Consider the following 57,671-nt stretch of genomic DNA (forward strand, 5'->3'; position numbering starts at 1 on the left):
CTCAAGAGCAGACTGTTATCCCACTATTTGATTGGGCAACTCAAATCACCCACTCTTGCTATGAAATTGGGCTAAGCTGACCACCACATTTAGTACATCTGCGTAAGTCCTGAGAAATTCTCTTTAAGCAGATCGGAGAATTTCGACATTTCTGGGAGGAATTGGGAAGACAGGGCGATCGCCCTCACCCTATGCTCAGACCAGTTCAAAGAGCAGGAGACAAAAATTGTTTGGATTTATCGGCTCAATGAGCTTAGCAATTGTGGGCGTGGTGCTTTACCATCTAGCGGTCAAGTTGCAACCACACTCCGTTAGCCCATTCCTAATTCTGGCAATGGCTTACTGCGTAGCCGCTCTACTAAGCACTGTAATTTATTTGGTGACACCCTTTGGCACGACTGCGGTCAAAGATTCCCTGCTATCAGCATCCTGCTTTGGGGTCGTAATTGTTGTTGTTGAACTGGGTTTTCTACTGGTCTACCGAGCCGGGTGGGATACCAGCATCGCAGGGGTATTTGCAACGGTCGCTGCAACCATTTTCCTGGTTCCCATTGGGATATTTTTCCTTAAAGAGAATGTTTCTAGGGTTAACCTAGTCGGCATTCTGCTTTGTCTGGTAGGGCTATTTCTAGCTTCAAGAAAATAGATGCCTTGCACGAACCATTTTTTGAAGTGTGATATGGAGGCGTGGCTTCGCTGCGCCCCATTCAGGCAGAAGGTCTAAGGAATCATCTAGTTTTCAAACAGATCAAGCGGTAGGTGCCCGTACATCTCATTAACGCCTGACTCATAGGCAGATTGGCAGGAGACCAAAACACCACGATGCTCACCTGTGTAAGCCTCGGCGTAGCACAAGCCAGATTTAGGGTTGAATTTGATGTAGACCGCGTCTGCGATCGCCCCTCCTTTCAACTCAGGCGCGTATCCTAAAGCGGCTGAGTAAGTTTTGAGAGCTTGCTGCCCTTCAGTCAAATTGTCTGCACAGATACCCAGAATTTGATAATCCGAAAGCTGCACGACCGTCAGCAGGGCCTCACGAATGCGAGGTTTGTCAGCAAGAGAGAGAGCATCATCTCGCTTGAGACAGTCAAACGGTTTCAAAATCTGATGGGCTTCGGCGGCGGTAAGTTGAGTCATCGGTTCTAAACAATGAGCAGTCGGGCTAAACCAATCGACGGATGCAGTCACCTGTTTTCCCTGATACTTAAAGAGAAGGTGTTGTAAGCGAGAAAACGACAGTGCTGCTAACCAAAGGGTTTGAAGTGGAAATGTACACAGGTACGCCAGACGGAAAAATCGTCGGGCTGTCTGACCGGATTGTAGCGGCACTGGATGGATTTGTGCGCGAACCGGATAGCCGCAATGTGGAGTATACAACGGCTCCGCTTTGCCGCTATGAACGACTGCTGTGTGACTTGGTGCGTCCCCGCCGACAGCTCAGAGCTTACCTGAAGCAGTTGGGCAACTATACACTGATTCCTGGCAGCACATTAGCGTTGGGAGAGAGCGATCGCTTCTACCGCTCTGACCCTGCCAATCCCTATCACGCTTACATCGAGAGTACCTACGGTACCAAAGTTGTCACCGCCAGCATTCACATTAACATTGGCATCAGCGACCCCGAAGTGCTGATGCGGGCTTGCCGTTTGGTTCGGCTAGAAGCGCCTCTATATTTGGCCTTAAGTGCGTCTTCTCCATTTTTGGATGGTGAAGTGACGGGCTATCATTCTACCCGTTGGGGCGTTTTTCCAAAAACTCCGGCTCATGTACCGCTATTTGAAAGCCACGCTCACTTCGTCCGCTGGACAGAGGAGCAGCTCGTCGCAGGCACAATGCAAAACGTTAGACATCTTTGGTCATCAGTGCGACCAAATGGCGATCGCCGCCCCTACAACCTGAATCGATTGGAATTACGAATTTGCGACCTGGTAATTGACCCGATTGCCTTACTCGCCATCACGGCCCTGTTAGAAGCCCGACTGCAACAGCTTATTTTTGACCCATCGCTTGATCCATTGGAAAGTAGTACACTTCCAGCAGCAAATCGGGCAGAAGACCTGGTTGCACTTACGGACGCAAACGAAGCGGCAGCGGCAGCAAACAGCCTGGACGCAGAGCTAAGGCACTGGCAAGATGGCAGGGTTCTGCTAGCGCGAGATTGGATTGCGGAACTGTACCAGGAAGTATGGGCGATCGCCAAAAAACAGGGCTTTAGCTGTTTTCTGCTGCCGCTCAAGAAAATTTTGCGGGAAGGCAACGAAGCGCAGCGCTGGCTAGAGCTATATCAGCAAACTCAAAACAGCCGCAGCGTGATTCAGCAGGCGATTCAGACAGCTGCTCAACAAGAGCAAGCGCTCGAACAAGAACTGTGTCAGCCCTTAGTTGCCTAATCAGTTGCTTAATTTAGGCTATCAGTAGCGCTCAAAAGCTTTACAATTTCTAATTGGTCATTTGTTGTTGCTGCTTATTAAAAAAATCTATATTCTTCGTCTCTCTGTGGGTAGATGTGCCACTTTCATCTAGGTTCTACCCGGATCAGGATATAGATACCTTGCAAGAATAGGATGAGGTTGCCAAAAGCTTTAACCTCTAAGCCTTTTGCTGGTAAGCAGCTTATTCAGGGTCAGGAAAAGGCTCCATGCCTCAAGTTGTTCTTGTAAATCCTCAAATTCCTCCAAATACGGGCAACATTGCTCGAACCTGTGCCGCTACCGGGACGGAATTGCATCTTGTTGGTCCGTTGGGATTTGAAATTAGCGATCGCTATCTAAAGCGCGCCGGATTGGACTACTGGCAATGGGTTGACTTGCACTACCACGCTTCTTTTGAAGCCTTTCAGATCTACCACCAGCAGCGCGGTGGGCGATGGATTGGCTTCAGCACTTCAGGGGTGTGTAGTTATATTAAGTTTAGGTTTGAGCCTGATGACTGGCTGTTGTTTGGGTGCGAGACAGCAGGATTGCCTCGAGAAGTTTTGTCTGCCTGTCAGCAAACGGTCTATATTCCCATGGCACAATCCCAGGTTCGCAGCTTAAATCTTTCGGTGAGCGCTGCAATCGGTTTGTTTGAGGCGCGTCGGCAGCTTGGTTATCTTGAATAAGCTCCAACCCCTGATCTCAAGCTATTTTCAAGGCTCAGCAAAGCTGTTCATTGGTTTTCCTGACCAATGTGAAACTGCATCTATATGGATACATCTACATTCATCTACCTGTTTCTTTAAGTACGCTTAGCTTCCTGACAAACCAGAGCAGGGAGTCGGCGTGAGCAACAATCTGATTACTGCTCACAACAACGTGCATAAGGTTCATTTGGGTGTTTCAACCTTGCTGGTCAGGCTGAAAGATGAATGATTCTCTTAAAAGCTATCTAGCGATTAAGAGATTAGGCACAGCTATCTATCCGGAAAAAACTTCTAGTTGTTCAGTCTTCTACACTACTAAACCCAATTCTGTTCGATAAGAAATTCATATAGAAAAATTGGGTTTTGAGTTTAGTAGAGACAAGAAAATCAGCGAAGTATTCTTATCAGTCCTGATGACAAGCTTTTAGACAGCAGTTAAGGGTGTTATTGTCCTTCAGAGTGTTGAATTGAGTCTCCAATTCAAGTCTTACCCTCAAGCATCACGAAGCCCAATAGAGCAGATCTTTTGTACTTCACCAAGTCGTAATCAAGAAAGCTCTTCAATCCGTAGAATCCTCTCAGGAGAAGTATTTTGGCGATCGCAAGATCAAGGTCGGAAGACATAAATTGGCTTATAGCCAACTTTTCTTTCGACAAAAAAATAATCTGGTTGCTGTTACCTGATGGCTTTCAAGCAAGAGTGGTGTACACTAACCCCTTGACTGTCATCAATCTCACTCGCTACGCCAATGTAGCCTCAGATGAGCAAAAACTTTGCGACAGATTAGTTCTACTTAGAGGCTCGGTATTGAATTTTTTGTCGGCTGGTGTAAGCTTGTCTAAACCAAAAAAGCAAGGTAATCTTGCCTATGCATACGGACGTTGTCGGTGATCTTGCTCTCTTCCCGTTGTGATTTACGTCATTGACTGGTGAAAAAGGTTGAGTGACTTGAGGACAGTTATAACGCTGGTCATTAGGAGGTCGTTCTTTGAAACGAGCATTTCCGCAGAAGGTTAGGTCTGCTTCCTGCCACCCATTCGTAATAGAGGCCGTGGTGGGTCAAGCTAGACGGACTCTTCCAGGAGTCAATCGCAGAGCCCGTACCTCTGCTGCAATGATTGGACTCGCCCTTTCGATGGGCGCATCCAGCTTGCTACTGCCCCGTCAAGATGATGGAGCGGCAGCAGCAGAGCCCAGAACAACAGAATCTGCTGTAGTTGCTACTTCAGTGGAGCATGTAGTACAGCAAGGGCAAACTCTCTGGCAAATTGCTCAGAGATATGGGGTTAGCGCTGAAGCGATCGCCGCTTCCAACGGTATTACTACCGATTCTACCCTGCGAGTAGGTCAAACGCTTTGGGTTCCTGGTTCCGGTATCAGAAACAATAGTGGTGATGTTTCTGAAGCGATTGTGCCTGAGCCCGTTGCGCCAGAAGCAATTACTGCGCTTCGGTCCGCTTCTTCGCCCGATTTTAGTCAGCTGCGTCAGGTAGAAGCTCCCGATGCAGCGCTCGACGATTCACTCAAGGCTGAGCAGGATATTGCACTTGAGCGATTACATCAGCAGCGAGAAAGATTGCGTAACAGTCTGGCGGAGTTGAGGTCTGAGGAGTTACAGAATTCAGTTGCTTCAGAGGTAGAGGTTGAGTCTTCCATTCAACCATCGGCGGCAGAAACTGCGGTTTCAAATCCCTCTTCGGTTGCTGTCGAACCTGCTGAGTTGCCTTTGATGGACCCCACCGAGTTGACACAGGCTGAGCCTCTTCTTCCGACTGGGTTGTCAACCTATCAGGTTAAGCCTGGGGATACGCTTGACAGGATTGCCAACGCTCATGGCATTACTCGGCAAGAGCTAGCAGAAGTTAATCAACTAGTTGACCCTAACTGGCTGCGAGTCAATCAGTCCCTGGCGATTCCTCAATCCGAGCCGATCGCGTTAGCAAGTCCGGTTCCGAGTTCTATCCCAACGGTGAACTCAGGTGCATCTGACTTGTCCGCAACATTAGCTCAACCCGAATCGACAACAGTTCAACCCGAGGTACAGATCAAGCCGGAAGCTCCGCTAGAAACTGCGCTGACGGTTCACCAGGTAGGTTCAGGTGAAACTTTAAGTGAGATTGCCCGCACCTATGGCATCTCCAGATCAGAGCTAGTTAGTGCTAACCATTTGAGCGATCCAAACCTGATTTTTGTGGGTCAAGAACTTGATATCCCCACAAACTCAGGGGTGGAAGCTAACGCCGAGGAGATTGCTGTACCTGGTGCAACAGTTTCAGTACCTACGGTAACCGCTCCTACGAATGTACTACCTGAGCAATTTGCTCCAGAGTCAACCTCTGCATCTATTGTTTCTGTTCCAACAGTACCAACCCCCGTTTTGATTGCCTCTTCTGAACCTACTGCATTGCCTGCGGTCGGAGGAAGCCTACCTTCGGATGATTCAGCCGATAAGCAGCTTGAACAATCTGAACAAGTTGCAGCTGTACCTACTGATGCTGCACCCGCTGAAGCATCAGTCGGAACCGAAGTAGCTAGCGCTCCGTCGGGAGCAAGTCCCTACGTGCAAAACCTGATGACCGAAATCAGAGACTTGCGCGATCGCTACCAAACTGAAACGGCTGAAGTTGAAGTTGAACAATCTACACTGGTTGCTACCGCCCCAACCGGCGCTCCAGATTCACTGACCGAACTGCCTAACCCTTCTAGTGATATCAATCCAGAATTTAGCCCAGATCGATATACAGAAGCGTTCCAAGCAGAAATTCGCAGGTTACAGGAAGAAAGACGCAATCAAGTTGCTCAGGTTCCGGTAAGCAATTCAGTCAGTACTCAGCCTACTGAAGTAGCGACTCTACCCTCCTCTGAAACAGAGCCGCAAACAGAAGAGGAACTCGTTGCTGTTGCACCCTTGGGTTCTCAGAACTACCAGCCGCTTACCCAACCTATTACGGGACGGATGGTTTCTCCTGACCTGCCACCCCTGCCGGGAGCAGAAGCTTACTTACCTGATGGAGCGGCTTCATTCAACGGCTATCTCTGGCCTGCAAGAGGCACGTTGACCTCTGGCTATGGCTGGCGCTGGGGTAGAATGCACCGGGGAATTGACATCGGTGCGCCAACAGGTACGCCTGTTGTGGCAGCAGCACCTGGTGTGGTTGAGTCCTCTGGCTGGAACTCTGGTGGCTACGGCAACATGGTTGAAATTCGCCATGCTGATGGCAGCTTGACCCGCTACGCCCACCACAGCCGCAACCTAGTTCGCGCTGGACAGGAAGTCGAACAGGGACAGCAAATCGCTGAGGTTGGCAGCACGGGCTACAGCACGGGACCACACCTCCACTTTGAGGTTCACCTACCTAACCAGGGAACGGTCAACCCGATGGCCTATTTGCCTCGTTAAGGAAACAATTCCTTTTCTGTAAAAACTTTGGATGTACTAAACGTTGTTTGGTGCATCCAAAGTTTTTTTATGGCAAACTTCGGGCTAACCTGAACATAAGCTCTTTGCATGAATCATCTTTGAAGCGTGAATGGGGGCGCGGCTTCGCCGCAACCAACTCAGGCAGGAGATCTATTATTAAGGCTGAATAATTTACGATGTGATGAAAGATTTGAAGCAGACTCTTCAAAATGAGTGTTATGGCAGAGATTTAGAACAACGCAAGCACTGGTATTCGCCTGCTGCTGAGGCATATCAACAGGTCAGACCCCGCTATCCTCAAGCGCTGATCGATCGCGTTGTAGATATTGCCCAACTCTCCGCTAACTCATCGCTGCTGGAAATTGGATGTGGGCCCGCGATCGCCACTCCTGCATTTGCGGCTCTAGGTTGTTACATGGTCTGTGTAGAACCTAATTCGGATTTCTATCACCTAGCGCAACAAACTTGTACAGCTTATCCCCAAGTAGAACTGCAAAATTACTCGTTTGAAGAATGGGAGTTAGCACCCCAGTCATTTGATGCAGTATTGGCAGCGAGTTCATTTCACTGGATTCCGCCAGAAATTGGCTATCCGAAAGCGGCGGCAGCATTGCGCCCAGAAGGACAGCTGATTTTGCTGTGGAATAAAGAGCTCCAGCCTCAATATGAGGTTTATCAGCAGCTATCTGAGATTTATCAAACCCATGAGCCGACCCTCAACCGCTCCTATGAAGACAGTGCTACCCAGATGGCAATTTTGAATGAAATGGGACAAATGGCCATCGCATCCGGCTATTTCCAAGATCTGGTAGCTGGGCACATAGAAGTAGAAGTTACTTACACCGTTGATCAGTACTTGCTGCTGTTAAATACCTATTCGCCCTACTTGAAGCTAGAAGCTCAGCAGAAGCAGTCCTTGTTTGCAGAATTACGCCAAGTGTTAGAGCAGAACGGTGATACGGTTCAACTGGCTTATGTTTCTGCCTTTCACATTTTCCGTCCTGCTTAGCTCTATCAAGCTATTTAGCGATCGCCCTCATCTAACAATCACAACCTTGATGCTCACAGCTCTCACCACTGGGATGCCCATTGGCACAAGCCTCGCTGCAATAATTCTTTCCGTCTTTTTTGATCGCGTCTTCAATTGCCACTACACAGACGCAAGCATCACAAGCACATTTCATTTGAGTCACAGTTGCCATAGCTTTTCACCAGAATTGACTTCAATTGACTTCCCCATAATGCCAGCCTATGAACAGTCATTCATACATCCCTGGGATAGGTAAGTCTCGATTCTCTAACTCAACTGCACTACTGCTCGATTTTCTAACAGCGTTTCAGCAGAAAATAAGTCTTCAACGGTGATTCTGAGGAAGCGATCGCCATCTACCCAAAACAGCACTTTGATCCGATCGCTACCTGGAAACCCGGGAGGGGTGAGTTTTGCAATCGTGCTTGCCTGATCGTTGAGCGGTTGCACCTGGGTTTTGCCGCTGCCGAGGCTGCGGGTGACGAGGCGATCGCCCTCAAAAAAGACCTCAGTGCCGCCCGATTCAGTCCCCAATTCACCAATTATGAGTTCGATGCTGGGCTGGTTTTCAGTGGATGCACCTAACACCAGTTCAACCGGATCAGGCATGGGGTAAGGCTGTCCTTCTTTAATTAGGGGATGCCAACTGTGGCGATTGTTGCGCCGATCCCAATAGCGGATGCCATAGCTGTGATAAAGAAAATCTTTCAGGTCAATTCCCTGATGAATTTGCAAAGCGCCTTGGGCGATCGCTTCAAATGGACGTTCTGAGCGGATTTTTTCTGGCTCAAAATACTGTTTCACCCAGTCCTGCACAGCAGGAATTTGGGCAGTACCCCCAACTAGCAAAACGGCATTAATATCAGCCACTTCTAGCCCCTGTCGTCTTGCCTGCCGCAGCACTTGCGTCATCGACTCGTCTAATCGTTCAAAAAACTGGTGTTCTTGAAGAATAGTGGTGAAGCGATCGCGGTCTAGCTGCAACTCGTAGCTTTCAAAAGTTTCGTCGTTAAAGTAAGCCTCGGTTGCTATAGTTTGCTCTGATAGCTGCACTTTTAGCCGTTCTGCCAGTCGCAGTGTCAGCGGTGTAACGGCTAAGCCCTGGGTGGTTGCAAAGTGATCGACCAGCCAGTTATCGATGTCCGAGCCACCCAAATTTTGTCCGGCTTTGGCTAGAACACGGGCAGTTTTGGGACGCTGACCGGATTCTGTCAGCGTTTTTTGTCCCCATTTGAGGATGAAGCCAACCGGTTTTGCTTGGGATTGGCGATCGCCTTGAAGCTGCACCAGCGACAGATCTAGAGTGCCACCACCAAAGTCAATCACCAGCAGCGTTTCCCCTGCGGTCAAGCCATAGCCCAGAGCAGCAGCAGTTGGCTCATCCAGCATTCGCACCTGTTCAACTTGCAGCGATTGACAAACGCCTGACAGCCAGTTGCGATATGCCTCAAAGCTGTCTACTGGAACCGTAAAGACCAGGGAGTCAAAGTCCGGGTCAAGACTCTGAAGCTGTTGAATCACCTGGGTTAAAAACCACTGCCCGGTTTGCTCCAGCGTCACCGTTTGCCCATCTAACTCTGGCAGAAACCCCTGAACCTCAGCCCCAATTCCCCGTTTAAAGTTGCGAAAAAAGCGAGAATCACTGCTCAGATCCAGTCCGCGATCGCGCACTGTTTGACCCGCCAACACCTTGCCGCTAGCGGCATCCTCAACGTATACCAGGCTAGGAATCAGGGGCGGGTTTTGTCCCAGTCGAATGGATAAATCTGCTAAAGCTAAAGTTTCTGGTTGCTGAGTAGCTGCATTCCAGCGAGCAATGACGGTGTTGCTGGTGCCAAAATCGATTGCGTAAACCATGTTGAACGGGGGCGATCGCTAATTTTTTATATTTCTATAACAGTTCAAAATTAGCTATGAGATGAGTCGGTTGTAGAACTTGTAGGATTAACCGAATCCACAACTAATTTAGTTGAGATTCTAGTTTGCCACTGTTGATCCTGGAAATACTTCTGTTGGAAGGATTGATCTATTGCCCTTGAGGGCTCAAGAGTTAGCAGAAAATTGCAAAATTTATTATTTTTAACAAGATTGGAATTTGGGGAAAACAGGGTAGTTTTTGAGGCGATCGCTCAGCTTTACCCTGGACAATTAGCAGCGTGAACGAAAAAACTGTAGGGTTGAAGCCAGGGAAAATCCCTCAGATAGCTACAATGCGACAGGGGTTAGTTAAGTAGGCAAAACCCTTGCCAACTAAAGGTTTAACGGCAAAATTCAACCTGACTCGGCAAAATCTGCCCTGGCTCTTGGCGATCGCTAGAAGCCCCAACAAGCCATAGATTGAGTACTACGCAACACTCTTCAATCAGTGCCATTCAGCGTAGACCCGTTGGCGATGTAAGAATTACCTAATTTATCTTGTGCTTGTATGAATCCTAAAGAAAAACAAAAATTTGTCTTTTGTTCCGATTTCTATAAAAGCAAGGTTACAAATTCTCTCGGATGGGTTTCAAAAGCTTCCAGAGTAGACTAGGGTAATTTTCATAGAGTTTATTATTCGTTGCTTAGCTTAGCTCTGTTTAGCACCCCGTTCCATTCTCAGGGGCCCTTTCTTTTGCTAAGTTGCTTCGACATAATGCAATCAACCCCAAGATAAGTTTGAGGCTGAGGCGCAAGACGTTAGCGCTAAACAAGTCACATCCCAGCCCGTTTAACAAGATCACCAGGAGATTACCAGCGTGAAATTAGCAGTTTATGGAAAAGGTGGAATCGGCAAATCCACAACAAGCTGTAATATCTCTGTCGCCCTTGCCCGTCGCGGGAAGAAAGTGCTGCAAATTGGGTGTGACCCCAAACACGACAGCACTTTCACCCTGACCGGCTTTTTGATTCCCACCATCATCGACACGCTCCAGGAAAAGGACTATCACTACGAAGATGTTTGGCCCGAAGACGTAATTTACAAGGGCTATGGCGGCGTTGATTGCGTCGAGGCAGGTGGGCCTCCAGCAGGCGCAGGCTGCGGCGGCTACGTCGTTGGAGAAACTGTCAAACTCCTCAAAGAACTCAACGCCTTTGACGAATATGACGTAATTCTGTTTGATGTGCTGGGTGACGTGGTTTGCGGTGGCTTTGCGGCTCCTTTGAACTACGCCGACTACTGCATGATCGTCACTGACAACGGCTTCGATGCCCTATTTGCCGCTAACCGGATTGCCGCTTCAGTGCGTGAGAAGGCCCGGACTCACCCGTTGCGTCTAGCTGGACTGATTGGCAACCGCACCTCTAAGCGTGACCTAATCGACAAATACATTGATTCTGTACCCATGCCCGTGTTAGAAATCTTGCCGCTAATCGAAGACATTCGCGTCTCTCGTGTCAAAGGCAAAACGCTATTTGAAATGGCAGAAACCGATCCTTCACTCAGCTATGTCTGCGACTACTATCTCAACATTGCTGACCAAATTTTGGCTCAGCCCGAAGGTGTTGTTCCCAACGATTCACCTGATCGCGAACTGTTCTCGTTGCTGTCTGATTTTTATCTCAACCCCGCAGAACCCCAAGGGAGAGCAGAGGGAGAGCTAGACCTGATGATGGTTTAAGTAGAAAGCTTTAAAGTTTTAGATTTTGAATTTTTGATGCAAACTACAAGTGTAAAATTCAGAATTTAAAACTTTACTCTTTCGCATTAAACCTGTTAGCGTTGCTGATTGCATGGGTAGATTCCACAGTATGATGCTGTACAGACTGACGGGTCTTGACTACTGGTCTTAAGGCATTCAAACTTATACCTTCAGCAAGCTTAAGAGCATCAAGAACATGGCATTTTTTGAGAACTTTACGACTTCCATTAAGCAGAAGTGGCTGGATTATTTCCAAACTAATCGGGGCTGGTTAAGCCTGCAAATGGAAAACCATTCTGTCCGTACGCCAGATGGAGGTCGTAGACCGTCTTCTTATCTGATTTTGGGTGTCGTCAACGCAATAGAGCCAAAGTTAGGCAACCTGATGGTGCCTTTCTATCGACTTAATGCCAACGAAGATGCCCTAGTTGAAGTGTTGGGCTTAAATTTTGATCCGGATATGGAACTTTCCAAGGAAAGCGGCACAACAGTTAATGTGCGGTCTAGCAATCCAGAGAATGACCTATCTCGGTTGCTGCCCGACTCTCAGGAGCAAGAGCAATATGACCCGTTGGCATAGTTCCCGTTGGTATGGGGGTGAGCTAAATTGGGACGCTCTACATTGTTTTGAGGTTGACTGTGAACGTTGAGCAATTACGTCAGTCTGTTAAGGCTAAGTGGTTGGGCTACTATCGCGAAAACCGCTCATGGCTGATTCGTTTAGGCGTTTGGGTGAACTGTGAGGGGCAGCGCCGTCCCTCATCCAGTTTCATTTTGGCAACCCTATCAATTCTGGAACCCCGTTTAACCCAAATGATGCCGCTGGTCGTAGATCTCAGCACCAACCCCGATCGCATTGTGGCAGCTTTAGGGCTGAACTTTAACCCCGATTCTGAGCTATCCGAGCTAGAAGCGTTAAATCAAGCAGAGGATGATCCAGACGATGAACCGCTACGAATGTTGCCCAGTGGCGCAACCGATGCTGTTAATCCGGCGATCGCCCCTTCTCCCAGTCGCCGCTCCGCCATGATCGATGAAGACTGCCGAGGTATCCGCCGCTCCGCCCCCACCGAACCCCTCCGCGAACAATCCCCCTAATCCCCAGCCCCTAGCCCCCGATCTTTAAGAGGAACCTATACTATGACCCTGGCAAACTCTGAGCCTCAAACCCTCAATTTTGAGTGCGAAACCGGAAATTATCATACCTTTTGTCCAATCAGCTGCGTCGCGTGGCTTTACCAAAAAATTGAGGACAGCTTTTTCCTGGTGATTGGTACCAAGACCTGCGGCTATTTCCTCCAAAACGCGATGGGTGTGATGATCTTTGCTGAGCCGCGCTACGCTATGGCTGAGCTAGAGGAAGGCGACATCTCAGCCCAGCTGAATGACTACGAGGAGCTAAAGCGGCTGTGCTTGCAGATTAAGCGCGATCGCAACCCCAGTGTGATTGTCTGGATCGGCACCTGCACCACCGAAATCATCAAGATGGACTTGGAAGGATTGGCCCCCAAGCTCGAAGCTGAGATCGGCATTCCCATCGTGACCGCTCGTGCAAATGGCTTAGACTATGCCTTTACTCAGGGCGAAGATACCGTCTTGGCAGCAATGGCGCATCGCTGTCCTGAGAAGGCTCCGAAGCTAGAGTCTGAGAAGGAAGAGCGGAATGCGATCGCCAAACTGCTCAACTTTGGGCGCAAAAAAGAAGACGTTGCCGCCGAAGAATCTGAGTATGTCGATCATCCCCCCCTCGTCCTGTTTGGCTCTCTGCCCGACCCCGTTGTTACTCAACTCACCTTAGAACTCAAGCGACAGGGCATCAAAGTCTCCGGCTGGCTCCCCTCCAAACGCTACACCGAGCTACCCGTCCTTGAAGAAGGCTATTATGTCAGCGGCGTAAACCCCTTCCTCTCGCGCACCGCCACTACCCTAATGCGCCGCCGTAAATGCAAACTGATTGGCGCACCTTTCCCCATTGGTCCCGATGGCACTCGCGCTTGGATTGAGAAAATTTGCTCCGTCTTCGGCATTGAACCAAAAGGTTTAGACGAACGCGAAGCCCAAATCTGGGAAAGCCTGGAGGACTACCTGAAGCTGATTCGCGGCAAGTCCGTCTTCTTCATGGGCGATAACCTGCTAGAAATCTCGCTGGCAAGATTCTTGGTACGCTGCGGCATGACCGTCCCCGAAATCGGCATTCCCTACATGGACAAGCGCTACCAGGCAGCAGAACTAAGCCTGCTAGAAAAGACCTGTCACGAAATGGGCGTTCCCACTCCCACAATCATTGAAAAGCCGGACAACTACAACCAGCTTCAGCGTATCCAGGCGATCCAACCCGACCTGGTGATCACTGGCATGGCTCACGCCAACCCACTGGAAGCACGCGGTATCAACACCAAATGGTCAGTTGAGTTCACCTTCGCCCAAATTCACGGCTTCACTAATGCTCGTGATGCACTAGAACTCGTCACCCGCCCCCTCCGCCGCAACACCAACCTCAAGGATCTGGGTTGGGATAAACTTGTGCGCGAGGAAGCCAAAATCTAAAAGCAAAATCTGAGAATACTCTTAGGTCGCAGTTTCTTTGAATAGGAATTGCGACCATTTTTCTGCTCCACTCAAGAAAAAGGAGAAGTGCGTGACTAGCTCACATCTCTTCTCGATTGAAGAATCTGATAATTTCAAGCGTTCTTTCAGAAGACTTGCAAAAGTTCATAAGGGTAGCTTTGTTGAACTCATTGCAAAAGCCTTAAAAGATTTAATTGATGACCAATACCCAAACAACTCTCGTCAGGAATCTCTACTAGGGAAAGTTGATTTACCAAAAGGACGGACATTCCACAAGCTGGAACTTCGGATTGCGAAAGGGGGCTTCAGAGCAAATTAGGCTGATGTACTTGGTAAACGCAACTACCTGCACAATCAAATTGGTTTGGATTTACAGTCATGAGCAGTTCACAAAACGCCCTACTGATGCAGATCTAAAGAATGCTATTAGGGAAATCTTAGATCTTTAAGTTATTAGCGCATTCTCCAGGTTTAGAACTTATGAAAATTAGTGAGAAGGATATCGATAATCTTATTGTGTGTAATATATTACGAAATAGTGCATTTAGGGATTGGGTCATTATTAAGTTTACAAAGTTACCTGTTTTCCCATACGAACTTCTTGAAGCACGAAGATCAGTTCGTGTCTCTGGATTAGGTGAAACCGACATCTTCTTCAAGATAAAAATTCTTAATCCTGATTGGTCAGAAAATATAAAGTTCCTTTGGGAGAAGAAATGCCTTTCTAGTTATAAGAATCACCCGAATTTAGAATGAAGCCACACAGTTGCCTTCCTACTTGAAAATAAAATTACGGCTAGCAGCCAAACCGATCAATGTATAAGATATGACGATCGAGGAAGGCAGGGAATTGATCTTCAAAAATGGGGCTATTTTCGTTGTGGAATGATTGCACCAAGAGCTTATTTAGATTACGCTACTTTGGTTCCTACGGACGATGCAGAAAAGTATTGGGTTAGGGGAGAGCGTGAGTATACTCACGTGATCTTCTACGAAGATCTTTTGAAGAAATTAGAAATTTCGGGAGGTTCTAAAGAAGATATTGAGATGATGCATATAGCAATTAGAAAAGCAAACTTAAACTTTCTTGGTGTTGATGAAAGTTTTTCTTAGTAATCCAATTTCTCCTGAGTGATTTTAACTACCTTTACCTAATTTGACTGCAATTTTTAAGAGACTAGTGGTATCAAATATATTTAATTTTCTAGAGCTTTAATAATATCTCTTGGCTTAATTTCAAACTACCTTTCACATACCAAATGATGAGCATATCGGTCGCTCAAATACGCAATATAGTGCAGTACCTTAGCCTGCAAAGGTTCCGGCACTGCTTTTAAAAATTTTTGAATGCCTGCCACCTGAAGCAAGTTCAGCGGAGCCAATTCTTCTGGGTGATATGAAGGCATTAGGCTTTCAGAAGCTTGAATTGATAGAACATGAAAATCCTGCTTATGATCTGGCAATGTCTAAAGTTTTGAAGGATGCATTGGCTACGGAATCTTTAAATCGAATCGACAAAGGAAAAGTGTATGACTGACTCACCTCCCTTCTCGATTGAAGAATCTGATAATTTCAAGCGTTCGTTCAAAAACTTGCAAAGGTTCATAAGGGTAATTTTGTTGAACCCATTACAAAATCCTTAGAAGATTTTAGGCTCCTATCAATCAAGCTCGTCTAATCTGTGTTTCTCAGTTTTTTCCTGTATCTCAGGCTTGCTTAACCATTGATCGATCGCCTCAACCAGGAGCGCATTAACAGAGCTATCCATTACTCCTGCTAAAGCCTTGAGGAGCTTATCTGTGTGTTCGTCTACATAGGGGCTCTGATTTGGGGCTTTCGTTTGGGCATAGAGGCTTAGTGGCATCACCAAGCCTATTTTCGACCAAGCTTTAACGCAATGCTGACATTGTGACTTGATGGCGATTGCCATCAAAAATTTTTCTTGTACGATGTCTTCAATCAAAAAATGCCTGGAACCCCTATGGATTCTATTAGCTACGTCTGCTGGTTTGGTGGTGGAGCGGGAAGGGGCGATCGCCTAGCCTAGCTAGAGCAGTTTTAAACAAGAAACGCAAAATTTTCGGCTTCCTTGAGAAGTCGCAAATCTCAACAGTCAAAACAATTTCAATGAGTGAAAATTAGAAAAGGGTGCGATCGCTCTGCACAAGCCTAGAGGCAGGATTCTCCAAAGCTCCATCTAACGAAATTCTTTAAAAGCGAATTTCTAAACTCTAGTTAAAAAACAAAGCTTGAATCTCTATTTCTAATCTTACAAATATCTGCAACTAAATCTTCTGGCGCTTGCTGATAAACAGTCTCAGATAATTACCAGAAGCAAGCTTTACACTTATTCATAAATATGAAAGCAAATACTTTTAAACGTGTCAACTATTGTAAATAAATATCTCGGAGTTTTTATCGAATTGTGTCGGATATCGGGTAGATCTGTCATTGGGCAAGGGTTTTCTGATAAAAATCTCTTGAGACACTACTTAGCGTTTAGCAACATGCTGTTGGTTCGCCGCTGTTACAGGCTGTAAACTTTACCTCTGTGTTCAGCGAATCGAGTCCCTTCAGTCGCTCGTTGCAGCCGCTAATCGCTAAGTTTTATGGCTAATCGCTGAGTACTGACCCGCTTTTGAGAAGGAGCCTACCCGCATGTTCACTCACGTCAAGCCCACCATCAGACATATCGTGCCTGAGCAGCTCCAAGGGCGATCGCTGATCAAGGTGGTCTATGTCGTGCTAGAGCCGCAGTATCAAAGTTCACTGTCGGCAGCCGTCAACGCCATCAATCGCAACAATCCCAACCTGGCAATTGAAATTAGCGGCTATTTGCTGGAAGAACTCCGCAGCCCCGAAAATTACGAGGCGTTCCAGCAAGATGTCGCCCAGGCAAATATTTTCATCGGTTCTCTCATCTTCATCGAAGACCTGGCAGATAAGGTCGTTGCTGCGGTTGAGCCGCACCGTGATCGTCTGGATGTAGCAGTCGTCTTCCCCTCGATGCCGCAGGTGATGCGCCTGAACAAGATGGGCAGCTTTTCGATGGCTCAGTTGGGTCAGTCGAAGAGTGCGATCGCCCAGTTCATGCGAAAGCGTAAGGAAAAGTCAGGGTCTGGCTTCCAGGACGGCATGTTGAAGCTGCTGCAAACCCTGCCCAAGGTGCTGAAGTACCTGCCGATGGACAAGGCACAGGATGCTCGTAACTTCATGCTCAGCTTCCAGTATTGGCTGGGTGGCTCTGCCGAAAACCTGGAAAATTTCTTGCTGATGCTGACCGACAAATACGTCAGCAGCGCTGATACTAAGGGAACAACGCTCCAGTATCGCGATCCGGTCACCTATCCCGACATGGGCATCTGGCATCCGCTAGCGCCCTGCATGTTTGAGGATGTGAAGGAATATCTCAACTGGTATAGCTCTCGCAAAGACATTTCTGCCGACCTCAAAGATCCATTGGCTCCCTGCGTTGGTCTAGTGCTTCAGCGGACTCACTTGGTGACGGGTGATGATGCTCATTACGTCGCCATGATTCAGGAGCTGGAATGCATGGGCGCACGGGTAATTCCCGTTTTTGCGGGTGGTTTGGACTTCTCAAAGCCCGTTGATGCTTACTTCTGGGAAGCTGGACAGCGCTCCGCCCAATCTCTCGCCTCCAAGCCGCTTATTGATGTTGTCATTTCCCTGACTGGCTTTGCTCTAGTTGGTGGCCCGGCGCGGCAAGATCACCCCAAGGCGATCGACGCGCTGAAGCGATTGAACCGTCCCTACATGGTGGCACTACCGCTAGTGTTCCAAACAACAGAGGAATGGCAGGACAGTGATTTGGGGCTGCACCCGATTCAGGTAGCGCTGCAAATTGCGATTCCTGAACTGGATGGGGCAATCGAGCCGATTATTTTGTCTGGACGGGATGGCACAACGGGTAAAGCGATCGCCCTTCAAGATCGAATCGAAGCCATCGCCCAACGCGCCATGAAATGGGCAACCTTGCGACGCAAGCCCAAAGTCCAAAAGAAAGTGGCGATCACCGTCTTCAGCTTCCCGCCCGACAAAGGCAACGTTGGCACAGCCGCTTACCTGGATGTGTTTGGCTCCATCTTTGAAGCAATGCAGGCTCTCAAGCACAACGGCTATGACGTGCAGGATTTGCCTGACTCATCGGAAGCGCTAATGCAAGCTGTAATTCACGACGCGCAGGCGCAGTACAGCAGCCCTGAACTGAATGTTGCTTACCGCATGTCCGTGCCAGAGTATGAAACCCTAACCCCCTACTCTGAGCGACTGCACGAATCCTGGGGGCCACCTCCAGGTCATCTCAACACCGATGGACAGGATTTGCTGGTTTACGGGAAGCAGTTCGGCAACGTATTCATCGGCATTCAGCCTACGTTTGGCTATGAGGGTGACCCGATGCGGTTGTTGTTCTCCCGCTCTGCCAGCCCCCATCACGGGTTTGCTGCCTACTACACTTACCTGGAGCACATCTGGAAAGCAGATGCAGTGCTGCACTTCGGCACACACGGCTCTCTAGAATTCATGCCCGGTAAGCAGATGGGCATGTCGGGCGAATGCTACCCCGACAGCTTGATTGGCACGATCCCCAACCTTTATTACTACGCGGCGAATAACCCCTCGGAAGCCACAATCGCCAAGCGACGCAGCTATGCCGAGACGATCAGCTATCTCACGCCTCCGGCTGAAAATGCTGGGTTATACAAGGGTTTGAAGGAACTGAGCGAGCTGATTGCCTCCTACCAAACGCTGAAGGACACGGGACGCGGCGTTCCGATTGTGAATGCGATCGTAGACAAGTGCCGCATCGTCAATCTGGACAAGGACATTGATCTGCCAGAGCAAGACGCAAAAGACCTGACTTCTGAAGAACGGGATACGCTGGTCGGCAAGGTCTACATTCGGCTAATGGAGATCGAGTCGCGGCTGTTGCCCTGCGGTCTACACGTCATTGGCAAACCGCCCACGGCTGAAGAGGCGATCGCCACCCTGGTTAACATCGCCAGCCTCGATCGCCCCGAAGACGACATTCTCGGACTGCCCCGGATCATTGCCAACAGCATCGGGCGTGACCTGGATGACATTTACAAGAAGAGCGATCGCGGCGTTTTAGAAGACGTGCAGTTGCTCTATGACATCAACCAGGCAACCCGAATCGCAGTCGCATCCCTGGTGAAAGAGCAGATCGACGCAGATGGGCGAGTGTCCAGAGTCGCCAAGCTCAACTTCTTCAACATGGGCAAAAAGGTACCCTGGATCGAGTCACTGCAAAAGTCAGGCTATCCCAAGGTTGATCCTGAAGCAATCAAGCCGCTGTTTGAATATTTGGAATTTTGCCTCAAGCAAATCGTGGCTGATAATGAACTGGGGGCACTGCTTCAAGCGTTAGAAGGCGAATATGTGCTGCCTGGGCCTGGGGGCGACCCGATTCGTAACCCGGATGTGCTGCCCACTGGCAAAAATATTCACGCCCTCGATCCCCAATCGATTCCTACAACAGCGGCCGTTCAGGCAGCGCAAATTGTGGTCGATCGCCTCTTAGCCCGGCAGAAATCTGAGAATGGCGGACGCTATCCCGAAACGATCGCCTTCGTTCTTTGGGGTACGGACAACATCAAAACCTACGGTGAATCTCTGGCACAGGTAATGCTGCTGCTGGGCGTTCGCCCCGTGCCCGACTCGCTGGGACGGGTGAACAAACTAGAGCTAATTCCCCTGTCGGAACTCAAGCGCCCCCGTGTTGACGTAGTCGTGAACTGCTCCGGCGTATTCCGTGACCTGTTCATCAACCAAATGAATTTGCTCGATCGCGCCGTCAAAATGGCCGCCGAAGCAGACGAACCCTTGGAGATGAACTTCGTCCGCAAACACGCACTGAAGCAAGCCGACGACCTGGGAATTAACCTGAGACAGGCAGCTACCCGCGTCTTCTCCAACGCCTCCGGTTCCTACGCGGCAAACGTCAATCTGGCTGTGGAGAATAGCACCTGGGAAAGCGAGTCCGAGCTTCAGGATATGTACCTGGCGCGGAAATCCTTCGCCTTTAACTCCGACAACCCTGGCATGATGGATCAGTCGCGGGAAATCTTCGAGACGGCGTTGAAAACGGTCGATGTCACCTTCCAAAACCTCGACTCCTCTGAGATTTCGCTTACCGACGTTTCCCACTACTTTGACTCTGACCCCACCAAGGTTGTGTCAAGCCTGCGCGGCGACGGTACGACACCCGCTTCTTACATTGCGGACACCACCACCGCCAACGCTCAGGTTCGCACTCTATCCGAAACCGTGCGGCTCGATGCCCGTACCAAATTGCTCAACCCCAAATGGTACGAGGGAATGCTGAATCACGGCTATGAAGGCGTGCGGGAGCTATCAAAGCGACTGGTGAACACCATGGGCTGGTCAGCCACCGCTGGAGCTGTCGATAACTGGATTTACGAAGACACCAACGCGACGTTTATCCAGGATGAGGAAATGCGAAAGCGGCTAATGAACCTCAACCCTCACTCCTTCCGCAAAATTGTCACGACGCTGTTGGAAGTCAACGGTCGCGGCTATTGGGAAACCAGCGAAAACAACCTCAACCTATTGCGCGAACTCTACCAGGAAGTCGAAGATCGGATTGAGGGAATTGAGTAACTGATCAGGTCATTGGTCGATTAGTAACGTGACATAGGGTTGCAACGAGAAAAAGGAGGGGCTAAAAGCCCCTCCTTTTTTGTTTTCAGAATCGTGACAAAATCGATTTGTACGGAATCCGTTTTGTAAAGGAGCACTATTGGGTGTACGGGCGAAGCATTCGGCAAAAGAACTGTGCTTTAGTGGCAGGAATTGTGCCCGAATGCTTCGCCCCTTGTATGTAAGCGCAAGTATCAGTGAGACTGCTTATAGACCCGGTCAGGAGTGAAGTACTCTGATTCGCCCCTAAGGATAACCAAGCCCGTTGGTAGATTAGACCTCAGCCTGACGGTGCGCTTTGTTTCTTCTCCAGCGGAGTCTGAACGAGTATCACAGAGTGGTATCAACTAGACCACTACCCTGCATGACAAGGACAGAACCGCCATTGGAGTGGGCTTTTCTACGTCAAAGGAGTAGGTCAGATGGAGTGCAGCTATCTCGGTCTCGATATTGGTAAAACCAAAATTCATGCCGCTTTACTAGTGGGAGTGCGATCTGCCAAACGCAAAGTAGTTGCCAATGATGAGCGTGGACATCAAGAACTGGTCGAGTGGCTCAAACGGCAAAGGGTGGAGCAGTTGCACGCTTGTCTGGAAGCAACCAGTACTTATGGTCATGCGATTGCCCACTGCTTGCACGCCTGTGGCTATCGGGTGAGTATTGCCAATCCCAAAGCGGTGCAAGCGTATGGTCAAAGCCGCATGAGTCACACGAAAACCGATGCGGTTGATGCCGTTCTGATTGCTCAGTACTGTCGTGACCTCAAGCCCCATGCTTGGACACCCCCCGCACCAGAGGTGGAACAGTTGCAACAGATGGCACGGCGTTTACAAGCCCTCGACGGGATGATCGCTCAAGAGAAGAACCGTTTGGAAACCGTCTCTCAAGACTTGAGAGCGGACATCGAGTGTCATATTGCTTTCATGGCACAGCAACAGGACAAGCTGCGCCAACAGATGCAACAGCACATTGACCAGCATCCTCACCTCAAGGGGCAACAACAGTTGCTCGATTCGATTCCCGGCATTGGCAAAGATACCGCCGCTCGCCTGTTAGGGGAATTGGGCAATTGGCAAACCTTTGCTTCAGCTCGGCAACTGGCTGCTCATGCAGGCGTCACCCCGCAAGAGAAAACCTCGGGAACTTCGGTTCATGGCAAGCCTCGATTATCCAAGTTAGGCAATACACGGTTGCGAAAGCTGCTGTTCTTCCCAGCACTCACCCTATTGCGCTGGAATGATTCGATTCAACATTGGCGGGACTCCTTACTCAAACGCGGCAAAACCAAAAAGCAGGTCGTCGGCGCAGTCATGCACAAGGTTATTCGTTGGATCTTTGCTGTCTTGCATTCTCACAAGCCGTTTGACCCCAACCTTGCATTCCCCGTTCAACCTGCTTGACTTCAACCCATATCCACAGTATCTACCGCTACCGATACTCTACAGATAGGTTTGGTACTATACCAGTGCTTCTACCGTTTTTTCATCTTCCTGCAAGCTTGCGCTGGGCTGTAAACGCGCTTCTTCTGCAAAAAATTCCTGAAGTTGCGCCTCGATCTCATCTTTCACGATTTGGCGATATTCCAGAAAATGTTCGTTGTGGGCACAGACAGCGAGGTAGTGTTCAAACACGGCGGGATTGTGTTTGAGAATGCCAAACAGGTGATGCCAGAACATCCAGCGAGTGTTGCGCTTGATGCCCTGCCGCCAGCAGACCGTGAGCAATGCCCGGAGGTCAATCCAACTCGGCAACTTGGCGGGAGGTTTGCAGCGGGGGGCACCCAGCATGAGGAAGTGGCGATAGGTGCGATCGAGATAGGTTTTGGGTTCGTAGATCCGCCAGAAGGCATCGACGTATTCTCTGGCAATGTCTTCGAGCGGACGCGTGGGGACGAAGTTCATCAGAGTGGTTTGGTTGATGTTGCCGTCTTTGCCTGCTCGGAGTCGCCCTTCCTTCTCCAAACGATGCCATAGCGCCGTGTTGGGCAGTGCTTGCAGCATGGCAAAGGTGGTAGTGGGAATGGTGGTTTGCTCGGTAAAGCGAACGATGCGATCGCCCGCCCCTTTCTTCTCCCCGTCAAACCCGATGATAAATCCTGCCATTACCCGTAAACCTGATCTGGTGATGATTTCCACCGATTCAGCCAGTGAACTGCGGGTATTCTGAAACTTCTTGGTCATCGCCAAACTGTCTTCGTCCGGCGTTTCAATGCCCAAGAACACCGCATTAAAAAAGCAATCGACCATTAGCTCCAGCAACTCCTCATCCTGCGCTAGGTCAACGGATGCTTCCGTATTAAAGGAGAAAGGATACTGGTGTTCTGCCTGCCAGACTTTCAGTTCTTTAAGAAATAGCTTGACGTTGCGCTTATTGCCGATGAAGTTGTCATCTACCATAAACACGCTGCGCCGCCAGCCAAGTTCATACAGGTAATCCAATTCCTGCAACAACTGAGCGGGCGTCTTGGTGCGGGGCTTTCGTCCATAGAGGACAATGATGTCGCAGAACTCACACTGGAATGGGCACCCCCGCGAAAACTGTACTGACATGGAGTCGTAAGCGTCAAACTCCAGCAAGTCAAACCGAGGAACGGGTGTGGTCGTCACATCGGGTTTCTCATTTGTGCGGAAAATACCCTGTGATTCGCCCCGCTGGATCGCCTCAACGAACATCGGCAGCGTAATCTCGCCCTCGTCCAGAATCAGGTAATCTGCTCCGGCAGCTAACGGTTCCTCTGGTACAGACGTGGGGTAAGGTCCGCCCACCGCAACCCGTTTGCCGCGCCGCTTTGCCTCCCGAATCTGGTCGAGCAAGTCTTGCTTCTGCACAATCATCGCGGAAATGACTACAACCTCAGCCCATTCCCACTCTGCCTCTGTGACTGCCCGGACGTTGCGGTCTACTAGCTTAAACTCCCATTCTTGAGGCAAGATTGCTGCCACGGTCACTAACCCCAGAGGTGGCAGCAGAACCTTGCGATTGACCAATTCTAAAATCTTTTCGTATGACCAAAAGGTTTTAGGAAACAATGGATAAAGCAGCAGAACCCTCATGAATCTGAAACCCCACACTTTAAATAACTTGGCTAGCAAACAACAACACGTCCGCTAGTCTATGTTGACCTAGCATAGCTTGAGAGTTGAGATATCTGTGCTTTAGGAATCCTGTTGGATTTCCGGGTCAGCCAAAAGGTTTGCCCCACTGGGGGATAGCGATATTAAGTCATTTATGTTGCGCTGCATGGTTTCACAAATGGCATCAAGCGGTAGGTCGTTAGCATCACGACCAAAGGGATTTTCAATTTCAATTCCAATCTCTTCAATGCCAAACAAAGTAAAGCTAATTAGGGCAACAATTAAACCCGTCCACCAACCCAAATCACCAATCAATTGAAACGGTAAACTTAGACAGTAAATTAACAGTAATTGCCTGAGATGAATAGCATACGCGAGAGGCATCGGCGTTTTTAGAATTCGCTCACAGCCTCCCAGATTATCAACCATTAAATTTAAGAGTTGCTGCATGGAGGTGAGCTGGTGAATGTTCAGGCGATCGCGCTCATGCTGCTGCTGTAAATAGTCGCTAATCCAAAACGCCACCTCCAGAGGTGGATTGTTCATTGATTTCAGCGTGAAATAGCGGGATGGAGAAATCAGGTCTTTCAACTCCTGGTTCACGGGCTCCTGGCGCAGGTGCAGCTTGGTTGCAACCGCAAATGCGACCAGTAATTTCAACGCTGTTTCTTTAGATGGGCGATCGCCCCCATCCTTCTCCAACACGCTCACCCAGATTTGCCGCGCCAAATTGCGAGTTGCGTTGACCAGACCACCCCACAGCTTTCGCCCTTCCCAAAATCGCTCGTAGGCTGTGTTAGTGCGAAATACGAGCATCAAGCCCAGCACAATATTCGGAATGATGCTGGCCAGGGCAGGCAGAGAAACGGGAACTCCAAACTGGTGTAATAGCGAAACCAGTAACCCAAACAACCCGCAGATCAGAGTGCGAGGCAGCACTGCTGGAATGACCGAGCCTCGAATTTTTAAGGTATCCCGAAACCAGTAGCGTTTTCCGAACTGCATATTATTCAAGTTTGAAGGGGCGCTCCTAAATTCTTTGAAATCTAAAGCTTTATGGAATGAATAGCCGTCCGGCTCCCATATAGTTTTCAACTTCAAGCAGAATCTCGACTAGACGTTCAACACATTGCTCCCGATAGTCAAACTCGTCAAGGCGGCTGAGATCCCCAATGGTAACAACAGGAAATGAATCTGCTGAATTTTCCGCCCGTATTACTTGCTCTAATGAATCTTTGCCCTTCATGTTGCGGTTAGCGGTGAGAATCATCATTTGATTGGCTTGAGCATAACGCCAAACGGTGCGATCGCTGGCATCCACAGGTAAGCCAACTTCTGCAAATGTCAAAAAACGAATAGGTAAGAACTCAAGCCAACCTTGTTTGGTTAGAAGTCCGAGAAAAGTCAAAGCATACCCGTCAAGATTGTAATCAACCAGGAACGTCATATCCTCTGTGAGGTGCGTTTAGCTTTCTGCTCCTCAAGCTTTGCCCAAAGAGCTTCTTGCCCAGGCTTGTGGGCTACCGTAGCAGTCTTGGCAAAGTGTTCGCGGTTTCGTTCTTCCCAATACTGGCGAATCTCTTCTCTGGCATGCAAAGCTTCCTGGTATTCGCTCTCTACTTGAGTGCGGTTTGTTTCAAGGTAAGCCAAAGCAGCATTGATCTGTGTGTCTGTGAGATTTAGTTTGTCGCGGATTAATTTAGAGGGATACTGCGCTTTCAAGAAATCCATCACATCGTAGAGAGTGATACGTGTACCCGCGATGGTTAACCCACGTTCTGTCCGAATGATGGCAGTTTGTCCATTCCATACCGAAGTCATGTTTCCTCGCCTCTTCAAAGCTGCCTTTGTGCTGTCTAGAGACAATTTTGGTTTTTCACATGATAAGTCATAAATAAAACTAACCAGCAAGAAACTTGCCTTGATTTATCAACTAACTTCTATAGTTTCAGCAAGATTTCATCAAATCTCCACAACAGGTGACCGACCCAACCTTTGGAATAACCTTGCCAACCGCTAAGCGTAAAAATGTACTCTCTCGGTAAACTCCCTTCAGATACCTGAGAATCATAACTAAAAGAATCCCAAGGCGATAACCACATATTACCAACCCGTCAATGAACAGTTTGACCAAACTGGTTTTCACTAACTGTTTGCGTAAACGTGTTCCCAGATGACTTGCAACCTAGCTTGTGCCAAATTCTCCTTTGAGCACTGAACCCGAAGTACCCATTGCTGTGCTTACTCCAGGGCTGATCGATAGCTGATAGGGCTTGAGCAGCAAAACCTTTGACATCCTCCGGTCGCAACCATCCATCTTTTTCTCGCTTCGCTAACTCAAGTAGAAGCCGTTTAGTTTCTTGATCGGCTTCTTTTAAGTTGCCCAACTTAAGCAGTTTCTCCAATTTTTCACAGTTTGGTAGAACGACAGTAGGTTGTTCCTGCTGCTTCTGCGGACTTTTTGTTGAGTTCTGAACATTTTGAGGCTTATAGAATTGATTCTGAATATTTTGGGGCTTGTAAGACTTCAAAAACTCGTAAGCAGAATTAATTTGCTTTAGCTTTTCTTCTGCCTTTTGCTGTAATCTCAAGTCGTTTGAAAAGCGATCTGGATGCCAAACCTTGGCTAAGTCTTTATACGCCTGCTTGACATCATCTTTAGATGCTCCTGGCTCAATTTCAAGGATTCGATAGCATAGATCTGGTTGCATGGTTTAATCCTAAAAGCTCACGAGTTCTCAACGACAAATCTTTCGACTTGTAAGATTGCTTGATCAATTGTATGAATAATTGCCTCGATCGCATTCTTCTGCTGTTCCAATGGTGCCAATTCTTGAGCCAAGCTACGGCGATCGGCATCACGATTAATTGTTTGGACAGTCCTAACAAGGCGACCAATATTACCGCCACCTCTAAACTTTGAGCCTCTCTGTCGGACTTCGTCCGTATATTCTGCTCAAATCTGCTTCTGTTGTTGAGAAATTTCTCTCTTCACAAGAGCATATTCTTTCTTCTTCAATTTCAATTCTTTGATCACAATTTTAGCTTCTGGCACTGATCGGAATGAAAGATTTAACCTGCCATCGCTATTAATTGTGACGAAACTATTTGGGTTTAGCGACATAGCTAAGAACTAGCAACTTAAATAGTTTGACCTGCTTAAGATGCCCAAAAAATATTAGAAATTAGCATCGCATTGCAGCAACCTAACCGTGAGCATGGGTAGTCTTCTAGCTATGAAATATATGTAGCTATTCAAAGTACTTCTATTAAGTGGCTACCACTCAATAGACTTCCCTGCAACGATCTAAGCAACATTCTCCTGACAAGGGCTGAGATGCTATAGCGTCGGTTAGCATAGAATTTAAAGTCTATCTTTAGGAGAAGGCGATCGCTATGGGGATGACCCTGACTGAAAAGATTTTGGCGCGGGCTTCTGGTCGGGCTGGGGTTGAGCCAGGAGACAACATTTGGGTGAATGTTGACCTGCTGATGACCCATGACGTTTGCGGACCGGGCACGATCGGCGTGTTTAAGCGCGAGTTTGGAGCCGATGCTAAAGTTTGGGATTCCGAAAAGATCGTCCTGATTCCTGACCACTACATCTTTACCGCAGACGAACGGGCGAACCGGAACGTTGATATTTTGCGCGACTTTGCTCACGAGCAGAATATCAAGTATTTCTATGACATTACCGATCGCTCCAACTTCAAGGCAAACCCAGATTACAAGGGCGTTTGCCATGTTGCTTTGGCGCAAGAAGGGCACACTCGCCCCGGTGAAGTGATGTTTGGCACGGATTCTCACACTTGCAATGCAGGCGCATTTGGGCAATTCGCAACGGGTATTGGCAACACCGACGCGGGCTTTATTTTGGGTACGGGCAAGCTGCTGATCAAAGTTCCGGCAACAATGCGGTTTGTGCTGGATGGTGAGATGCCCAATTACCTGTTAGCAAAGGACTTAATTCTGCAAATCATCGGCGACATTAGCGTTGCAGGCGCAACCTATCGGACGATGGAATTCGCTGGAACCGCTGTCGAAGCCATGACGATGGAAGAGCGGATGACGCTGTGCAACATGGTGATTGAGGCAGGCGGCAAAAATGGTGTGATTGCACCCGACGAAACCACCTTTGAGTATGTTCGTAGTCGCACCGACAAACCCTTTGAAGCAGTTTACAGCGATGCGGATGCTCTGCTTTATAGCGATCGCCACTATGATGTCACTCAGCTTGAACCCGTCGTCGCCAAACCCCATTCTCCCGACAATCGGGCGCTAGCGCGGGAGTGCAGTGATGTCAAAATCGATCGCGTTTACATCGGCTCCTGCACAGGTGGAAAAACCTCCGACTTCCTCCACGCTGCCCAAATCCTTAAAGGGCATCAAGTGAAAGTACCGACTTACATCGTGCCTGCTACCCAAAAAGTGTACGAAGACCTGTTTACCATGAAGTATGACGGACAAACTCTGTCCGAAATTCTTCTAGCAGCAGGCTGTATCGAACCTGCGGCTCCGTCCTGTGCCGCTTGCTTGGGTGGTCCAAAAGATACGTTTGGGCGAATGAATGAGCCAGAAGTTTGTGTTTCTACCACCAACCGCAACTTCCCTGGACGGATGGGTAACAAGCAATCACAAGTTTACCTTGCGTCTCCCTATACGGCTGCGGCTTCTGCCTTGACTGGATATGTCACCGATCCGCGTGAGTTTCTCAGCTAAGGCTGAGCTAAAGCCACGAAGTCAATCTGCCACCAGTTCTGCCAACATTTCCCCTGAAAAACTGGATAGAAGCAACAGGGGAGAACTTTTTTGCTTTTGCAGATGACCCCACTTTGATGAGGGGTTGGTTCTACTACGCTCAGGGTTATATGAGGATTGAGATGTCGCTGTTAGCTTCTGCTTATGATTAAGACAACTCAATCCTCTCAACAAAAACTGTTCCTACTGTGAGCTATTAATCTCACTTAAACGCAACTCACGCATTCCAAGACCAAACTGACGTTGATCGCCACCAAGACCAAGTTCGGCAAGAGATTTAGCATTAGGAATGCTAAAAGTGATTTGAAGTGGGCTTTGCTTGTTCACCAAACTTGCAGGCAATATGGCTGTTCTCGCTCCATCGTCAGCCTGTCCATGAACAAACTCCCATTGAGCAACCTGTTCGCCATTGACAATCACATCTACATCCAATCTTGGATGAACGTCATGGATAAAAGCTCTAGTCTTTGCTGAGAGTAGGATATCAGTTGATGAGTCAAGCTCATCAAGTGCCATTATCAGCAAAGCTTCATTGCCTTCAGTCCAGCTTCCCCAACTCCCTGGTTTTGACCAACCAAAAGAGCTATATATCCATCCATTTTCCTCATTGTTAAACTTTACCCAGGTTCCAAGTTCATAGTTTCTTTCTACAAATGGGGGCGGTGTACCTTCTCCACGCTGGTCTAGCTTAACGAAGAATAAATGCCGCGTATTGTGGTCAAGAGGCATGGCGTACTCAGAGGAACCCTTTTGGCGATCTAGCCATTCAAAGAAAGTTGCAACATGGGAATTGTCAATGAGTATCCAAAATTGCTGCTCCTTCTCTAATCTTCTTAGCCAATTGTCTATATCCTGAGTTGGCTCGAACTTCACAAGGTCTGAGCCATGGTGTCTAACCACTTGTCTCATCACCCCAGTGGAGGAAGAATGACCGGAATTATCACTCACTACAAATGTTTTAACTCCAGGATGACGCCATAAATGTTCTGCTAAAAGTGCATAATCTGGGTTGCCCTGCCCCCCGATAGAAGTGAAGGTTGGAGGTCGATAAGCCAACGTCTTCTGAAAATATCCAACATGTCCTAGAAAAACGGCAGTTGAAAGAAAAATTCCTATAAATCGGACAATGCTATCTTCTTTATTGAAAGGCAGTAACCTTGCCTCTTTGATACGCTGCTTAAAGAGAACAAAACCTTGAACAATAAGCAGCAGCATTAATAATCCAAAGAGCGGTCCCCCGTACCATTGAACAACATCTTTGATAATATTCCAGAAGATAGCTGGACGAAGAGGTAGAGAAATATTTAGATGTACGACGATTAAGACAGAAACTATTGTAGCAATGGGCCAGATGCAAAGGGCTTGAATACCAAAGCTATCCTTTCGCTTAACAATAAAGGGCAGTAATATAGCACCGATTGTTCCTAAAATAATTACTACTGGTGCAATTCTCTTATCCTGGTGAAGCAGGTACTCAAAAAGCGTTGTCGTTCCGTCCAACGGAAAGGGTGATCTACTACCTGGTATAAGAGTTGCTGGCATTAAGAAGTGGCTAGCAACTATTCCAATCAGCGGCAAGAAAGCCGTTATTCCCAACAAAAAGGAATTATTAAAAATTCGATAGTTTTTAGCAAAATCAAAGTCTATCTTCGTGAGAATACTAATAATTAGTAGGGAGATCAGCAAACCAATTACAATTGAAGTAGAGGATAAAGATGTAGCATAGGAAGCTGCAACAAACAGGGGAAAAGAAGCAATAATCGTCAAATTGCGAAATTCTCTGATCAAAGTTTTTCTTTCGGTGGAAGTAAGAAACAGAAATACACTAAACATAACCATGTAAGGAATAGCTATGATGCCACTAAAAGCAGCCACCGAGAAGTATAAGTGTGCCTCACTAAACTTGATCTCTTTGAAAGGTTTAAGAAAAGATGCAAAGAAAACCATGCTAAGAATAACTCCATAGATTGATGGTTTTCCTGTAATAAAAGCACCCCACTGACCAAAAGCGCTAAAGAATAGGATGAGAAAATAGAAACCTGAGAAAAGCCATAAAGGCTTGTATTGAAGCTGTTCAAATATGTAGAGGCAGCAGAGGAGAATAAGAATAAATAGAGCTGGCTTAAAGGCGCTGGAGATGGTTGTTAGAGGAATGTAATCGAATAAATTGCCTACGTAGTAGATGAGAGCTGAATAACCAATTTGTCCATAATTATTAGAAGCCCAAAACGAAATTTCCGGTCTAATTAGATGTTGAGTCCAGGTTAATTGAGCATTGTCAAAAGCATAGGGGAAATAATAGAAAGAGACTAATCCTATAGCGAAAGCAATAACGCCTAAACACCAAGTTGCTTTTCGAGTTATGACAGCCTTTACTTGACGAAGTATGTTGCGGGTATAGGAGTAGTTTAGGGTGAGTGCAGTTATAACTATTAGAATATCAAGAGAGTATTTAAGAGCCAGAATGTATTTTGAGGGTATCAATCCCGTGCTATAGAAAACATAAAATTGGGCTGCATTCCAGTAGAGAGCTAAAGCAATGGGTACTAATAGAGAACTATAGGATTTCTGGGTTAAAGTCGTCGATGGCCAAATTCGATTAAGCCAGGATTGAAACGCCAAACCAACCGTAAAGATGCTAAAGAGAAAATGCAGTTGAGCGCAGATTAATAGAATAAAAAATATATTCAACATTTTTATTTGATTCGTTGATTATTGGGTACTACAGTAACGCTGAATGAGTGGGAAAACGCTCTTTTGGAAAGTTAAATTGCTCGTCCTAGATAATACAATGCAATTGCTCTGAAAGTAAGTCTGGGGCTTGAACAATCTTCAACTCTGGAGGGAACCAATACTAAACCTAGTACTTTATGCTGGAGTAGATTTGACTCGAATGAACTCACTTAATACCTGCCCAAGAAAATGATTAATTGTTCTGCATTAAACTGGTAATCATGCTGCAAATTTCTAATACGGTGAGTATTCCAGAGCATGAGATTGAGATGAGTGCGGTGCGATCGCAAGGGGCGGGCGGGCAAAACGTGAATAAAGTAGCAACGGCGATTCATCTGCGCTTTGATATTGGGGCTTCTTCACTGCCCGAACGCTACAAGGAGCGATTGTTGAAGCTGAATGACCAGCGCATAACCAAAGAAGGAGTGATTGTCCTCAAAGCTCAGGAACACCGCAGCCAGGAGCAAAACCGGGAAGAAGCCTTGCAACGGCTGCAAGCTTTAATCAAGAGTGCGATCGTCTTACCAAAACCTCGCAAACCTAGCAAGCCTACCCGAAGCTCCCAGAGAAAGCGTTTAGATCGCAAAAGCAAACGTAGTCAAATCAAGGCGGCGCGAGGCAAAGTCACGGAAGAATAAGTGTTGCACCCTCGGCTTAGCAATGCATTCCATCTTTGCGGATTCATGCTCATTCCTACTAGGGAGAGATCTGTAGATCGGGTTGAACATCAAACAAAAATTTCTATTTACCCCCTTGACTGTCTAGTGTACTGGAGAGTTCATCATGGATGTAGTCGAACACTGTTCAAGGATTTACATCATGGCTCTCGAACTCCAAGTTCCCAATATGGCTTGCTCTGCTTGTAGCGACACCATCACTAAGGCAATCAAGGCGATCGACCCTGCGGCTACAGTTCAGGCTGACCCCAAGACAAAGCAGGTCAAAGTTGAAACGCAGCAATCAGAAACAGCGGTGAAACAAGCGATCGCCGATGCAGGCTACACAGTGGCGTAGGCAAAATCCGTTCACTGGCTGAACTATAACCAGGAACTAATTTACTTCAATCTTTTGAAGAATCGAGGGAATCCGTCATGGATACAGCAAACTTAAAGCTGCGAGGCATGAGTTGTGCCTCCTGCGCTAGTAACGTTGAAGATGCCATTCGTTCTGTGCCTGGAGTCGAGGCGTGCAGCGTGAATTTTGGGGCTGAGCAAGCGACCGTTACTTATGATTCAGGCAAAACGGATATATCTACCATTCAGGGTGCGGTTGATGCAGCGGGATATGCAGCCCTGCCCATGCAGGAGGATGTGTTAGCACCCGAAGATGATGCCGAACGGCAAGAACGCCAAGCGGAAAACCGTAAACTCACCCGCCGAGTCTGGTTTAGTGGCATCGTCAGCGCTGTTCTGGTAATTGGGTCACTGCCTGCCATGACGGGTTTACCGATTCCCTTTATTCCCATGTGGCTGCATCATCCCTGGCTTCAGCTTGTGCTAACTGCCCCAGTGCTATTTTGGGCAGGGCGATCGTTCTTTGTGAATGCCTGGAAAGCGTTGAAGCGACACACCGCAACGATGGATACGCTGGTTGCGGTTGGGACAGGAACAGCTTATCTCTACTCTTTATTCCCGACGCTTCTACCCCAACGGTTTACCGCCCAGGGACTTCAACCCGATGTGTATTTTGAAGCAGCGGCGGTAATCATTGCCTTGCTTCTATTGGGGCGACTCCTGGAAAACCGAGCAAAAGGACAGACCTCAGAAGCAATGCGGAAGCTGATGGGGCTACAGGCAAAGACAGCACGAGTGATTCGGAATGGTCGCGAGATCGATATTCCGATCGCTGAAGTAGTTTTGGGCGATGTTGTTTTCGTTCGCCCTGGTGAAAAAATTCCGGTGGATGGCGAAATTGTAGAGGGCGCTTCCACAATCGATGAGGCAATGGTCACAGGTGAAAGTGTGCCTGTAAAAAAGCAGCCTGGGGATGAAGTGATAGGAGCCACTATCAACAAAACAGGCAGCTTTAAGTTTCGGGCAACGCGAGTCGGTAAGGATACTTTCCTGGCGCAGATTGTGAAACTGGTGCAGCAGGCGCAGGGGTCAAAAGCACCAATTCAGCGATTGGCAGACCAGGTGACGGGATGGTTTGTGCCAGCAGTGATTGCGATCGCAATTCTTACCTTTGTCATTTGGTTTAACGTCATGGGCAATGTGACGATGGCATTAATCACAACAGTTGGAGTGCTGATTATTGCCTGTCCCTGTGCGCTGGGTCTTGCGACACCAACCTCCATTATGGTGGGTACGGGGAAAGGAGCAGAGAACGGCATTCTGATCAAAGGAGCCGAAAGTCTGGAGCTAGCCCATAAGCTGCAAACAATCGTACTTGATAAAACAGGCACCATTACCCAAGGTAAGCCCACCGTAACCGACTATATAACGGTGAATGGGACAGCAAATGGAAATGAGTTAAAACTACTGCGTCTAGCTGCATCCGTTGAACGGAACTCAGAACATCCTCTAGCAGAAGCTGTGGTGCAATATGCCCATGCTCAAAAGGTTGAGTTGACTGATGCTCAGAAGTTTGAGGCAATCGCGGGTAGTGGTGTGCAGGGTTATGTGTCTGACCGATGGGTGCAGATTGGCACACACCGTTGGATGAATGAGTTAGGGATTGCAACGAACTCATTACAACAACACTGGGAGCGACTGGAGTATCTCGGCAAAACCGTAATTTGGATTGCGGTAGATGGGAAAGTCGAAGGCATTATGGGCATTGCTGATGCAGTAAAACCCTCTTCTGCTAACGCCATTCGCACTTTGCAAAAAATGGGTTTAGAAGTGGTGATGCTGACTGGAGACAACCAGCGAACAGCCAATGTAATTGCCCGTGAAGTTGGGATTCAGCGTATCTTTGCTGAAGTACGTCCCGACCAAAAAGCGGCAACTGTTGAATCGATTCAGTCAGAAGGTCGAGTTGTGGCAATGGTGGGTGATGGCATTAACGATGCACCTGCTCTGGCTCAAGCGGATGTCGGAGTCGCTATTGGAACGGGAACTGATGTGGCGATCGCCGCCAGCGACATTACTCTGATTTCGGGTGACTTGCAGGGCATTGTTACAGCAATTCAACTCAGTCGTGCCACCATTCGCAACATCAAACAAAACTTGTTTTTTGCATTCATTTACAACGTTGCTGGAATTCCAATTGCCGCAGGTATCCTTTACCCCGTTTTTGGTTGGTTACTCAGTCCGATTATTGCGGGTGCGGCGATGGCGTTTAGCTCGGTTTCAGTGGTGACGAATGCTTTGAGGCTTCGAAACTTTAAGGCAACGAGTCATGGGTAATTGGGTAACGGTGGAGATTTCAGGGCAGATCGCAGGGGCAATATAGGAGGCGTTCAAATGGTTAATCGCTCAATAGCTTTAAGTGTTATTGCAACATCTCTAATGTTGCTGGGATTGACTTCTGGTGGGGCGATTGCTCAAATGTCTCATGAGGAAATGCCGTCCGGAGAGCATGGGGCTACAGAGCATGGAGACTTTCAACGTATTGAACAACCCCTGTGGCTCAAGGGAGCCGTGACCGCAAGCGGTTTAGGATTGATTGGGTTGGAGCTATGGTGGTTTCTCTTAAGCAAACCAAAGTCAAGCCAAGCTATAGCCCAAGGAGGGGTTCAGGAAGTCACTGTGACTGTTGATGGCGGTTATGAACCGAGCCAAATTGTGGTGAAAGCAGGTCAACTCGTGCGGCTAAATTTTGATCGCAAAGACCCCAGTAGCTGCCTTGAGGAAGTGCGCTTTCCTGATTTCCGCATTGCTCAAGATCTTCCCCTTAACCGGACGACAGCAATCGAGTTTACACCAGACAAACCGGGTCGATATGAGTTCACGTGTGGCATGAACATGTTTCGAGGGGTGGTGGAGGTTAAAAACTCCTAAAGTACGCCAAAGAAGCCTACGTTCTCTCCAAATATATGAAAGGGCATCCCGCGCGGCGGGATGCCCTTTCATATATAGCCCTGTTGTTTGGAATGGGTATTAGCCCGCTAGCAACATGACGACATCAGCGTGAGCCAATACAACATCTGGGTTGCGCTGAAGCGCTGCGTCATATCTCATCGCGAAATGATCTCCCAATTCGTTGGGGGTAAGCAAAGTCCGCGTGTCTACCATGAGAGTGGCGATCGCCTCTGCTGTAACGGGTTCATCTGCATGAAGCAGCTCATCAATCTGCACAACCAGTTCTGAGAGTCGGTGCAACCAGGCAAACTGTTCGTGATTGATCACCAGTTGTAGCAGTTCGCCACCAGAAATTTGTCCTTGTATTTGCTCATAAGTTCTGCGCTCGGTATTGAGCAACAGTTTATGCAGGCGTAACAACTTAATTCGCAGTGTGCTGAGGAGTTGATGCTGGTTGATGCGTTGTTGCAGTGTGTTAGACATGAATTCGTCCCATCCTTCCGTTTCGATAATCTTCAATTGCTTGCGAAATTTCAGCTTCGGTATTCATCACAAACGGGCCGTAGCGCACCACTGGCTCGTTGAGGGGAACTCCAGCGATGAGCAGCAGATCGAGGGGTTGTTCAGCATGAGCAGGGTTGGCGATCGCCACCTCGTCTCCATCCTGAGCAAAGATCACCATTTGCCCATCCGTTCCAGGTTCTTGCTCGGTTCCAAACAGTCCAGAACCGTCCAAGACATAGGCAAAAGCGTTGTATTCCTGGGGCACAGGTTGGGCGATCGCGGCACCCGGTTGCAGGGTGTAGTGTAAATAGATAATCGGCGTGCGCGTCTCAATCACCGCTTTTGCACCCAGCGCTTCTCCGGCAAGTACCCGCACCGTTACAGACCCGTCTGGAGTTTGGGCAACCGGAATTTGCGCTGCTGGAATTTCCTGATAGCGAGGTGCAATCATCTTGTCACGTTGAGGCAGGTTAACCCACAGTTGAAGTCCGTGAAGCCGTCCTCCTGTGCGAGTAAATTCTGCCTCTGGCATTTCAGAATGGACGACTCCTGCGCCTGCTGTCATCCACTGCACATCACCCGGATTGAGCAGTCCAGCGTGTCCTTCAGAGTCTTTGTGTTGCAAGCGCCCGTCCAAGATGTAGCTAACCGTTTCAAAGCCGCGATGGGGATGGTCGGGCGCGCCTTTTGCTTGACCCGGTTTCAGATCAATTGGACCCAATTCATCGAGCAGGAGAAAGGGATCAAACGCTGAAAAGCTACTTTTGGGAAAAGGACGACGCACCAGGAAGCCTTCCCCTTCTAGCGTTTCAACGCTGTTGACGATTCCAGCAACGGTTCGTAGCACTCCAGCTTGCACGGTCATACCTTTAACTCCTGAAGATGAGGTGGTTTCTTGTCGTCCTATATATGACTAGTCATATATTAGCATGGGAACATACTAGCCCCCTGAGTGTGGCTTGTCCCATCTTTTGTTCGGTAAACCGTAAGCTACTACAGAGCCGCCATTGAGTTGCGATATTGGATTACAACGTTTCTCTAAAAAGAGGTTACAGATGGTTATTCAAAGCAACGGTGAGTTCGGGTCATACAGTTTCGTCCTCTTTAGGAAACAGGAAACGACTGACGCGATGCACCAACGTGGTTGACACCGAAAATAAGGTAAAACCAATCAGCGGATGGGCGATCGCCAATGGAATCGGCGTTTTGAGATGAATGGTGAGAAATTGCAATCCCAGCAGAACTGGCAGACTGGCAGTGAGGCTTTGCACCCGACGAGGAAGGGTGATGCGATATGCCCAGACCAACAAAATGAGAGACAAGCTGCTGTAGCCGCGCACCAGCCATACATGAATCTTCCACCATTCAGGGTGATAGAAATAAGCCAATCCCACCGTCAACACTTGAGCGTTGAGGCAAAGGTTAAAAATCACGACGAGAATAAAAAATCCCAGCAGTTTCCAAGACACCGTTTTTTGAGCTGTGATGGGACTTACAGTTTCTGAGGAGAGTGACATAACGTCTACAGAGTGATATCGGATGGCAACACGACCAGATTAAAAGCAGCCAACCCGCACGCATAGACCTCGTTCGAGTACACTTTGGTGCTACCTCAACAGAAATTTCCTTGCAGTTTTTACTTCAAGCGATCGCCTCAACCTGATTCGGTCTACCCTTCAATAACAGGCTGATTCCTCCTTAAAGTCATCCCTTCACAATTCTCCAAATTCGTATCTTATTTAACATGAACTAAACCTTAAAAACACTGGATAAAGTCTTTTCCCCTGATAGCATCTAAAAACTGTTTCAGGGTAGGGAACTATGGGTGTTAAGTTTTTTTCTGCGATTCTAGTTGCATCACTATCCTTAACGAGTTCCCTTGCATCGATTCAGCCTGCCGCTTCTGCGGTGTCTAATACCCCTTTACCTAGTGATGCGCCTATTGAAGTGGCGATCGCCCAAGAGCCTGATCTGCCTGAATCTGACTTAGCAAGCTTATCCTTCCCCGCTACTCAGTGGTTGATCGCGCTTGGATTGATTGGAGGGGCGATCGCGATCGGCTTTGGTGTCTATCGATACAACCAAAACGAACGCTGGTACCGAATTGAGTTTTTACGTAAAACTGTCAAAGAATTTGAGCAAGATCCAGACATTTGGAAAGCGCTCAAGATTCTGGACTTTGAGGAATATCGAGATTACGAAATTAAAAACGGAGAAGACAAAATCGTTTTTCGGGTCAATAACGAACTGCTTTGTCGGGCACTAGGAACCCACGAAGACCGCAGAATTTATCAGAAAGAAATCGATCAGCTTCAGCAAAAAGTTAATGCCGCAGAACAGGGAAGTACCGTCGATGAAGAAACCTTAGAAGGATACAAAAAAAAGCTGCGGCAATATCACATTGAAACCGGGCTGCGAGACTGGTTCAACAAAATGCTAAATGGGCTTGAGCATTTTGGCTACTTTGTTGAATCAGGCATGTTCACTGTTGATGAAATTCGCCCCTGGATGATTTACTGGATTCGACTTATTGCCGACCAGGAATATAAACGTCAGGACGCTTCCAAATTTTATGATCAGCTTTATACCTACATTCATAGATATGGTTTTTCAGGTGTAATCAAACTCTTTGAGCGGTTTGGTTATCGCATTTTACCGACCCCCTACAAAGAATTTGACTTCACTGACTTGTCAAAAGGTTTACACGAATTTGATCTTCAAACTGCGCTCAGCTTAGCCAAAGCGGCCAATTTAGTTTACTCAGATTTGAGTTATATCAAAGAAATTTGTGTCCGCCGATGGGGCATTCAAGACCTAGAAAACTTTAAATATCTCAACAACCGTGAGCGAGACACCCAGGCTTTTATGTTTAAGACAAAAGATTATGTCATCATCGCTTTTCGCGGCAGTCAAGAAATACAAGATTGGAGAACAAACGCCAGAACACGCTTTGAAAAGTTTGCCATTGCCACAAGTATGGAACCTTTAGATGAAGATACGACTCCACCGATTGGTCAGGTACATCGAGGTTTCCAAGCAGCATGGCGGAGTGTAGAAGAAGGTGTGTTAAAACAGCTTGAAATTTGGGGTGCAGGACGAAAATCTAATTTCCCAATTTTCATCACCGGACATAGTTTAGGTGGCGCACTAGCAACAGTTGCCGCATCCTCGTTAGTCAAACGAGGACGGAAGAATATCCAGGGTGTTTACACGTTTGGGCAGCCCCGCGTGGGAGATTTGGTGTTTGTGAATGAAATTGGTCGAGCATTAAAAGGAAAAGTTTTTCGATTTGTCAACAACAATGACATTGTGCCTCGCGTACCGCCGCCTTATTTGCCCTGGAATCCTACACATATTTATATTCACCTGGGGACAACGTTCTATTTCAACGCTTTTGGGGGTTTAGTTAAACAACCCGGGTGGCTCTATCGGCGGTTTGATTCTCTCATTGGGTTTAGCCGTGCTGTATTTAAGCAAGGTTTAGATGCAATCAATGACCACCGCGTAGAGTTTTACATTAGCAATCTCGAAAAAGCCCTGGAAATTGAAAAAGAACGTCAGGTGCTTGAATCTGAAGAAAGGGAAATAAGTAGCCAGTGAGCTACTTGCCGCCCACAAATGGGGTTGCCCAAAAATCCCAATTTTCTTTGTTGAAGGGCGATCGCCACTTATAAATCAAAGCCGACTCTAACCGCTGTCGGGGGCGAGTTGCTACGGGTGCTTCGGCCCAAAATGCGATACCTAACATAGACGTGAGTTGATGCTGATAGTGAATCTGTCGGTAATTCAGCAGATAGCGCTTGCAGTCGTGTACGCCTTTCCAGCGTTGATTTGACTTTACTGTCTCACCCACATAGAGCAAAATCGGTAGCTCATAATCGATCACAAAATAGAGAGCTGCCGTACCCTGATCTGCTGCTTTCCAACGCCAAAATTCTGTATTCTGTTGCGGCAGGTTGAATGGGTTAATACCGTCAGGGTCAGGCTGGGTTGAACTAGAAGTAAGTCCCGGATCAAACAGCGTTCCTTGCTCTGTCGGAGGGCTGATTTTCACCTGTTGCTGATATTGAAAGATGCGCTGCTTCCAGGATTGCAAAGCAACACAGTCCATTTCTAAAAACTCTTCCTGTCGTCCTAAGCTTCGGTAGCCGCGCAGATCTTCTGGAGAAAAAAGCAGAAGCTGATCGTCGCTCACGATGGCTAAACCTCTATCCATAGCGTATTTACTTCATACACTACGCTAAATATGTTGTAGAGGAAACCCATCTGGAATAGGGGTTAGGAGGGGGCGATCGCCCTCCTATTTGTAACGAAATTTTTCCTTACGACACAAATCTTTCTAATCGCATAATCTTTCTCAAGCTATATTGATCCTGACTCTGCACTCTCCGCAATACGCGCAACACAGACAGTAGATTTACTCATTAGTCAGCGCTGGTCTATCCTCGGTCAATCCTCAGTTCATCCTTGTTTTTGCTTCATTAATACCTGTCAGTTTTGGTCTGTAAGTAGTGAGTGCTTAGCAATGCTCGGTCATTTGATACGCAGGTTCGATGTTAAAAGCCCAAACACAATTCACCCTTAGGAGGCACCTGAGTGGACATCGTAGACTTCAAGCAGCAGTATTTGCAGGGACGACGAGACTTTAGAGAAATCGACCTAACCGGAGCAAACTTAAACTGGACAAACCTGATCGGAATTGATTTAAGCGGCGCAAATCTGCAAAACGCCAGGTTCAGTGCAGCAACTCTTAGACAGGCAAAACTCGTTGGCGCAAATCTTCAAGGGGCAAACCTGCGGGCGGCTGACCTGAGAAATGCAAATTTGACAGGTGCAAACTTAAAAAGTGCTAATTTAGGGCGGGCTGATTTGATGGATATCACCCTGGAAACAGCCGATTTAACCCATGCAGATCTGACGGAGACAATTTCTAAACAGGCAAAGCTACGAAACGCCAACTTGTATGGAGCCAACCTGGGTGGATTAGATCTGAGCCATGCTGACTTGGCAGGTGCAGATCTGCGAAGCACAAACCTAATGTCAGTCAATCTTACAGAAGCCAACCTCCAGGGGGCAAACCTCAGTCAACAAGACCTCACAGGCGCAAACTTGAGAGGCGCTAATTTGAGAGGCGCTAATTTGAGTGAAACCCGGTTGAGCCAAGCTGAACTATATGGAGCTGATTTGAGTGAAGCAAACTTGACCCATGCTTGCCTGGAGCAAGCAAAGCTAGCTGGAGCAAGGCTTCCCGTTTGTTTGCTGTGAATCGTGTGTGCTGTCAGTTCGTGTGTTTCTTTGTATATAGTGCTAGTTACTTGAGTTAGAAAAAAGAAGGCAGGGCTAAGCCCTGCCTTCTTTTTTCTAACCTTTCCTCGTTTTTATAACTTGCTAATAACCAGGACAATTCCTCAACCGTCCGCCAAAGTTTTGTGTCTGGACAGGGTTCTCACACTAAATAGAGTGACACAGTGAGAAAAGCGGGTGACAGTTGACAATTTGGAATTGAACTGACGTGAGCTACATCTATTCCCCAGCATGATGCAGGTATTAATTGCTGCGTGATTAGCAGTGTGGCGAAGCTACGCTACCATTCACGCTTCACAACGTGCTTTACGTAGGAATTGATTTAAACGCTGCAAACCGCAAGCAATTGAATCGATCGTTTATAGCCACAATTCCGCTATACATATTCTTTTGGGTGAGCGTCGGAGTATGTCGTTTCAACCAGACCGATTGATTGAGCTAAAACTAGTAACTCAAGCCCAAGCAGAATTATTGCAAGGTCTGGAAACCTGGTTGAGCCTTGACTTGATTTCTGCTGATGATATCGAGCTGACGCTCCTTTTAGGGAAAGTTCCAACTCGGTCAGAGCTATCTCAGCCAGCCATTCAGCTTGACTTTAGCACTCAGATTTCGCCTCAAAAGCTGCTGGAAGGATTAGACGCATGGCATCGCTTAGGGTTGCTGTCAGGTCAGGTTGAGGTAAAGCTTTCATGCTTGGCTCACTCCAATCTGCTTAAGGGGTTAGAGGTTTTGCTAGAGCTAGGGCTACTCTCTGAAACCCAGGTTAAGGCGTTGGGTCAGGCAAATCTTGCCTGCGATTTACAGAAGGCGGAGGCAGATGATTTTGCGCCGATTGCCCCTCCTCAACCTGTGAAATCGCGAAAACCCGCCCCTACCCCAAAGCCACCTGAACCTGCTGCGCCTGGTCTAGTCGCACAAATGCTGCATTCGCTGATGGCGGAACTCAGCGTCCTGTGGCTATTGCTGCTAGGGATGTTTTTGGTGGTGGTTTCCTCTGGCGTGTTGGCAGCTAGTCAGTGGCAGCGATTCCCGGCAGCGGGACAGTACGGCATTTTGTTGTTTTACACGCTGGGCTTTTGGGGTGCGAGCATTTGGGCAGGAAAGCAGCAAAACTTACGGCTAACGGCTCAGGCGCTACGGGTGGTGAGTCTGCTGTTGCTGCCCGTGAACTTTTTAGCGATGGATAGCTTTGGGTTGTGGAGAAGCTTGCTGGGAGCAGGAATTGCAGCGATCGCCACTCTCACCCTCACCGCGCTCGCAATCTACCATTTCCGGGCAAATCGTCAGGACCCCCAGCAGACTCAACTGACATTGGTAAATCATCTAGGGCTGAGTTACCTGCAATGGGGCTGGGGGTTACCTGGATTTGCCCTAATTGCCGTCTATGCGGGCGTGATCGCAACAGCGGCGATTACCTTGCTTCAACGTCATCGAGAAACTTCACTAGAGCGTCCGTTCCGTCCATTCAGCCTGAATCGAGCGCTAATTATCTATGCCCTGGCAATTTTGCTGATTCGAGCAATCTTTATTGCTGAAGTAGAGGTTGAGCAGCTAGGTTTAGCCGTCGGCATTTGCGGCTTCCTGCTGGCATGGCTAGCCCGTCAGGAAATCCGTCAACCGCAGCGATCGCCCCTCCCTTCTCCCCCTCTCCCCCTTCAACCCGCAACCTGGGAAGCCACTGGAGGAATTCTACTGGGGCTAGGCTGGATCGTCTCAGTTGGCTCAGTTCCCTGGCAAGCTCTAGGCGTCAGCGGACTGGGGCTATGGTTCTTTGGCGATCGCCTCTACCGTTTTCGCTACCGCCACGATCTGGTGATCCTGTTCCTAATTGGGTTGCAGATGCACTGGCTAGCGTGGCGATTGCTGCCATTGGTTGTGCAGCAGCAAGCTGTAACACTAGCAACACAGCTTACCGGAACTCAATCTAACCCGGATGTGCTGCTTTGCCTGGGGCTGTTTCCTTACTTAGTCTTAACGGTCGTAACAGCAGATTGGCTAGACCGCCGACAGCAGCGAAATTTGACAGCCTGCGCCGATCAAATTGCCATTGGGTTTGGGGTAGTGCTGCTGTTGCTGAGCTTATTTAGCCCCATCCTCAGAACGATAACCTTTGCGCTTTCTACCTCGACGTTAGCGATCGCCAATCACCAGCGCTGGATCAGAGGCAGTGCTCTCCTCTCTTTGCCACAAAGCGCTAAAGTCAGCGAACTCATCCGCATCGGTAGCACAACTTCTGAACCGCTATCCTCTACCTCCTCCCGATCCACGCCTCCATCCTTTCTCGCCTCGCACCGCTCCTTGTCTTATCTAATCCACTTGGGAGGACTAGCTACCGTTCTGTCGGCTGTTGACTGGATTCTACCGACGCTGAATCTAGGCTTCTGGGCAGGCATTTTGCTAGTGCTGTCAGTCAGTGAACTGGTGCTGAGCTTGGGGCTTCACACCACCAATCGGCGGAGTGGGGAAGGAAATAGGAATTGGGCGATCGCCTTCTGGACGCAAAACCGCCCCAATCGACTTCATACTGCCTACCCACCTGCACTCTGGCGACAAAGTTTTTGGACATTCGGTTTCATCTTGGCAGCTTTGAGCTTTGGACTCTTCTGGTTAAACAATCTTTTGCTGTCGGGTGCAGAGACAAGCTTTGGGCAACACGGGGTCAGTCCAAAAGGGTGGGGAATGCTCTGGCTAGTAGTGCCACTGTCTCTCACTTGGATTGCCAGTCTCACCCGTCCGCCCCATCGCCAAACGGCAAGTTGGGCTGGCGTTTGGACATTAATGTTGGTTCAGGTGCTAACTCTGCCGCTACCTACGCTTCGACTGGTTGGGCTGGGACTGGCAACCGGGCTAATGGTGCTGCATACGCGCACTTTGCGTCATCTAGCCGCTGCCGCGATCGCCGTTGGCTTTGGCTTAGGGTTTGTCGTAACGCTCCTAGCAGAAGGATTGCCCGGATTTCCGCAGCTTTCGGCGCGAGACTGGCTGCTAGTGGTAGCAACTCTGCTGACAGTGCTTTGGGTCTGGCGGAGTGTCCTGTTGCGCCGTTCAACCCCATTGTCCCAGCTTTACGCCAGAGCAATGGATGGATGGGCGATCGCCCTCTACCTAATTGAATTACTCTGCCTCACCTTTGACTCGCTCGGTGTTTATTGGGATCTCTTGCCTGCCTCTGTCTTGGCGATTAGCTCCGTTGCGGTGATACTGGGGGCGATCGCCTACCGAGGCTGGCAAAATCCCACTAATTGGGCAATTTACGGCTTTGGCTGGGGTTTAGAAGTTCTAACGATTGAAATTTTGGGGTTAACGGGTCGCTCTATAGCGGCACTGGCGATCGCCAATCTGGCGTTAGGGTTAGCCTCCCAACTGGTTGGTGACTGGTGGAATCGCCGCTCTGATAACCGTCAAATTCTCAGCAGTTGGCACGTCATGCCGCTTGTCTACGGAGCATTAGGTGCAACTCTGCGTTGGGGAATTGTTGAAGACTGGACAGGCTTAAGCACGCTGGGTCTATCGCTGATTGCCATTGGCGTAGGTCGCCGCAAGGAATCCTTTAAGCCGCTGATCTATCTAGCGTTAGCAGGTCTGTTTGCTTCGGGCTGCGAGATTCTGCTCTACCAGGTTGCTGAACTCAGAGCTGGGGATCAACTCGTGGCGCTCGCCGCCCTCGCAACCAGTTTCGTCTACGTCTACCGCATTCTGACCCCGTGGCTGATTCCCTTCCTGCGACTGAATACAGACGAGCTAACAACAATCGCTCACCTACATTGGGCACTAGGCAGCATTTTTCTGGTTGCCGCAACTCAACACCCAGTCTCAACCTACGATCTGCTAGCAGTGGGAACGGGAATATTCCTTGTGCGCTATGCCCTTGCTCAAGGACGCATTCAGGACAATCCTAGAGACGCTGACGGTTGGGTTTACGCAGGCATCTTAGAAGCAGTGGGAATTGCGGTGTACGGACTCACGCTATTACCCGACGATCTGCTAGCTCAAATCTTGCCCTGGCGTGGGGCGATCGCCACTCTCTTCGCCTGCATCCTGCACCTGTTGCCCTGGCAGGAGTGGGGTTGGCGATCGCAACCCTGGCAGCGATCGGCTTACGTTTTACCCCTGGCAGCTTTGATCTTGAGCAATGCCAGCATTCAGCCGCTTAGTTTAGTCATTGCTGCAGCGGGTTATCTTTTATTTGCCCAAACCCAGCACCAGATTCGCCTGACGTATCTCAGCTTGCTGTTAGTGGAATGGGCGATCGCCCTCTGGCTAACTGACACTCAGCGCACCTTTGACTTGCTCTATCCCAGCCTGGTTGGGCTATTTACTCTTTATGTCGCTCAAGTTGACCCAGACCTAAAGCACCCAAACGCGCATCGCCTGCGCCACCTCTTGCGAACGCTGGGATCGGGCATCATTTGCCTATTTGCCCTGCTGTTTCATCACCAAACGGGAATCTTGCCCGGTATCATCAGCTTAGTGACACTTTTCGCAGGACTTTCCCTGCGCGTCCGGGCGTTCCTCTACGTCGGAACAATTACCTTCCTGGTTAATGCTTTTTACCAACTGGTCATTCTGATCTTTGACTACCCGCTGCTAAAGTGGATCGTTGGCTTAATGGTCGGAATCGCCTTCATCTGGCTAGCTGCCAACTTTGAAACGCGTCGCAGTCAGCTTGGCTCCTTATTGAGAAACTGGTTTACCGACTTGCAGGGATGGCAGTAGCTGCAAGTCATAAACCGCTACCACCCCCCTTCATGTCAATCAATTTCAGCAACACCAACTCCGTTTGGGCATCGGTTTTCGTGGAAACGCTCAGCCGACTGGGACTCAAAACAGCAATTATCTGTCCGGGATCACGCTCCACCCCATTAACATTAGCCTTTGCAGCACATCAGGATATTGAGGCGATCGCCATTCTAGATGAGCGTTCCGCCGCTTTCTTTGCCTTGGGGATTGCCCGCAAATCCGGTCTACCCGTCGTCCTGGTCTGCACCTCCGGTACAGCAGGCGCAAACTTCTACCCTGCCGTGATTGAAGCCAGAGAAAGCCGCATCCCACTGCTTATTCTCACTGCCGATCGCCCTCCCGAACTGCGCGAGTGCAACGCCGGTCAAACTATTGACCAACAAAAACTCTATGGCACCTTTCCAAACTGGTACAGCGAGCTCACTCTCCCCTCGCTGGAGCTAGACACCCTCGCCTACCTCCGCCAAACGACCCTGTATGCCTGGGAAAAAACCCTTTACCCCATCCCCGGACCCGTCCACCTCAACCAACCCTTCCGCGATCCCCTCGCTCCCCTTCCCCAAGCCACCGCCCAATCGCTTCAAGCTCAGTTCCCCAAAAACTTCTTTGCGGCCCTTACTCCCTTACTTCTCACCCCTAATCCCCAAACGTCAATCCCCAAACCTCAGTCTTCAAAGGGCATCTTGATCGCTGGAATTGCCCAACCTCAATCACCCCGACGTTACTGTGAAGCGATCGCCCACCTCGCTAAGACCCTGGGCTTTCCCGTTCTGGCAGAAGGGCTATCTCCGGTGCGAAACTACGCCGACCTCAACCCCTACCTAATTTCCACCTACGACCTGATCTTGAGGAATTCGCAGTTTGCCGAAAAACTCACTCCAGAACTGGTGATTCGCATTGGAGAAATGCCCACCAGTAAAGAATTGCGTCAGTGGTTAGCAAAAACCCAACCCACCCAGTGGGTCGTGGATGAGAGCGATCGTAACCTCGATCCGACTCACGGCAGAACCACCCATCTACGCTGTTCCGTTGAACAATTTGCCGCAGGACTACACCAGGAATCCACTCCGCCCAACTCCTACCTTGACCATTGGCTTACAGCCGAAACTCAGGTCAGACAAACTCTGGATAAAACCTTAAGCCAGACGGAATCCTTATTTGAAGGAAAAGTTGCCTGGTTGCTGTCGCGCTGTTTACCTGAAGGCACTCCTTTATTCATCGCCAACAGTATGCCCGTGCGAGATGTGGAATGGTTTTGGCAACCCGGAAACCGCCACATTCAGCCCTGGTTTAACCGAGGTGCAAATGGCATTGACGGAACGCTTTCCACTGCTCTAGGAGTGGCTCATCGTCACCAGAGCAGCGTGTTACTCACTGGAGATCTGGCGCTGCTGCATGACACCAACGGCTTTTTGATCTCTCGTAAGTTTATTGGACATCTCACCATCGTGCTAATCAATAACGACGGTGGCGGCATTTTTGAGATGTTGGCGATCGCCCAATTTGACCCACCCTTTGAAGAATTCTTTGCGGTTCCCCAGTCCATCCACTTCAGCCAACTTTGTGCCACCTATGGTGTTGAACATGAACTAATTCAATCCTGGGAACAGTTGCAGCAGCGGTTAAGCTTTCTTCCCGAAACGGGTATCCGAGTTTTAGAAGTGCAAACCGATCGCAAAATCGACTCAGCTTGGAGAAAAGAACATCTGGGGCAGTTTGCAGCAGAACTGTAGATCATCTTGGAGATCATTCAACACTTCGGAGTAATCCTTGCTCTAACACCAGATCTACCCCTAATGTTTTGTATCCCGCATCGTCAAAAAGGATAACCATTTTGTCTCCCTCGTAGCGCATCACCATTCCCTCACCGAGTGACTGGTGTTTCACACGACTGTTAAGTGGAAAGGGTTGTTTTGCATCTTCAATGGTGATTCCGGCTTCGCAGCGATCGCACTTCCCACAAGGCGCATCAAACTCTTCCCCGAAGTAGTTGAGCATATATTTGCGCCGACAGTCTTGTACTTCGGCGTAACCACGCATCATTTCTAGCCGCGATCGCTCATACTGTTGATGACGCTCTTGCACCTCAATCGCTTCTGCCGCGACCTGATCTAAATTGAGAGGTTCGGTTGCAGTAACTTCCCCAGAAGGGAGAATGGCGATCGCATCCACGGCTTCTAAATGTCCCAAGGCCGTCTGCACCTTGGATTTAGAGAGATTAGTTTGAGTTTTTAGCGTCTTCAAATCAATGGGTTCCTTCTGCGCTTGAACCACAGTCGCAACTTGTTCTACTTGCTCCAGGTCAATTTGTCCACTGCTGGCAAAGAAGCGGCGCAGATTCAAATCATCCGGGTGATAAAACAAGATTGCTTTTGCAGACTCACCATCCCGCCCTGCCCGACCAATCTCCTGATAGTAAGCATCGACTGAATCGCTGATACTGTGGTGAAACACAAAACGCACGTTTGGCTTATCCACACCCATACCAAAAGCAGTCGTCGCAACAATGACTTCTGCCTCATCTCCCATAAAGGCAATTTGTGCTGCTTCCCGATCTTTTGCTTTCATGCCAGCGTGGTAAAAGATGGCATTAATGTTTTGCGCCTGAAGTAACTCCGCAACTTCTTCTGCCTGTTTGCGAGTTGCAGCGTAGACGATACCGGGCTTCTCAGCTTTCACGACTGCTTTAATGAGTGCCTGCTGTTTCTCACTTTTGTCTTCAAACCGCAATGCTCCTAGCCAAATATTGGGGCGGTCGAATCCTTGCACCACAATGTGCGGATCGCGCATCTCCAAACGCTCAACAATCTCTGCTCGCACGGGTGGTGCAGCCGTTGCAGTAAGTGCTAACACCAGTGGATGATCTAACGCTTCAACAAGAGTGCCTAACCGCAGATAGTCAGGGCGAAAGTCATGTCCCCACTCACTAATACAGTGAGCTTCATCGACCACAAATAGAGAAGGTTTAACTGCCTGTAGCTTCTCCAAAGTTTCTGGATTGTTGAACTGTTCTGGAGCCAAAAACATAAACTCCAAATCGCCTTTTTCCAGGTCTTCAAAGGCTTCAGTGCGATCGCTCGCTTTCATCGTAGAGTTTACCTGAATCGCACCGCCCACATCCTGTGCTTCTATTGCATCTACTTGATCTTGTTGCAACGCAATCAAAGGCGAAATCACCACCGTTGCACCCGGAGTCAACAGTGCTGCAATCTGATAAATTGCAGACTTCCCTGACCCCGTTGGCATCACCGCCAGCGTATCGTGACCGTTGAGCAAAGCCTGAATTGCCGTCTCTTGCCCACCCCGCAACGTCTCATAGCCAAACCACTCCTTGGCAACCCGCCGCACTCGCTGAACATTCTTTTTGCTTGCCATCGTTCCCTTTCCTGTACGGATTGCCTTTGAGAAATTGCTATAGACGAAAGTAACGAGTGTCGCTGTAGCAATCCGTCTGTCTAGAGATATGGCTTTAAGATGAGATTCTGAAGACACCAATAGAGAGTTCAGGATAGACGTGACGGAAGCTAAAAACAGGGAAACTGCCGATATTTTGATTCTTTCAAATGGGCCAGGCGAGTTAACAACCTGGGTGCGACCTGTGGTGAACGCGTTACGGCAACAGTTGGGTAAACGTGACGAGGTAAGAATCTCACTAGTCTTATCCCCCTGTCCTAATGCCAGCGGTCGAGAAGTGGCGATCGCCCAACGCTACCGTGAAATCGATCGCATTCAAGCCGCCGAACACTTTTTCCCGTTTTTGCTCTGGGGCAAAACTACCGAAAACTGGGACTGGCGCGATCGCGGTGTGGTCGTATTTCTGGGTGGCGATCAGTTCTTCCCGGTGGTGATTGGCAAACGCTTAGGCTACCGCACCGTCATTTATGGAGAATGGGATACCCGCTGGCACCGCTGGATCGATCGCTTTGGGGTAATGAAACCGGAGCTAATTGACCGGGCATCCCCTCAATATGCTGACAAATTTACCGTTGTAGGGGATTTGATGGCAGATACGGCAACCGTCAGGAATTTACCTTTGCCAGAGAGTATCTTATCCCAAGCCCCCAACCCCCCAAGTGCTTTAAAGGTTGATTCTTCAGACGCTTCGTCCATTAACAATCAACCTTTAAAACACTCCCCAGAGACAGAGCTAATTGGAATGTTACCTGGGTCAAAGGCAGCAAAGCTGGCTCAAGGTGTACCGCTAGCATTGGCGATCGCTCGTCACTTGCACGCTGCCCGTCCCCAAACCCGGTTTGTCATTCCGGTTGCGCCCACTCTGGAACTGCAAACCCTGGCTCGATTTGCTGACCCTCAGCAAAACCCGGTCATTCACCAGTTGGGTAACGTATCGGCTGAACTAATTACCAGCCAGGGTCAACCTTTCCTCAAGACTTCGGATGGACTACGGATCGAGCTATACACCGATTCGCCTGCTTATGATTTGTTGACCCAATGTCGCCTTTGCCTGACCACGGTAGGAGCCAACACAGCAGAACTGGGTTCATTGGCAGTGCCCATGATTGTGTTGTTACCCACCCAGCAACTCGATGCAATGCGAGCCTGGGATGGCTTACCCGGATTGCTGGCTAATCTGCCGGGAGTCGGTTCCGCTTTCGCCAAACTGATCAACTGGCTATTTTTGCGGAAATCTCGACTGTTGGCATGGCCCAACATTTGGGCAGGGGAAGCCATTGTGCCTGAACTGGTCGGACAACTTCAGCCCCAGCAAATTGCTGACCTTGCGCTTGATCTGCTCACCCATCCTAAGAAGTTAGAGCAAATGCGCGATCGCCTGCGTCAAAGTCGAGGCACATCGGGTGCAGCAAGCAAACTAGCAGCTTTAGTAATTGAGGAACTGAATCAAGATTGAGGAACTGAATCAAGGGAGATCATCAAACCTTCCGTAAGTCAGAAGACAGATTTGGAACAGGCAGGGTAAGTTACGATTCTAAACAAAACTATCAGGACAAGCCTGTGGTTCCTCTACGTGACGATAATCCAACACAAATCACTCCATACGTAACCTACGGGCTGATTCTGCTCAATATCCTGGTTTTTTTCTATGAAGCTAGCCTATCGCCACCTGCGCTAGAAGCATTTTTTCGAGGATGGGCAGTCGTCCCCGCAGAACTGACCGCAAGCTTTCAAGGACAAGCCACTTCTGCTACTGGTCCAGAGTGGCTCACACTGATTACATCCCAATTTCTGCATGGCGGTTTCCTCCACTTGGGGGGCAACATGCTTTACCTGTGGATCTTTGGCAACAACGTTGAAGAGAGGTTGGGACGAGTCAAATACCTTATCTTTTATCTGCTGTGCGGTATTCTAGCTTCTCTAGCACAGTGGTATTTTGCTCAAGGGTCTAACATTCCCTCTCTTGGAGCCAGTGGGGCGATCGCAGGTGTAATGGGAGCTTACATTCTTAGATTCCCTCAAGCTAAAGTGCTAACGCTGATTCCCCTCGGCTTTTTGCTGTACCCAATTCGCATTCCGGCCCTCTTTTTCCTGGGAATCTGGTTTGGGCAGCAGGCGCTTTATGGTTTAGTTAGCCTCAATGCCCCCACCAACATCGGCATGGAAAGCGGCGGCATTGCCTACTGGGCTCATGCCGGAGGATTTGTCGTGGGTGCAGTGCTAGGTCCATTGTTTGGCTTGTTTAGCGATGCAGGCAAAGCCCCAGCCCGTCGCTATCGTTAAAGTCCTTGCTTGAAAATCCATGCTTGCAGTGCAACGCGGATCAGTATTAAGATTGTAGACTGTGTCGAATTAAGCTAAGTCATGCCTAAACTCAAAACTCGCAAAGCTGCTGCAAAGCGTTTTCGGCGCAGCGGCAGCGGTAAGCTGATGCGTCGGAAAGCATTCAAGAATCACATGCTTGAGCACAAGAACGCAAAGCGCAGAAGCCGTCTTTCTAAAATCTCGCTGGTTGACGAGCGTGATGCTGAAAACGTTGAACTGATGCTCCCCTATCTCTAGGGGTTAGGAGCTAGGGGCTAAGGGCTAGAAATGCTCTGAATCCTTAAGCTCACTTCCCACAACCGCCCCCAAGTATTTCGCGTACATCGATATCGATAAGGATTTCTAACAATGACAAGGGTTAAGCGCGGGAATGTGGCTCGTAAACGCCGCAATAAAATTCTGAAACTCGCTAAAGGGTTTCGCGGCTCCCATTCCAAGCTATTTCGGACTGCTAACCAGCAAGTAATGAAGGCATTGCGAAATGCCTATCGCGATCGCCGCAAGCGTAAGCGTGATTTTCGTCGGCTGTGGATTACTCGCATCAACGCAGCCGCTCGACTGCACGGCATGAGCTATAGCCAACTCATCGGTAATCTGAAGAAAGCGGATGTCCAGATTAACCGCAAGATGCTGGCACAAATGGCAATTCTCGATCCAGCAGGTTTTGGCAAAGTCGTTGAGGTAGCTGCGGCTCAAACTCAACGCAAGTCTGCTTAAGAATAAGACACTGTAGGGGCTTGGCAATGCTAAGCCCCTATCAATTTCAGACCTATTTCATTCTCAAGCCAGGTAGATTTCTACTGTGCGAAACCCGATTCTTCATCTCAGTCTTGGTCTTGGCTTGAGCATTGGGCTGATTGCAGGGAATTTTTGGGCTTCTCAGATTGCTGAGGCAGCAGAACTAGAGGAAATTCAGGAACGAGGCTACCTGATCGTAGCGGTGAAAGACAATGTGCCGCCGCTAGGGTTTAGAAACGAGGCAGGCGAGCTGGCAGGGCTGGAAGTTGACCTGGCTCGTCAATTAGCACAAGAGCTTTTAGGCAGTTCGGATGCGGTGGTGCTACAACCCGTGGCAAATCAGGAGCGGCTGTCAGCGGTGCTGCAAGGTGAAGTTGACATGGCGATCGCCAGAGTCACCGTTACCGCTTCTCGTTCCCGCGTTATTGACTTCAGCCTTCCCTACTATTTGGATGGCACTGCTCTAATCACGCCAGATCCAGCTGTGCAGCAGTTTGCAGACCTGCGGGGGCAAACAATCGCCGTCCTCAACGGCTCCAGCACCATTTCTGTGGTGCGCTCGCGCCTTCCTTCGGTGCGCATAACAGGCGTTGAATCTTACGAAGCGGCTCAGCCTCTACTGGAATCGGGAGAAGCGATCGCTTTCGCCGCCGATGCGAGCGTTCTCAGCGGTTGGGTACAGGAAAATCCTGATTATCATTTGCTGCCGACGCTGCTATCAGCCGAAGCATTATCTGTCGTCATGCCCAGAGGCGTACAGTACGACGATTTGCGCCGCCGAGTAAATGAAGCGATCGCCCGCCTACACGAAGAAGGCTGGTTAGAGGAACGCGCTACTTACTGGGGACTGCCGTAGAAGAAACCGTATAAATGGGTTTTCTTTTTCACCCCTCATCCCTCATCCTTCTGCTGTACCCTGAGAAAGTAAAGACAAAAGATTTTTCAGTTGATGGAAGGTTATGGACGATAGCATTCTTCCAGTTGTCTATCTCAGCATCCTGGTGGTTTTGCTGTTTGGTGCAGGCATAGCGCTGTTTCGCCAGGTGCTTAAAACTCGGCGGGTTGAAACCACGCTCTCACGATTGCAAAACAAACTTAACAAAGAGAAGGGCACTGCCCAGGAATATTACGAGTTAGGCAGTATTTTTCTCGATAAAAAGCTGTATTCACAGGCGATCGCCCAGTTCCAGAAAGCCCTCAAAGCAAAAGATTTGGAACCGGGAGAGAATGCAGCCCTGGTACTTAATGCGCTGGGGTTTACCTACGCGGCTCAAGAGCAGTATGACCTGGCAATTCGGCAATACAAAGATGCGCTAGAGCAAGACCCAGGATACGTGACCGCCCTGAACAACATGGGCTTTGCTTATGAGAAAAAGCAGTTGATTGCCCAGGCAGTTGAAGCTTATGAGGCAGCCTTGGAGAGAGAGCCTAAAAATTCGATCGCCAAACGACGCGCTGAAGCGCTCAAAAAGCGGATTGCCTCACCTGCTTAAGTCTGGTCTGGTATAGTCGTTGGTCATTCGCTGCCCATCCCAGCTCGCGGCTAGCGCCTGACCAATGACCCCAATTAACCATGATTCATAATCAATCTGCACAACGCTCTAGTACCGTTGGGGCTGCACTGGTGATGCTTTCGGCCAGTGGGTTTGCAACGCTGCCAATCTTGGGAAAGTTTGCCTACGCAGATGGGCTTGATTTACCTAGCACTCTGTTTTGGCGATTTGCCGGAGCGGCGGTTGTGCTGTGGATGTGGATGCTATGGCGGGGCAATTGGCGATTGCCCGTGCAGCAGGCGATCGCCTCTACGCTTTTGGGGGCAATTGGGTTTGCGATTCAGTCAGGTTTGTTTTTTGCGGCCCTCAACTATGCGGGGGCAGGCATTACGTCGCTGCTGCTTTATACCTATCCTGCCTTTGTCACCCTACTGGGCTGGTGGCTAGAGGGCGATCGCCCCAGTTCTCCCCAGCTCGTTGCCCTGATGCTGGCGTTTGTGGGTTGCTTGCTGACCATTGATTTGAGTGGGGCAAGCGCTACACCTATGGGATTAGGATTGGCGATCGCATCTGGAGCCTGGTATGCCCTCTATCTGACTTTTAGCGCTCGCGTTATTCGTGCCGTTCCACCTGTCACCATGACTGCTTACCTGTCAACGGGAGCGGGCATTTCATTTATCAGTATTACCTTGTTAGGAAGTGGGCTGGATTTTCCCTACAGTGTGCCATCAGGACTGACGCTCACGGGAATCGTCGTCATTGCGACCGTCATTCCCATCGTTAGTATATTTGAAGGAATTCGGCGACTCGGAACCTCTCAGGCTGCAATCCTTTCCACCTTAGAACCCATCGTTACAGTTCTATTAGGCATTGCTTTTCTTAATGAAGCATTGTCAGTCAAGCAAATTCTTGGCGGCTTGCTGGTCATTGCCTCTGTCATTGTTCTACGGGCTTCTCCGCAAAAAAGTCCTGACAGTTAGATCAAATCCCGTACCAGCCCAACATAAACGCCCTGAATATCCACAACAGAAACATTCACATTGGTGGGTGGATACATCGGGTTAGCGGGTTTCAGCGTCACAGTATTTAACTTGCGAAAAAAGCACTTTAAAGTTGTTTTTCCTTCAACTCTGGCTGCAACGATTGTGCCATTCTTAATTGCTTTTTGGTCAGAAGGCGGCTTCATAATGACGACATCACCGTTGTCAATCAATGCACCAATCATGCTGTCTCCCCGCACTCTTAAAGCAAAACATTGAGAGACTTCGTAGACCGACATTCTTCTAAATTGCGGAAAACAGAAAAGGTTGATTCGTTCAACTTCCTGATCGGGAAAAACCTCGGTCAAACTGTGGGCTGAAATCGTTCCCCAAATTGGCACCATCCCCACTTTGGGAGAAAGCAGTTGATAGGCACGAGAATGGCTACCGCTCCAGTCTAACCATCCTTTTTCTCGCAGCTTTTTCAAGTGATAGCGCACCGCAGACACGGATTTCCAGCCGATCGCCTCCCGCAACTGTTGAGTCGAGGGAGAGTAGCTGTGCTGAAAAATATATTCTTCAAGCCAATCTAGAAGACGCTGCTGAACTTCGGTGAGAGATTCCATAGGAATATGCAAGACCAGGACATTTGTACTACTATACCTGCGATCTCAACTGATAATGCGCCTGAATCTGAAATTTTCGCTGCATTTTCTATAGCAGGGGTGATTCACTAAAGATGGGGCAATTGCATAATACTCAATGGCTTGTTGACCTGAATTTACTCAAAAAAGAGGCAGCTGTGATTCATCCTGGTGTGACTAGAATTTTGCTGACGGGGGCGATCGCGCTAACGGGAATAACGCAAGCCGCTTGGGCCATTCCACTCACCTCAAGCCCGCAACCAGAAGATTTGGCTCAGGTTGAAGCGAGCGAAGACAACATTACACCCGCTGCCACACCTTCAGAAGCAGCACCCAGCGACCTCAACGGAACTCAACTACTACTGACCGATCAAACAGAGCAATCTCCTGAGTTCTCGCAATTTTTGTCCCAGGTGCAGCAAGCAGTGCGCGATCGCAACGCCGACTTCATGCGCAGTATCATCACGCCTTACACCCTATTTGGAGACGATGGTGACTTGGTTCGATTTGAAAACTTTAACCTCGACAGCCCCACCGACCCTTTCTGGTTTTACATGGAGCGAGCCCTTTCAGACGGCTGTGTAATTGAAGCAAATAACTTACAGCCTGTTTGGGAAGCTGACCAAACCTGGCTCTGCCCCATTGCACTGTCTGCTTTTGATGCAGCACTCGCAGAACAGCTAGAGCTAGACCAACCCAGCATCACTCCTTACGAAGAACACGTCGTTGTAATTGGGCAAGACGTAAGCGTTCGCACCCAGCCCAATATCAACAGCCCTGTGATTCAAACCCTTTCAAATGAAATTGTGCGGTTGAATCGCCAAACCTTTCAGGCGGTTCCTTTCCAGTCACAAGCAGAAATCTTTAGCTTCAACAACCCCGTTGGCTGGATTCCGGTGATTTTGCCGGACGGGCAGAACGGCTACGTCTCCACTCAAAATGCTTATCAACCCACCGGTACACGAGTTACATTTGCTGAAGTGGAAGGCGTTCTGAAACTGCAAATGCTAACAATAGTTGATTAAAGTTAACTAAAATTTATTTATTGTTGTCCTATCGTGTAAATGCGCAGTTTAATAGCATAGGGTCATGGAGGAGGAGACACATCTTCCTTTTGCTTTTTAAAAATCAATCGCTATAGCTAGACGGAAATGACTGCATAGCAAATAAATTATGTAAAAGCAACACCAAGAAATTGCTATGGTTCATATTCCTGACTGCATGAGCGGCAGAGCGTTATTCTGGTTTTGGATTCAGTTTGTGACAGTAGATCAACAAGAGGCTGCAAGAAACAACTTTTTGCGGTTTGTGGTTTCTGTAGAGTTGATCGCCCAGTACCAACAGTGGATCGCCGCTGGCATAGATGCTGACGACTATGTTTTAGAGTCCACCAGAAGACAGCTAAACAAATACAATCAAACCTTGAGAACCCGCAGCCAAATCTTACGGGCTAAGAGCCGTCTTTACGTTGGTAAAAGTCAATTGCTCAGAGCGCGCAGCAAACAACTGGTTCGGAAGAATCAGTTGATGTAACTAAGTTGTCGCCGCAATTCTCATCTGCAGGTAGGCTCAGCAGCACCTAGAGAAGCATGAGATAGGTCAACGATTGAGTATGCGTGCAAAATCTGCGGTAAGATTAAAGGCTGCATAAAATCACCACGCCTGCCGCAAAGGAGATAACCCTATGGCTCGTATGTATTACGACGCTGACGCAAACTTAGACCTTTTATCTGGAAAAACTGTTGCCATCATTGGTTATGGCTCTCAAGGTCACGCTCACGCCCTCAACCTCAAAGACAGCGGCGTTAACGTCATCGTCGGTCTATATGCAGGGAGCCGTTCGGCAGCCAAGGCAGAGGCAGAGGGGCTAACTGTCAAACCAGTTGCAGATGCAGCCGCAGCCGCAGATTTCATTATGATCTTGCTGCCCGACGAAGTGCAAAAAACGGTTTATAAGCAAGAAATTGAGCCACATCTGACCGCTGGTAAAGTGCTGGCATTTGCTCATGGCTTTAACATTCACTTTGCTCAAGTGGTGCCTCCCGCTGATGTGGATGTAGTGATGGTCGCCCCCAAAGGCCCCGGACACTTAGTGCGGCGTACCTATGAGCAGGGAGAAGGTGTTCCCTGTCTGTTTGCTATCTATCAGGACGCAACGGGACAGGCTCGCGATCGCGCTATGGCTTACGCGAAAGGTGTCGGTGGCACCCGCGCCGGAATCCTGGAAACTACCTTTCGCGAAGAAACCGAAACTGACCTCTTTGGCGAACAGGTGGTGCTCTGCGGCGGCTTGAGTGCCCTGATCAAAGCCGGATTCGAAACCCTGGTTGAAGCTGGCTATCAGCCCGAGCTGGCGTATTTTGAATGCCTGCACGAGGTCAAACTAATCGTAGACCTGGTAGTTGAAGGCGGCTTAGCCAAAATGCGCGATAGCATCTCCAACACCGCTGAATACGGCGACTACACCCGTGGCCCACGCATCGTCACCGACGACACCCGCGCCGAAATGCGTCAAATTCTCAAAGAAATCCAAACTGGA

Annotated in this window: 49 protein-coding genes (1 of these 49 running past the window's edge); 33 read left to right on the forward strand and 16 right to left on the reverse strand. The window is 48.8% G+C overall.

Annotation, left to right across the window (positions count from 1 at the left end; translation table 11 throughout):
* The first annotated feature begins 247 nt into the window (after positions 1–247).
* Positions 248–646 carry a hypothetical protein gene (locus H6F93_RS07970; protein ID WP_190680003.1) on the forward strand — a complete coding sequence of 133 codons (399 nt, stop codon included), beginning with the start codon at positions 248–250 and terminating at the stop codon, positions 644–646.
* Positions 647–732: 86 nt separating this feature from the next.
* Here H6F93_RS07970 and H6F93_RS07975 read toward each other — a convergent pair whose 3' ends face one another.
* Positions 733–1,188 (reverse strand): DUF1824 family protein, encoded by a 456-nt coding sequence (locus H6F93_RS07975; RefSeq protein ID WP_524537914.1) that lies wholly within the window; start codon positions 1,186–1,188, stop codon positions 733–735.
* A gap of 50 nt (positions 1,189–1,238) precedes the next feature.
* Here H6F93_RS07975 and gshA point away from each other — a divergent pair, with 50 nt between their 5' ends.
* The 4 genes from gshA (at position 1,239) to H6F93_RS07995 (ending at position 7,552) form a co-directional block, all read left to right on the forward strand.
* On the forward strand, positions 1,239–2,390 hold the full coding sequence (gene gshA, locus H6F93_RS07980; protein ID WP_190680004.1) for a glutamate--cysteine ligase: 1,152 nt from the start codon (positions 1,239–1,241) through the stop codon (positions 2,388–2,390).
* A gap of 248 nt (positions 2,391–2,638) precedes the next feature.
* Positions 2,639–3,100: a tRNA (cytidine(34)-2'-O)-methyltransferase gene (locus H6F93_RS07985; RefSeq protein ID WP_190680005.1), complete on the forward strand. Its 462-nt coding sequence runs from the start codon at positions 2,639–2,641 to the stop codon at positions 3,098–3,100.
* Positions 3,101–4,176: 1,076 nt separating this feature from the next.
* Positions 4,177–6,522 (forward strand): LysM peptidoglycan-binding domain-containing protein, encoded by a 2,346-nt coding sequence (locus H6F93_RS07990; protein ID WP_190680006.1) that lies wholly within the window; start codon positions 4,177–4,179, stop codon positions 6,520–6,522.
* Positions 6,523–6,724: 202 nt separating this feature from the next.
* Entirely contained in the window at positions 6,725–7,552 is an 828-nt protein-coding gene (locus tag H6F93_RS07995; protein WP_190680007.1) for a class I SAM-dependent methyltransferase, read from the forward strand.
* Positions 7,553–7,583: 31 nt separating this feature from the next.
* Here the strand turns inward: H6F93_RS07995 and H6F93_RS08000 are convergent, their stop codons facing one another.
* Positions 7,584–7,745 (reverse strand): metallothionein, encoded by a 162-nt coding sequence (locus tag H6F93_RS08000; protein ID WP_190641167.1) that lies wholly within the window; start codon positions 7,743–7,745, stop codon positions 7,584–7,586.
* Positions 7,746–7,840: 95 nt separating this feature from the next.
* Positions 7,841–9,430: an Hsp70 family protein gene (locus tag H6F93_RS08005; protein ID WP_190680008.1), complete on the reverse strand. Its 1,590-nt coding sequence runs from the start codon at positions 9,428–9,430 to the stop codon at positions 7,841–7,843.
* 878 nt (positions 9,431–10,308) lie between these two features.
* On the opposite strand from H6F93_RS08005, the gene bchL reads away from it, so the two are divergent.
* The 6 genes from bchL to H6F93_RS08035 all read left to right on the forward strand — a co-directional run bounded on the left by bchL (position 10,309) and on the right by H6F93_RS08035 (position 14,874).
* Positions 10,309–11,172: a ferredoxin:protochlorophyllide reductase (ATP-dependent) iron-sulfur ATP-binding protein gene (bchL, locus tag H6F93_RS08010; RefSeq protein WP_190641165.1), complete on the forward strand. Its 864-nt coding sequence runs from the start codon at positions 10,309–10,311 to the stop codon at positions 11,170–11,172.
* A 217-nt stretch (positions 11,173–11,389) separates the two neighbouring features.
* Positions 11,390–11,773, forward strand: coding sequence for a DUF5331 domain-containing protein (locus H6F93_RS08015; RefSeq protein WP_190641164.1), 384 nt, complete (start codon positions 11,390–11,392; stop codon positions 11,771–11,773).
* A 59-nt stretch (positions 11,774–11,832) separates the two neighbouring features.
* Positions 11,833–12,291, forward strand: a complete 459-nt coding sequence (locus tag H6F93_RS08020; protein ID WP_190680009.1) for a DUF5331 domain-containing protein — start codon at positions 11,833–11,835, stop codon at positions 12,289–12,291.
* Between the two features lie 42 nt (positions 12,292–12,333).
* Positions 12,334–13,740: a ferredoxin:protochlorophyllide reductase (ATP-dependent) subunit N gene (locus tag H6F93_RS08025; protein ID WP_190641162.1), complete on the forward strand. Its 1,407-nt coding sequence runs from the start codon at positions 12,334–12,336 to the stop codon at positions 13,738–13,740.
* 91 nt (positions 13,741–13,831) lie between these two features.
* Positions 13,832–14,080, forward strand: coding sequence for a hypothetical protein (locus tag H6F93_RS08030; RefSeq protein WP_199313558.1), 249 nt, complete (start codon positions 13,832–13,834; stop codon positions 14,078–14,080).
* Between the two features lie 566 nt (positions 14,081–14,646).
* Positions 14,647–14,874 (forward strand): hypothetical protein, encoded by a 228-nt coding sequence (locus H6F93_RS08035; RefSeq protein WP_190680010.1) that lies wholly within the window; start codon positions 14,647–14,649, stop codon positions 14,872–14,874.
* A gap of 547 nt (positions 14,875–15,421) precedes the next feature.
* Here the strand turns inward: H6F93_RS08035 and H6F93_RS08040 are convergent.
* Positions 15,422–15,625, reverse strand: a complete 204-nt coding sequence (locus tag H6F93_RS08040) for a hypothetical protein (RefSeq protein ID WP_190680011.1) — start codon at positions 15,623–15,625, stop codon at positions 15,422–15,424.
* Between the two features lie 794 nt (positions 15,626–16,419).
* Here H6F93_RS08040 and H6F93_RS08045 point away from each other — a divergent pair.
* On the forward strand, positions 16,420–20,421 hold the full coding sequence (locus H6F93_RS08045) for a magnesium chelatase subunit H (protein ID WP_190680012.1): 4,002 nt from the start codon (positions 16,420–16,422) through the stop codon (positions 20,419–20,421).
* Positions 20,422–20,882: 461 nt separating this feature from the next.
* Positions 20,883–21,860 (forward strand): IS110 family RNA-guided transposase, encoded by a 978-nt coding sequence (locus tag H6F93_RS08050; RefSeq protein WP_190680013.1) that lies wholly within the window; start codon positions 20,883–20,885, stop codon positions 21,858–21,860.
* 57 nt (positions 21,861–21,917) lie between these two features.
* Here H6F93_RS08050 and H6F93_RS08055 read toward each other — a convergent pair whose 3' ends face one another.
* From H6F93_RS08055 to H6F93_RS08075, 5 genes are all read right to left on the reverse strand, one after another.
* Positions 21,918–23,513 (reverse strand): B12-binding domain-containing radical SAM protein, encoded by a 1,596-nt coding sequence (locus H6F93_RS08055; protein WP_190680014.1) that lies wholly within the window; start codon positions 23,511–23,513, stop codon positions 21,918–21,920.
* A 102-nt stretch (positions 23,514–23,615) separates the two neighbouring features.
* Positions 23,616–24,539, reverse strand: coding sequence for a bestrophin family protein (locus H6F93_RS08060; RefSeq protein WP_190680015.1), 924 nt, complete (start codon positions 24,537–24,539; stop codon positions 23,616–23,618).
* A 49-nt stretch (positions 24,540–24,588) separates the two neighbouring features.
* Positions 24,589–24,981, reverse strand: a complete 393-nt coding sequence (locus tag H6F93_RS08065; RefSeq protein WP_190644542.1) for a DUF5615 family PIN-like protein — start codon at positions 24,979–24,981, stop codon at positions 24,589–24,591.
* Positions 24,978–25,355: a DUF433 domain-containing protein gene (locus H6F93_RS08070; RefSeq protein WP_190680016.1), complete on the reverse strand. Its 378-nt coding sequence runs from the start codon at positions 25,353–25,355 to the stop codon at positions 24,978–24,980. The genes H6F93_RS08065 and H6F93_RS08070 overlap by 4 nt, the downstream gene beginning before the upstream one ends.
* A 293-nt stretch (positions 25,356–25,648) precedes the next feature.
* A complete protein-coding gene (locus H6F93_RS08075) occupies positions 25,649–26,245 on the reverse strand; it encodes a GUN4 domain-containing protein (protein ID WP_190680017.1) in 597 nt (198 codons plus the stop codon).
* Positions 26,246–26,316: 71 nt separating this feature from the next.
* Between H6F93_RS08075 and H6F93_RS08080 the strand changes: the two genes are divergently transcribed.
* Positions 26,317–26,457, forward strand: a complete 141-nt coding sequence (locus H6F93_RS08080; RefSeq protein ID WP_190680018.1) for a hypothetical protein — start codon at positions 26,317–26,319, stop codon at positions 26,455–26,457.
* Between the two features lie 473 nt (positions 26,458–26,930).
* Complete coding sequence (locus H6F93_RS08085) at positions 26,931–28,253, forward strand: 3-isopropylmalate dehydratase large subunit (RefSeq protein ID WP_190644540.1); 1,323 nt, start codon at positions 26,931–26,933, stop codon at positions 28,251–28,253.
* Between the two features lie 222 nt (positions 28,254–28,475).
* On the opposite strand, the gene H6F93_RS08090 is transcribed toward H6F93_RS08085, so the two are convergent.
* On the reverse strand, positions 28,476–30,986 hold the full coding sequence (locus H6F93_RS08090; RefSeq protein ID WP_190680019.1) for a hypothetical protein: 2,511 nt from the start codon (positions 30,984–30,986) through the stop codon (positions 28,476–28,478).
* A 260-nt stretch (positions 30,987–31,246) separates the two neighbouring features.
* Between H6F93_RS08090 and arfB the strand changes: the two genes are divergently transcribed.
* The 4 genes from arfB to H6F93_RS08110 all read left to right on the forward strand — a co-directional run bounded on the left by arfB (position 31,247) and on the right by H6F93_RS08110 (position 34,969).
* Positions 31,247–31,663: an alternative ribosome rescue aminoacyl-tRNA hydrolase ArfB gene (arfB, locus tag H6F93_RS08095; RefSeq protein ID WP_190680020.1), complete on the forward strand. Its 417-nt coding sequence runs from the start codon at positions 31,247–31,249 to the stop codon at positions 31,661–31,663.
* A gap of 181 nt (positions 31,664–31,844) precedes the next feature.
* Positions 31,845–32,039 (forward strand): heavy-metal-associated domain-containing protein, encoded by a 195-nt coding sequence (locus tag H6F93_RS08100; protein WP_190644537.1) that lies wholly within the window; start codon positions 31,845–31,847, stop codon positions 32,037–32,039.
* Positions 32,040–32,116: 77 nt separating this feature from the next.
* On the forward strand, positions 32,117–34,375 hold the full coding sequence (locus tag H6F93_RS08105; RefSeq protein ID WP_190680021.1) for a heavy metal translocating P-type ATPase: 2,259 nt from the start codon (positions 32,117–32,119) through the stop codon (positions 34,373–34,375).
* 57 nt (positions 34,376–34,432) lie between these two features.
* Complete coding sequence (locus H6F93_RS08110) at positions 34,433–34,969, forward strand: cupredoxin domain-containing protein (RefSeq protein WP_190680022.1); 537 nt, start codon at positions 34,433–34,435, stop codon at positions 34,967–34,969.
* A gap of 99 nt (positions 34,970–35,068) precedes the next feature.
* Here the strand turns inward: H6F93_RS08110 and H6F93_RS08115 are convergent, their stop codons facing one another.
* The 3 genes from H6F93_RS08115 to H6F93_RS08125 form a co-directional block, all read right to left on the reverse strand.
* Entirely contained in the window at positions 35,069–35,473 is a 405-nt protein-coding gene (locus tag H6F93_RS08115; RefSeq protein WP_190680023.1) for a hypothetical protein, read from the reverse strand.
* Complete coding sequence (locus H6F93_RS08120) at positions 35,466–36,359, reverse strand: pirin family protein (RefSeq protein WP_190680024.1); 894 nt, start codon at positions 36,357–36,359, stop codon at positions 35,466–35,468. Before H6F93_RS08120 ends, H6F93_RS08115 begins: the two co-directional genes overlap by 8 nt.
* Positions 36,360–36,579: 220 nt before the next feature.
* Positions 36,580–37,011, reverse strand: a complete 432-nt coding sequence (locus H6F93_RS08125) for a DUF6220 domain-containing protein (protein WP_190680025.1) — start codon at positions 37,009–37,011, stop codon at positions 36,580–36,582.
* Between the two features lie 304 nt (positions 37,012–37,315).
* Here H6F93_RS08125 and H6F93_RS08130 point away from each other — a divergent pair, with 304 nt between their 5' ends.
* The gene (locus H6F93_RS08130; RefSeq protein WP_190680026.1) at positions 37,316–39,094 is read left to right on the forward strand and encodes a lipase family protein; all 1,779 of its coding nucleotides are present in this window, start codon (positions 37,316–37,318) and stop codon (positions 39,092–39,094) included.
* Between the two features lies 1 nt (position 39,095).
* Here the strand turns inward: H6F93_RS08130 and H6F93_RS08135 are convergent, their stop codons facing one another.
* Entirely contained in the window at positions 39,096–39,710 is a 615-nt protein-coding gene (locus H6F93_RS08135; RefSeq protein ID WP_199313559.1) for a GIY-YIG nuclease family protein, read from the reverse strand.
* A 380-nt stretch (positions 39,711–40,090) separates the two neighbouring features.
* On the opposite strand from H6F93_RS08135, the gene H6F93_RS08140 reads away from it, so the two are divergent.
* The 3 genes from H6F93_RS08140 to menD all read left to right on the forward strand — a co-directional run bounded on the left by H6F93_RS08140 (position 40,091) and on the right by menD (position 47,271).
* Positions 40,091–40,759, forward strand: a complete 669-nt coding sequence (locus H6F93_RS08140; RefSeq protein ID WP_190644529.1) for a pentapeptide repeat-containing protein — start codon at positions 40,091–40,093, stop codon at positions 40,757–40,759.
* A gap of 447 nt (positions 40,760–41,206) precedes the next feature.
* Entirely contained in the window at positions 41,207–45,514 is a 4,308-nt protein-coding gene (locus H6F93_RS08145) for a DUF2157 domain-containing protein (protein ID WP_190680027.1), read from the forward strand.
* Entirely contained in the window at positions 45,505–47,271 is a 1,767-nt protein-coding gene (gene menD, locus H6F93_RS08150; RefSeq protein WP_242043352.1) for a 2-succinyl-5-enolpyruvyl-6-hydroxy-3-cyclohexene-1-carboxylic-acid synthase, read from the forward strand. The genes H6F93_RS08145 and menD overlap by 10 nt, the downstream gene beginning before the upstream one ends.
* Positions 47,272–47,284: 13 nt before the next feature.
* Here menD and H6F93_RS08155 read toward each other — a convergent pair whose 3' ends face one another.
* On the reverse strand, positions 47,285–48,913 hold the full coding sequence (locus tag H6F93_RS08155; protein ID WP_190680028.1) for a RecQ family ATP-dependent DNA helicase: 1,629 nt from the start codon (positions 48,911–48,913) through the stop codon (positions 47,285–47,287).
* 223 nt (positions 48,914–49,136) lie between these two features.
* Between H6F93_RS08155 and H6F93_RS08160 the strand changes: the two genes are divergently transcribed.
* From H6F93_RS08160 to H6F93_RS08190, 7 genes are all read left to right on the forward strand, one after another.
* Positions 49,137–50,408 carry a glycosyltransferase family protein gene (locus H6F93_RS08160; RefSeq protein ID WP_347277262.1) on the forward strand — a complete coding sequence of 424 codons (1,272 nt, stop codon included), beginning with the start codon at positions 49,137–49,139 and terminating at the stop codon, positions 50,406–50,408.
* A 104-nt stretch (positions 50,409–50,512) separates the two neighbouring features.
* On the forward strand, positions 50,513–51,235 hold the full coding sequence (locus H6F93_RS08165; RefSeq protein WP_190641634.1) for a rhomboid family intramembrane serine protease: 723 nt from the start codon (positions 50,513–50,515) through the stop codon (positions 51,233–51,235).
* Between the two features lie 81 nt (positions 51,236–51,316).
* The gene (gene rpmI, locus H6F93_RS08170; RefSeq protein WP_190641635.1) at positions 51,317–51,514 is read left to right on the forward strand and encodes a 50S ribosomal protein L35; all 198 of its coding nucleotides are present in this window, start codon (positions 51,317–51,319) and stop codon (positions 51,512–51,514) included.
* 111 nt (positions 51,515–51,625) lie between these two features.
* Positions 51,626–51,994, forward strand: coding sequence for a 50S ribosomal protein L20 (rplT, locus tag H6F93_RS08175; protein ID WP_190641636.1), 369 nt, complete (start codon positions 51,626–51,628; stop codon positions 51,992–51,994).
* Between the two features lie 85 nt (positions 51,995–52,079).
* Entirely contained in the window at positions 52,080–52,871 is a 792-nt protein-coding gene (locus tag H6F93_RS08180; RefSeq protein WP_524537915.1) for a transporter substrate-binding domain-containing protein, read from the forward strand.
* A gap of 103 nt (positions 52,872–52,974) precedes the next feature.
* Positions 52,975–53,508: a tetratricopeptide repeat protein gene (locus H6F93_RS08185; protein ID WP_190641637.1), complete on the forward strand. Its 534-nt coding sequence runs from the start codon at positions 52,975–52,977 to the stop codon at positions 53,506–53,508.
* 80 nt (positions 53,509–53,588) lie between these two features.
* Complete coding sequence (locus H6F93_RS08190) at positions 53,589–54,488, forward strand: DMT family transporter (RefSeq protein ID WP_190680030.1); 900 nt, start codon at positions 53,589–53,591, stop codon at positions 54,486–54,488.
* On the opposite strand, the gene lexA is transcribed toward H6F93_RS08190, so the two are convergent.
* Positions 54,485–55,114, reverse strand: coding sequence for a transcriptional repressor LexA (gene lexA, locus H6F93_RS08195; RefSeq protein WP_190680031.1), 630 nt, complete (start codon positions 55,112–55,114; stop codon positions 54,485–54,487). The two genes, H6F93_RS08190 and lexA, sit on opposite strands and share 4 nt — an antisense overlap.
* A gap of 113 nt (positions 55,115–55,227) precedes the next feature.
* On the opposite strand from lexA, the gene H6F93_RS08200 reads away from it, so the two are divergent.
* The 3 genes from H6F93_RS08200 to ilvC all read left to right on the forward strand — a co-directional run.
* Complete coding sequence (locus tag H6F93_RS08200) at positions 55,228–56,157, forward strand: SH3 domain-containing protein (RefSeq protein WP_190680032.1); 930 nt, start codon at positions 55,228–55,230, stop codon at positions 56,155–56,157.
* 175 nt (positions 56,158–56,332) lie between these two features.
* Positions 56,333–56,665, forward strand: coding sequence for a hypothetical protein (locus H6F93_RS08205; protein ID WP_190680033.1), 333 nt, complete (start codon positions 56,333–56,335; stop codon positions 56,663–56,665).
* A gap of 151 nt (positions 56,666–56,816) precedes the next feature.
* On the forward strand, positions 56,817–57,671 hold the 5' portion of the coding sequence (gene ilvC / locus H6F93_RS08210; protein ID WP_190641642.1) for a ketol-acid reductoisomerase. The gene runs 141 nt beyond the window's last position; 855 of the gene's 996 nt are visible here — the first part of the coding sequence; its start codon is at positions 56,817–56,819; the stop codon falls past the right edge of the window.

Origin of the sequence: Leptolyngbya sp. FACHB-671 (genome assembly GCF_014695745.1) — a bacterium.
In the GTDB taxonomy this organism is placed as follows: domain Bacteria; phylum Cyanobacteriota; class Cyanobacteriia; order Elainellales; family Elainellaceae; genus JAAUTN01.

Bases quoted from the DNA above. Each gene is read 5' to 3' on its own strand.
- H6F93_RS07970 (WP_190680003.1), top strand. From the start codon at position 248: ATGAGCTTAGCAATTGTGGGCGTGGTGCTTTACCATCTAGCGGTCAAG.
- H6F93_RS07985 (WP_190680005.1), top strand. From the start codon at position 2,639: ATGCCTCAAGTTGTTCTTGTAAATCCTCAAATTCCTCCAAATACGGGC.
- H6F93_RS07995 (WP_190680007.1), top strand. From the start codon at position 6,725: ATGAAAGATTTGAAGCAGACTCTTCAAAATGAGTGTTATGGCAGAGAT.
- H6F93_RS08000 (WP_190641167.1), bottom strand. From the start codon at position 7,745: ATGGCAACTGTGACTCAAATGAAATGTGCTTGTGATGCTTGCGTCTGT.
- H6F93_RS08005 (WP_190680008.1), bottom strand. From the start codon at position 9,430: ATGGTTTACGCAATCGATTTTGGCACCAGCAACACCGTCATTGCTCGC.
- H6F93_RS08015 (WP_190641164.1), top strand. From the start codon at position 11,390: ATGGCATTTTTTGAGAACTTTACGACTTCCATTAAGCAGAAGTGGCTG.
- H6F93_RS08025 (WP_190641162.1), top strand. From the start codon at position 12,334: ATGACCCTGGCAAACTCTGAGCCTCAAACCCTCAATTTTGAGTGCGAA.
- H6F93_RS08035 (WP_190680010.1), top strand. From the start codon at position 14,647: ATGATTGCACCAAGAGCTTATTTAGATTACGCTACTTTGGTTCCTACG.
- H6F93_RS08040 (WP_190680011.1), bottom strand. From the start codon at position 15,625: ATGCCACTAAGCCTCTATGCCCAAACGAAAGCCCCAAATCAGAGCCCC.
- H6F93_RS08045 (WP_190680012.1), top strand. From the start codon at position 16,420: ATGTTCACTCACGTCAAGCCCACCATCAGACATATCGTGCCTGAGCAG.
- H6F93_RS08050 (WP_190680013.1), top strand. From the start codon at position 20,883: ATGGAGTGCAGCTATCTCGGTCTCGATATTGGTAAAACCAAAATTCAT.
- H6F93_RS08055 (WP_190680014.1), bottom strand. From the start codon at position 23,513: ATGAGGGTTCTGCTGCTTTATCCATTGTTTCCTAAAACCTTTTGGTCA.
- H6F93_RS08060 (WP_190680015.1), bottom strand. From the start codon at position 24,539: ATGCAGTTCGGAAAACGCTACTGGTTTCGGGATACCTTAAAAATTCGA.
- H6F93_RS08065 (WP_190644542.1), bottom strand. From the start codon at position 24,981: ATGACGTTCCTGGTTGATTACAATCTTGACGGGTATGCTTTGACTTTT.
- H6F93_RS08070 (WP_190680016.1), bottom strand. From the start codon at position 25,355: ATGACTTCGGTATGGAATGGACAAACTGCCATCATTCGGACAGAACGT.
- H6F93_RS08075 (WP_190680017.1), bottom strand. From the start codon at position 26,245: ATGCAACCAGATCTATGCTATCGAATCCTTGAAATTGAGCCAGGAGCA.
- H6F93_RS08080 (WP_190680018.1), top strand. From the start codon at position 26,317: ATGAATAATTGCCTCGATCGCATTCTTCTGCTGTTCCAATGGTGCCAA.
- H6F93_RS08085 (WP_190644540.1), top strand. From the start codon at position 26,931: ATGGGGATGACCCTGACTGAAAAGATTTTGGCGCGGGCTTCTGGTCGG.
- H6F93_RS08090 (WP_190680019.1), bottom strand. From the start codon at position 30,986: ATGTTGAATATATTTTTTATTCTATTAATCTGCGCTCAACTGCATTTT.
- arfB (WP_190680020.1), top strand. From the start codon at position 31,247: ATGCTGCAAATTTCTAATACGGTGAGTATTCCAGAGCATGAGATTGAG.
- H6F93_RS08100 (WP_190644537.1), top strand. From the start codon at position 31,845: ATGGCTCTCGAACTCCAAGTTCCCAATATGGCTTGCTCTGCTTGTAGC.
- H6F93_RS08105 (WP_190680021.1), top strand. From the start codon at position 32,117: ATGGATACAGCAAACTTAAAGCTGCGAGGCATGAGTTGTGCCTCCTGC.
- H6F93_RS08110 (WP_190680022.1), top strand. From the start codon at position 34,433: ATGGTTAATCGCTCAATAGCTTTAAGTGTTATTGCAACATCTCTAATG.
- H6F93_RS08115 (WP_190680023.1), bottom strand. From the start codon at position 35,473: ATGTCTAACACACTGCAACAACGCATCAACCAGCATCAACTCCTCAGC.
- H6F93_RS08120 (WP_190680024.1), bottom strand. From the start codon at position 36,359: ATGACCGTGCAAGCTGGAGTGCTACGAACCGTTGCTGGAATCGTCAAC.
- H6F93_RS08125 (WP_190680025.1), bottom strand. From the start codon at position 37,011: ATGTCACTCTCCTCAGAAACTGTAAGTCCCATCACAGCTCAAAAAACG.
- H6F93_RS08130 (WP_190680026.1), top strand. From the start codon at position 37,316: ATGGGTGTTAAGTTTTTTTCTGCGATTCTAGTTGCATCACTATCCTTA.
- H6F93_RS08135 (WP_199313559.1), bottom strand. From the start codon at position 39,710: ATGGATAGAGGTTTAGCCATCGTGAGCGACGATCAGCTTCTGCTTTTT.
- H6F93_RS08145 (WP_190680027.1), top strand. From the start codon at position 41,207: ATGTCGTTTCAACCAGACCGATTGATTGAGCTAAAACTAGTAACTCAA.
- menD (WP_242043352.1), top strand. From the start codon at position 45,505: ATGGCAGTAGCTGCAAGTCATAAACCGCTACCACCCCCCTTCATGTCA.
- H6F93_RS08155 (WP_190680028.1), bottom strand. From the start codon at position 48,913: ATGGCAAGCAAAAAGAATGTTCAGCGAGTGCGGCGGGTTGCCAAGGAG.
- rpmI (WP_190641635.1), top strand. From the start codon at position 51,317: ATGCCTAAACTCAAAACTCGCAAAGCTGCTGCAAAGCGTTTTCGGCGC.
- rplT (WP_190641636.1), top strand. From the start codon at position 51,626: ATGACAAGGGTTAAGCGCGGGAATGTGGCTCGTAAACGCCGCAATAAA.
- H6F93_RS08185 (WP_190641637.1), top strand. From the start codon at position 52,975: ATGGACGATAGCATTCTTCCAGTTGTCTATCTCAGCATCCTGGTGGTT.
- H6F93_RS08190 (WP_190680030.1), top strand. From the start codon at position 53,589: ATGATTCATAATCAATCTGCACAACGCTCTAGTACCGTTGGGGCTGCA.
- lexA (WP_190680031.1), bottom strand. From the start codon at position 55,114: ATGGAATCTCTCACCGAAGTTCAGCAGCGTCTTCTAGATTGGCTTGAA.
- H6F93_RS08200 (WP_190680032.1), top strand. From the start codon at position 55,228: ATGGGGCAATTGCATAATACTCAATGGCTTGTTGACCTGAATTTACTC.
- H6F93_RS08205 (WP_190680033.1), top strand. From the start codon at position 56,333: ATGGTTCATATTCCTGACTGCATGAGCGGCAGAGCGTTATTCTGGTTT.